The sequence below is a fragment of the Sphingomonas sp. BT-65 genome, assembly GCF_026107375.2.
GTDB lineage: Bacteria > Pseudomonadota > Alphaproteobacteria > Sphingomonadales > Sphingomonadaceae > Sphingomonas.
The window spans coordinates 169,946-225,485 of sequence record NZ_JAPCIA010000001.1; the positions used below are offsets into that span (position 1 = coordinate 169,946).

General features: G+C 67.1%; 56 protein-coding genes, 2 tRNA genes and 1 pseudogene (2 of these 59 cut by a window edge). 33 read left to right on the top strand and 26 right to left on the bottom strand.

Annotation, left to right across the window (positions count from 1 at the left end; translation table 11 throughout):
- From OK349_RS00795 to OK349_RS00850, 12 genes are all read left to right on the top strand, one after another.
- Window positions 1-162 carry the 3' portion of an ABC transporter permease gene (locus tag OK349_RS00795; RefSeq protein ID WP_265115936.1) on the top strand. 615 nt of this gene lie to the left of the window's left edge, so 162 of the gene's 777 nt are visible here — the last part of the coding sequence; its start codon lies off the left edge, out of view; the stop codon is at window positions 160-162.
- An 11-nt stretch (window positions 163-173) separates the two neighbouring features.
- The gene (locus OK349_RS00800) at window positions 174-1,019 is read left to right on the top strand and encodes an ABC transporter ATP-binding protein (RefSeq protein ID WP_265115937.1); all 846 of its coding nucleotides are present in this window, start codon (window positions 174-176) and stop codon (window positions 1,017-1,019) included.
- The gene (locus tag OK349_RS00805; RefSeq protein ID WP_265115938.1) at window positions 1,016-1,624 is read left to right on the top strand and encodes a nitroreductase family protein; all 609 of its coding nucleotides are present in this window, start codon (window positions 1,016-1,018) and stop codon (window positions 1,622-1,624) included. Before OK349_RS00800 ends, OK349_RS00805 begins: the two co-directional genes overlap by 4 nt.
- Window positions 1,621-2,526 carry an LLM class flavin-dependent oxidoreductase gene (locus OK349_RS00810; protein WP_265115939.1) on the top strand — a complete coding sequence of 302 codons (906 nt, stop codon included), beginning with the start codon at window positions 1,621-1,623 and terminating at the stop codon, window positions 2,524-2,526. Before OK349_RS00805 ends, OK349_RS00810 begins: the two co-directional genes overlap by 4 nt.
- Before the next feature lie 11 nt (window positions 2,527-2,537).
- Complete coding sequence (locus tag OK349_RS00815) at window positions 2,538-3,701, top strand: LLM class flavin-dependent oxidoreductase (protein WP_265115940.1); 1,164 nt, start codon at window positions 2,538-2,540, stop codon at window positions 3,699-3,701.
- An 11-nt stretch (window positions 3,702-3,712) separates the two neighbouring features.
- Window positions 3,713-4,417 (top strand): class II aldolase/adducin family protein, encoded by a 705-nt coding sequence (locus OK349_RS00820; RefSeq protein WP_265115941.1) that lies wholly within the window; start codon window positions 3,713-3,715, stop codon window positions 4,415-4,417.
- Between the two features lie 235 nt (window positions 4,418-4,652).
- Window positions 4,653-6,311: a winged helix-turn-helix domain-containing protein gene (locus OK349_RS00825; RefSeq protein ID WP_265115942.1), complete on the top strand. Its 1,659-nt coding sequence runs from the start codon at window positions 4,653-4,655 to the stop codon at window positions 6,309-6,311.
- 105 nt (window positions 6,312-6,416) lie between these two features.
- Window positions 6,417-8,444 (top strand): TonB-dependent receptor plug domain-containing protein, encoded by a 2,028-nt coding sequence (locus OK349_RS00830; RefSeq protein ID WP_265115943.1) that lies wholly within the window; start codon window positions 6,417-6,419, stop codon window positions 8,442-8,444.
- 357 nt (window positions 8,445-8,801) lie between these two features.
- On the top strand, window positions 8,802-9,353 hold the full coding sequence (locus tag OK349_RS00835) for an RNA polymerase sigma factor (RefSeq protein ID WP_265115944.1): 552 nt from the start codon (window positions 8,802-8,804) through the stop codon (window positions 9,351-9,353).
- Window positions 9,337-10,290: a FecR family protein gene (locus OK349_RS00840; RefSeq protein ID WP_265115945.1), complete on the top strand. Its 954-nt coding sequence runs from the start codon at window positions 9,337-9,339 to the stop codon at window positions 10,288-10,290. Before OK349_RS00835 ends, OK349_RS00840 begins: the two co-directional genes overlap by 17 nt.
- Window positions 10,291-10,423: 133 nt before the next feature.
- Complete coding sequence (locus OK349_RS00845; RefSeq protein WP_265115946.1) at window positions 10,424-13,327, top strand: TonB-dependent receptor; 2,904 nt, start codon at window positions 10,424-10,426, stop codon at window positions 13,325-13,327.
- A gap of 25 nt (window positions 13,328-13,352) precedes the next feature.
- Complete coding sequence (locus OK349_RS00850) at window positions 13,353-14,996, top strand: FAD-dependent oxidoreductase (RefSeq protein WP_265115947.1); 1,644 nt, start codon at window positions 13,353-13,355, stop codon at window positions 14,994-14,996.
- Between the two features lie 684 nt (window positions 14,997-15,680).
- Here OK349_RS00850 and OK349_RS00855 read toward each other — a convergent pair.
- Together OK349_RS00855 and OK349_RS00860 are read right to left on the bottom strand one after the other, a co-directional pair.
- Window positions 15,681-16,907 (bottom strand): Gfo/Idh/MocA family protein, encoded by a 1,227-nt coding sequence (locus tag OK349_RS00855; RefSeq protein ID WP_265115948.1) that lies wholly within the window; start codon window positions 16,905-16,907, stop codon window positions 15,681-15,683.
- 123 nt (window positions 16,908-17,030) lie between these two features.
- Window positions 17,031-17,129: transfer RNA gene (locus tag OK349_RS00860), tRNA-Arg, on the bottom strand.
- Between OK349_RS00860 and OK349_RS00865 the strand changes: the two genes are divergently transcribed.
- A complete protein-coding gene (locus OK349_RS00865) occupies window positions 17,093-17,251 on the top strand; it encodes a hypothetical protein (protein ID WP_265115949.1) in 159 nt (52 codons plus the stop codon). The two genes, OK349_RS00860 and OK349_RS00865, sit on opposite strands and share 37 nt — an antisense overlap.
- On the opposite strand, the gene OK349_RS00870 is transcribed toward OK349_RS00865, so the two are convergent.
- Genes OK349_RS00870 through OK349_RS00885 form a run of 4 tightly spaced genes read right to left on the bottom strand, consistent with a single transcriptional unit; the run spans window position 17,248 to window position 24,573 of the window.
- Window positions 17,248-18,345: a YkvI family membrane protein gene (locus tag OK349_RS00870; protein ID WP_265115950.1), complete on the bottom strand. Its 1,098-nt coding sequence runs from the start codon at window positions 18,343-18,345 to the stop codon at window positions 17,248-17,250. The genes OK349_RS00865 and OK349_RS00870 overlap by 4 nt on opposite strands.
- Window positions 18,342-20,645: a serine hydrolase gene (locus OK349_RS00875; RefSeq protein ID WP_265115951.1), complete on the bottom strand. Its 2,304-nt coding sequence runs from the start codon at window positions 20,643-20,645 to the stop codon at window positions 18,342-18,344. The genes OK349_RS00870 and OK349_RS00875 overlap by 4 nt, the downstream gene beginning before the upstream one ends.
- Window positions 20,642-21,676 (bottom strand): class A beta-lactamase, encoded by a 1,035-nt coding sequence (gene bla / locus OK349_RS00880; RefSeq protein WP_265115952.1) that lies wholly within the window; start codon window positions 21,674-21,676, stop codon window positions 20,642-20,644. Before bla ends, OK349_RS00875 begins: the two co-directional genes overlap by 4 nt.
- A 47-nt stretch (window positions 21,677-21,723) precedes the next feature.
- Entirely contained in the window at window positions 21,724-24,573 is a 2,850-nt protein-coding gene (locus OK349_RS00885; protein WP_265115953.1) for a TonB-dependent receptor domain-containing protein, read from the bottom strand.
- A 228-nt stretch (window positions 24,574-24,801) separates the two neighbouring features.
- Here OK349_RS00885 and OK349_RS00890 point away from each other — a divergent pair, with 228 nt between their 5' ends.
- The 5 genes from OK349_RS00890 (at window position 24,802) to OK349_RS00910 (ending at window position 31,036) form a co-directional block, all read left to right on the top strand.
- Window positions 24,802-25,473, top strand: a complete 672-nt coding sequence (locus OK349_RS00890) for a helix-turn-helix domain-containing protein (protein ID WP_265115954.1) — start codon at window positions 24,802-24,804, stop codon at window positions 25,471-25,473.
- A gap of 109 nt (window positions 25,474-25,582) precedes the next feature.
- Window positions 25,583-27,235: an N-acyl-D-amino-acid deacylase family protein gene (locus OK349_RS00895; protein WP_265115955.1), complete on the top strand. Its 1,653-nt coding sequence runs from the start codon at window positions 25,583-25,585 to the stop codon at window positions 27,233-27,235.
- Window positions 27,232-28,242, top strand: a complete 1,011-nt coding sequence (locus tag OK349_RS00900) for a dipeptide epimerase (protein WP_265115956.1) — start codon at window positions 27,232-27,234, stop codon at window positions 28,240-28,242. Before OK349_RS00895 ends, OK349_RS00900 begins: the two co-directional genes overlap by 4 nt.
- The gene (locus OK349_RS00905) at window positions 28,223-29,245 is read left to right on the top strand and encodes an N-acetyltransferase DgcN family protein (RefSeq protein WP_265115957.1); all 1,023 of its coding nucleotides are present in this window, start codon (window positions 28,223-28,225) and stop codon (window positions 29,243-29,245) included. Before OK349_RS00900 ends, OK349_RS00905 begins: the two co-directional genes overlap by 20 nt.
- A 33-nt stretch (window positions 29,246-29,278) precedes the next feature.
- Window positions 29,279-31,036: an N-acyl-D-amino-acid deacylase family protein gene (locus tag OK349_RS00910; protein ID WP_265115958.1), complete on the top strand. Its 1,758-nt coding sequence runs from the start codon at window positions 29,279-29,281 to the stop codon at window positions 31,034-31,036.
- A gap of 325 nt (window positions 31,037-31,361) precedes the next feature.
- Here the strand turns inward: OK349_RS00910 and OK349_RS00915 are convergent, their stop codons facing one another.
- Window positions 31,362-31,547, bottom strand: coding sequence for a hypothetical protein (locus tag OK349_RS00915; protein ID WP_265115959.1), 186 nt, complete (start codon window positions 31,545-31,547; stop codon window positions 31,362-31,364).
- A 120-nt stretch (window positions 31,548-31,667) separates the two neighbouring features.
- A tRNA-Glu gene (locus OK349_RS00920) sits at window positions 31,668-31,743 on the bottom strand.
- 113 nt (window positions 31,744-31,856) lie between these two features.
- Here OK349_RS00920 and OK349_RS00925 point away from each other — a divergent pair.
- Window positions 31,857-32,393 (top strand): J domain-containing protein, encoded by a 537-nt coding sequence (locus tag OK349_RS00925; protein ID WP_265115960.1) that lies wholly within the window; start codon window positions 31,857-31,859, stop codon window positions 32,391-32,393.
- Window positions 32,390-32,704 carry a (2Fe-2S) ferredoxin domain-containing protein gene (locus tag OK349_RS00930; RefSeq protein WP_265115961.1) on the top strand — a complete coding sequence of 105 codons (315 nt, stop codon included), beginning with the start codon at window positions 32,390-32,392 and terminating at the stop codon, window positions 32,702-32,704. The genes OK349_RS00925 and OK349_RS00930 overlap by 4 nt, the downstream gene beginning before the upstream one ends.
- Here the strand turns inward: OK349_RS00930 and OK349_RS00935 are convergent.
- The 12 genes from OK349_RS00935 to OK349_RS00990 all read right to left on the bottom strand — a co-directional run bounded on the left by OK349_RS00935 (window position 32,701) and on the right by OK349_RS00990 (window position 37,208).
- Entirely contained in the window at window positions 32,701-33,120 is a 420-nt protein-coding gene (locus OK349_RS00935; protein ID WP_265115962.1) for a SecDF P1 head subdomain-containing protein, read from the bottom strand. The genes OK349_RS00930 and OK349_RS00935 overlap by 4 nt on opposite strands.
- Before the next feature lie 69 nt (window positions 33,121-33,189).
- The gene (locus OK349_RS00940) at window positions 33,190-33,597 is read right to left on the bottom strand and encodes a SufE family protein (RefSeq protein WP_265115963.1); all 408 of its coding nucleotides are present in this window, start codon (window positions 33,595-33,597) and stop codon (window positions 33,190-33,192) included.
- A gap of 153 nt (window positions 33,598-33,750) precedes the next feature.
- Entirely contained in the window at window positions 33,751-33,996 is a 246-nt protein-coding gene (locus OK349_RS00945; RefSeq protein ID WP_265115964.1) for a hypothetical protein, read from the bottom strand.
- Window positions 33,997-34,039: 43 nt separating this feature from the next.
- Window positions 34,040-34,306 (bottom strand): hypothetical protein, encoded by a 267-nt coding sequence (locus OK349_RS00950; RefSeq protein ID WP_265118503.1) that lies wholly within the window; start codon window positions 34,304-34,306, stop codon window positions 34,040-34,042.
- Between the two features lie 45 nt (window positions 34,307-34,351).
- Window positions 34,352-34,480: a hypothetical protein gene (locus tag OK349_RS00955; RefSeq protein ID WP_265115965.1), complete on the bottom strand. Its 129-nt coding sequence runs from the start codon at window positions 34,478-34,480 to the stop codon at window positions 34,352-34,354.
- A gap of 29 nt (window positions 34,481-34,509) precedes the next feature.
- Entirely contained in the window at window positions 34,510-34,782 is a 273-nt protein-coding gene (locus OK349_RS00960) for a hypothetical protein (RefSeq protein ID WP_265115966.1), read from the bottom strand.
- 12 nt (window positions 34,783-34,794) lie between these two features.
- Window positions 34,795-35,052, bottom strand: a complete 258-nt coding sequence (locus tag OK349_RS00965; protein ID WP_265118504.1) for a hypothetical protein — start codon at window positions 35,050-35,052, stop codon at window positions 34,795-34,797.
- An 86-nt stretch (window positions 35,053-35,138) separates the two neighbouring features.
- Window positions 35,139-35,429 carry a hypothetical protein gene (locus OK349_RS00970; RefSeq protein ID WP_265115967.1) on the bottom strand — a complete coding sequence of 97 codons (291 nt, stop codon included), beginning with the start codon at window positions 35,427-35,429 and terminating at the stop codon, window positions 35,139-35,141.
- A 29-nt stretch (window positions 35,430-35,458) separates the two neighbouring features.
- Window positions 35,459-35,836: an envelope stress response membrane protein PspC gene (gene pspC / locus OK349_RS00975; protein ID WP_265115968.1), complete on the bottom strand. Its 378-nt coding sequence runs from the start codon at window positions 35,834-35,836 to the stop codon at window positions 35,459-35,461.
- Window position 35,837: 1 nt separating this feature from the next.
- Window positions 35,838-36,119 carry an envelope stress response membrane protein PspB gene (pspB, locus tag OK349_RS00980; protein WP_265115969.1) on the bottom strand — a complete coding sequence of 94 codons (282 nt, stop codon included), beginning with the start codon at window positions 36,117-36,119 and terminating at the stop codon, window positions 35,838-35,840.
- 4 nt (window positions 36,120-36,123) lie between these two features.
- The gene (pspA, locus tag OK349_RS00985; protein WP_265115970.1) at window positions 36,124-36,792 is read right to left on the bottom strand and encodes a phage shock protein PspA; all 669 of its coding nucleotides are present in this window, start codon (window positions 36,790-36,792) and stop codon (window positions 36,124-36,126) included.
- Window positions 36,793-36,860: 68 nt separating this feature from the next.
- Window positions 36,861-37,208, bottom strand: a complete 348-nt coding sequence (locus OK349_RS00990; protein WP_265115971.1) for a hypothetical protein — start codon at window positions 37,206-37,208, stop codon at window positions 36,861-36,863.
- Here OK349_RS00990 and pspF point away from each other — a divergent pair.
- From pspF to OK349_RS01005, 3 genes are all read left to right on the top strand, one after another.
- Window positions 37,179-38,213, top strand: a complete 1,035-nt coding sequence (pspF, locus tag OK349_RS00995; RefSeq protein WP_265115972.1) for a phage shock protein operon transcriptional activator — start codon at window positions 37,179-37,181, stop codon at window positions 38,211-38,213. The genes OK349_RS00990 and pspF overlap by 30 nt on opposite strands.
- A 190-nt stretch (window positions 38,214-38,403) precedes the next feature.
- Window positions 38,404-39,183, top strand: coding sequence for a TSUP family transporter (locus tag OK349_RS01000; RefSeq protein ID WP_265115973.1), 780 nt, complete (start codon window positions 38,404-38,406; stop codon window positions 39,181-39,183).
- Between the two features lie 94 nt (window positions 39,184-39,277).
- Window positions 39,278-39,892, top strand: coding sequence for a superoxide dismutase (locus OK349_RS01005; protein ID WP_265115974.1), 615 nt, complete (start codon window positions 39,278-39,280; stop codon window positions 39,890-39,892).
- 94 nt (window positions 39,893-39,986) lie between these two features.
- Here the strand turns inward: OK349_RS01005 and OK349_RS01010 are convergent, their stop codons facing one another.
- The 4 genes from OK349_RS01010 to mtaB all read right to left on the bottom strand — a co-directional run bounded on the left by OK349_RS01010 (window position 39,987) and on the right by mtaB (window position 43,931).
- Window positions 39,987-40,955 carry a DUF4350 domain-containing protein gene (locus OK349_RS01010; protein WP_265115975.1) on the bottom strand — a complete coding sequence of 323 codons (969 nt, stop codon included), beginning with the start codon at window positions 40,953-40,955 and terminating at the stop codon, window positions 39,987-39,989.
- Between the two features lie 72 nt (window positions 40,956-41,027).
- Window positions 41,028-41,651, bottom strand: coding sequence for a septation protein A (locus OK349_RS01015; RefSeq protein ID WP_265115976.1), 624 nt, complete (start codon window positions 41,649-41,651; stop codon window positions 41,028-41,030).
- Between the two features lies 1 nt (window position 41,652).
- The gene (gene ftsY, locus OK349_RS01020) at window positions 41,653-42,582 is read right to left on the bottom strand and encodes a signal recognition particle-docking protein FtsY (RefSeq protein WP_265115977.1); all 930 of its coding nucleotides are present in this window, start codon (window positions 42,580-42,582) and stop codon (window positions 41,653-41,655) included.
- On the bottom strand, window positions 42,579-43,931 hold the full coding sequence (gene mtaB, locus OK349_RS01025) for a tRNA (N(6)-L-threonylcarbamoyladenosine(37)-C(2))-methylthiotransferase MtaB (RefSeq protein WP_265115978.1): 1,353 nt from the start codon (window positions 43,929-43,931) through the stop codon (window positions 42,579-42,581). The genes ftsY and mtaB overlap by 4 nt, the downstream gene beginning before the upstream one ends.
- On the opposite strand from mtaB, the gene OK349_RS01030 reads away from it, so the two are divergent.
- Window positions 43,930-44,508 (top strand): DUF924 family protein, encoded by a 579-nt coding sequence (locus tag OK349_RS01030; protein ID WP_265115979.1) that lies wholly within the window; start codon window positions 43,930-43,932, stop codon window positions 44,506-44,508. The two genes, mtaB and OK349_RS01030, sit on opposite strands and share 2 nt — an antisense overlap.
- Window positions 44,509-44,512: 4 nt before the next feature.
- On the opposite strand, the gene OK349_RS01035 is transcribed toward OK349_RS01030, so the two are convergent.
- On the bottom strand, window positions 44,513-46,156 hold the full coding sequence (locus OK349_RS01035; protein ID WP_265115980.1) for a putative bifunctional diguanylate cyclase/phosphodiesterase: 1,644 nt from the start codon (window positions 46,154-46,156) through the stop codon (window positions 44,513-44,515).
- Between the two features lie 223 nt (window positions 46,157-46,379).
- Between OK349_RS01035 and ffh the strand changes: the two genes are divergently transcribed.
- From ffh to OK349_RS01060, 5 genes and pseudogenes are all read left to right on the top strand, one after another.
- On the top strand, window positions 46,380-47,864 hold the full coding sequence (gene ffh, locus OK349_RS01040; protein WP_265115981.1) for a signal recognition particle protein: 1,485 nt from the start codon (window positions 46,380-46,382) through the stop codon (window positions 47,862-47,864).
- A 32-nt stretch (window positions 47,865-47,896) separates the two neighbouring features.
- Window positions 47,897-48,334, top strand: a pseudogene (rpsP, locus tag OK349_RS01045) (30S ribosomal protein S16); the annotation flags it as partial.
- 243 nt (window positions 48,335-48,577) lie between these two features.
- A complete protein-coding gene (gene rimM / locus OK349_RS01050; protein ID WP_265115982.1) occupies window positions 48,578-49,054 on the top strand; it encodes a ribosome maturation factor RimM in 477 nt (158 codons plus the stop codon).
- Window positions 49,051-49,773, top strand: a complete 723-nt coding sequence (locus OK349_RS01055) for a metallophosphoesterase family protein (RefSeq protein ID WP_265115983.1) — start codon at window positions 49,051-49,053, stop codon at window positions 49,771-49,773. Before rimM ends, OK349_RS01055 begins: the two co-directional genes overlap by 4 nt.
- Before the next feature lie 81 nt (window positions 49,774-49,854).
- Window positions 49,855-51,405, top strand: coding sequence for a serine hydrolase domain-containing protein (locus OK349_RS01060; RefSeq protein ID WP_265115984.1), 1,551 nt, complete (start codon window positions 49,855-49,857; stop codon window positions 51,403-51,405).
- Between the two features lie 162 nt (window positions 51,406-51,567).
- On the opposite strand, the gene OK349_RS01065 is transcribed toward OK349_RS01060, so the two are convergent.
- On the bottom strand, window positions 51,568-52,476 hold the full coding sequence (locus OK349_RS01065) for an NAD(P)/FAD-dependent oxidoreductase (protein WP_265115985.1): 909 nt from the start codon (window positions 52,474-52,476) through the stop codon (window positions 51,568-51,570).
- Between the two features lie 44 nt (window positions 52,477-52,520).
- Here OK349_RS01065 and trmD point away from each other — a divergent pair, with 44 nt between their 5' ends.
- The 4 genes from trmD to ybaL all read left to right on the top strand — a co-directional run.
- Entirely contained in the window at window positions 52,521-53,249 is a 729-nt protein-coding gene (gene trmD, locus OK349_RS01070; protein ID WP_265115986.1) for a tRNA (guanosine(37)-N1)-methyltransferase TrmD, read from the top strand.
- A gap of 1 nt (window position 53,250) precedes the next feature.
- Window positions 53,251-53,643, top strand: coding sequence for a 50S ribosomal protein L19 (rplS, locus tag OK349_RS01075; RefSeq protein ID WP_265115987.1), 393 nt, complete (start codon window positions 53,251-53,253; stop codon window positions 53,641-53,643).
- Between the two features lie 108 nt (window positions 53,644-53,751).
- Entirely contained in the window at window positions 53,752-54,147 is a 396-nt protein-coding gene (locus OK349_RS01080) for a hypothetical protein (protein WP_265115988.1), read from the top strand.
- A gap of 193 nt (window positions 54,148-54,340) precedes the next feature.
- Window positions 54,341-55,540: the 5' portion of a cation:proton antiporter domain-containing protein gene (gene ybaL, locus OK349_RS01085; protein ID WP_372340527.1), read on the top strand. 459 nt of this gene lie beyond the right edge of the window; 1,200 of the gene's 1,659 nt are visible here — the first part of the coding sequence; it begins with the start codon at window positions 54,341-54,343; its stop codon lies off the right edge, out of view.

Consider the following 55,540-nt stretch of genomic DNA (forward strand, 5'->3'; position numbering starts at 1 on the left):
CAGGCCGGGCTCGGCGCGACGATGGGCGTCGCGCAGGCGCAGCAGCGGATGGACATCATCCTCGTCGCGATCCTCGCCGCCGCGCTGCTCGGCTTCACCCTCAACCACCTCTTCGCCCGTCTGCGCCGTCATCTGCTGCGCTGGCAGCCGGCGATCAACTGAAGGAGCTGGTCATGACCTTGCATACCCGCATCGACGCGCCACCCATTCCCGCCGAAGCACCCGCGACCGGCACGCTGACCATCTCGGGCCTGTCCAAGGACTTCCGGATCGACGGCGCCGCGCTGCCCGTGCTCGACCGCATCGACCTCGACATCCGCGCGGGGGAGTTCATCAGCATCGTCGGCGCCTCGGGCTGCGGCAAATCCACGTTGCTGCGGCTGATCGCCGGGCTCGACACCGACTATGCCGGCGAGATCCGGCTCGACGGCAAGCGCATCGCCGGTACCAGCCTCGATCGCGGGCTGATCTTCCAGGACCACCGCCTGTTCCCCTGGCTGACGCTCGAGGAGAATGTCGGGCTGGCGCTTCTCAACACCGACATCCCCAAGGCGCAGCGCCCGCGCATCGTCGCCGAGCATATCGCGCTGGTGAATCTGACGGGGTTCGAGAAGGCCTATCCGCACCAGCTGTCGGGCGGCATGGCGCAGCGCGCGGCGATTGCCCGCGCGCTGGTGACCGAGCCCAAGCTGCTGCTGCTCGACGAGCCGCTCGGCGCGCTCGATGCGCTCACGCGCGTGCATGTTCAGCACGAGTTGCAGCGCATCTGGCGGACCCACCGCTCGACAATGATAATGGTCACCCACGACGTCGAAGAAGCGGTGTTCCTCGGCGATCGCGTGGTGGTGATGGACGCCAAGCCCGGCCGCATCCGCCGTATCGTCGATGTTGATCTGCCGCATCCGCGCGACCGTAGCTCGCCGGTGCTGCACCGGCTGCGCGACGAGATCCTTGGCGAGCTCACGGGGCCGCCACCCGAGAAACTGGTGCACCTGCCGGTGCGGGAGGTGCGCGCATGAGCCGCACGCCCGATCATCCCGTCGAACCGCTGTTCGTCGACCGCTGGTCGCCGCGCAGCTTCTCGGGCGAGGCCGTCCCCGATGCGGTGCTGCGCAGCGCGTTCGAGGCGGCGCGCTGGGCGCCCTCTGCGTTCAACGGCCAGCCGTGGCGTTTCATCGTGTCGCGCAACGGCGATGCCGCGTGGCCGCTGTTCCTCGGTTTTCTCTCCACGCGCAATCGCGAATGGGCGCAACGTGCGTCGGCGCTGGTCGCGATCGTCTCGAACACGCTGGTCGAGCGGCGCGGGGAGACCGTCCACAATGGCAGTCACAGCTTCGACACCGGTGCTGCCTGGGCGAACTTCGCACATCAGGCGCTGCTGCTCGGCTGGCACACGCATGGCATCGGCGGGTTCGACCGCGAGGGCGCACGCTTCGCGCTCGGCATTCCCGACGACCATGCGGTCGAGACGATCATCGCGATCGGGCGGCAGGGCGCGCTCGATACGCTCCACGCCGATTTCCACGCACAGGAGCAGCCCAGCGGCCGCCGGCCGCTCGACGATTTCGTGTTCGAGGGGCGCTTTGGCGCGCCCGCTTTCCACTCAGAAAGGAGTGCCGCATGACCATCAAGTTTTACTGGCGGCTCGATCCCGCCGCCGAGCCGCAGCGGGGCGAGCCTTCCGCCCGGCCGACGTCGGGCTTTCTGCCGCGCGATGTCCGCACCGCGGGACTGACCCGCTACGACTATTATGCGCAGGTCGCCCGCGCCGCTGCGGTCACCGGGTTCGACGGACTGTTTGTCGCGTATCGCCCGGAGAGCGACGACAGCCAGATCGTCGCGGCTTCGGTCGCGCGCACCGCGCCGCGATTGCTGCTCGTGCCGGAGTTTCCGAGCACGGTCGGGTCGGCGGTCTATGCTGCCAAGGAAGCGGTGAGCTTCCAGCGCGCGACTCACGACCGGCTGGGCTGGGCGCTGGTAGGGAACGCGGATGCGGAGGACGCGGCGCGCACCGCCGAGTTCCTGCATGTCGCGCGCGGCGTGCACGGCACGCGCCCGTTCGATCACGAGGGCGAATATTTCTCGGTCAAGGGCGGCGGTTTCCAGCAGCCACTGGCGAACGTGCCGTTCCCGCCGGTCTATCTGCGCGGCGACGACGAGGAGGCGCTGGAACGCTCCGCCCGGCTCGCCGACGTGCACCTGCTTGCCGACGCGCCGTTCGACGAGCTGCGCAGCCGGATCGAGACGCTCGAGCGGCTTGCGATCGCGGCCGGGCGTGAGGTCGCGGCCGGCGTGGTCCTTACCGTCACGGCGCGCGAGAGCGACGAGGAAGCCGCCGACGCGGGCGGTGCCGGCATCGCCGGAAGCTATGACAGCGTCGCCGAACGCATCGCGACGCTGTACGCCGCCGGCATCACCCATTTCGTCCTGAGCGCCTCGCCCTCGCTCGAGGAAGCCTATCGCATCGGCCAGTTCGTCCTGCCGCGGGTCCGCGCCGCGCTGGGCGGCCTGCGCACCGCCGCCTGAGGAGACACATCATGTCCATCGATTTCTACTGGCGCCTGCCCACCCATGGCTGTCATGCCACCATCCGCCGCGGTTCGTACGACCGCGGCGACTGGTCGCCGCTCAAGCCCGGTAACCAGTCGCCGGGCCTTACGCCCGACGGGGAGGACGACGGCTATCGCTACATCGACCACCTCGCCGAGATCGCGAAGGCCGCGGAGCTGTCGGGTTTCATCGGCGGGCTGATCCCGTCCTTCCCCAACACCGACGATCCCTGGACCATCTCGCCGCTGCTCGCGCGCGAGACCAAGACCTTCCGCTTCATGATCGCGTTCCAGCCGGGGTTCCTCGATCCCGTCCATGCCGCACGCCTTTCCGCCAGCCTGCAACGCGCGACCGGCGGGCGTACGGTGTTCAACATCATCACCGGCGGTGGCGGCCCCTCGCAGCTGTGGTGGGGCGACAGCTTCGCGCATGACGACCGTTACGGCCGCACCACCGAGTTCCTCGACATTTTCCGCGGCGTGTGGCGCGGGCAGCCGTTCGACTATGACGGCCGCTTCTACCAGGTGGAGGGGGAGCATCTCTCGCAGTTGCTCGCGCGCGAGGAAATCCCGGAAATCTGGTTCTCGGGCTCGTCGGACGCGGCGCTGCAATCGGCCGCGAAGCACGCCGATTACTATCTGTCCTGGCTCGAACCCTATGCGCAGATCACCGACAAGTTCGCGCGGGTGAAGGAACGCACCGCCGAACTGGGCGGCGAGCAGAAATGTGCGATCCGCGTCGATCTCGTCGCGCGTCCGACCGAGGAGGAAGCGTGGCACGACATCCGCATCGGCTTCGAGAATGTGAGCGACGCGACACGTGCGCAGTGGCGCGGCCAGCCGACCGACTCGGTCGGCGCCTCGCGTCAGGCCGCATTGCGCCCGACCGAGGCGAAGCGCTGGGAGGAGCTGGTCGTCGGCAAGAACCTCTGGGGCGGGTTCAACTTGCTGCGCGGCGGTCCGGCGCTCGGCATCGTCGGCAGCTATGAACAGTGCGCCGAGCAGCTCGACGAGCTGATCCGCCGCGGCGCCGACGCCTTCATCCTCGCCGGCACCCCGCATCTCGAGGAAGCCTATCGCATCGGTGAGGAGGTGCTGCCGCTGCTCGGCCGCACCGCCGCCGTCCAACCCCTGCTCGAAGCCGCCGAATAAGGAGAATCCCCATGACCAAGCCCAACTCGACCATCACCGATTTCGCCGCCACCGCGATCCGCGACGCCGGCATCGCCTTCCGCGGCCTCGCCGCGACCGGCACGATCGCACCGAGCGGCACCGTCAACTTCGTCGAGCGTGTGCCTGGCGAGGAAGCGGTGGTGTCGATCGGCTATCCCGGCCCGTTCGCGCCCGACGCCGAGCTCAAGCCGACCATCTACGCGCTGGACGGCGAGGTGCTGCAGGGGCCGCCGGGCGCTAATCTCGGCGGCGGGCGCTATCTGTCGATCTTCCAGGCGCATGCCGACATCACCACGGTGAGCCACGTTCACACGGTGTATCTGGGGGCGTGGTCGCAGAGCCATCGCGCGCTGCCGATCCGCTACGTGCCGGTCCAGCGCTGGACGCGTGCGCGCGAGCTGCCGATTTATATCGACCGGCGGCAGGGCGAGGCGAACTTCATCCTTGAGGTACTGGCGCGCGACCCCGAAGTGCCGGCGATCCTCGAGGCGAATGGCGGCTCGACCGCGTGGGGCCGCAAGGGGCTGCTGGCCCTCGCGAGCTACATCGTGCTGCTCGAGGAAGGTGCGCGGTTCCAGGCGATCGCCGAGACGCTGGGCGGCGCGAAGGACTACGGCCCCGGCGTACTCGAGCAGCAGTGGAAAATGTCGGGCCTTCTCAAGTCTGATGAGACCCTGGCGGTCGCAGCCGAATAACTTCAGGCGTTTCGGCGCTAATGCTGGCGCTTGAGTTCGTGGCTTGCCGCCGAACTCGAGCGACAGCTTTGCGCCCATTTCCGGTCGTTCGATAGCGGGGAAACCAACCCTGTTTTCCTCTTTAGGCGCTATGCGCTCGCAGCCATGGCAGCCCCTGATGCCGATCCCCTAGGCACCGCTTCGCACCTGCCGTTGCAATCTGCTAGGCAGCGTTGATGGCGGGGAAGTCGGGCGCGTGACCGGGGAGCTGTGGAACGACTCATTTCGGCTGGGCGACTTCCTTGTCGATCCCCGGCGCAATCGTATCACCGGCGCCGAAGGCGAGGTTTCGCTCCAGCCCAAGGCGATCGACGTGCTCTGTGCGCTCGCCAGGCGTCATGGCGAGGTGCTCTCGCGCGCTGAGCTGATCGACATAGTGTGGGGGAGGGAGTTCGGCGCCGACGAGAGCCTGACGCGCGCCATCTCGCAGCTTCGCAAGGCGTTCGGCGACACTCGCGAGGAACCGCAAGTCATCGAGACCATCTCCAAGCGCGGATATCGGCTCATCGTCGCGCCCGAGCCGGTCGTGGTGAGAGAGGTTGGCGCATCCAGCGCGCCGGCCAGGCGAATCCCCATGTGGTGGATCGCCATCGGAGCGGCCGCGCTTATCCTCTTCGTCATGGCGGCAACGCAGCTGTTCCGCGCAGATCCGGGCAATCTGCCGCCCGCCCGCTCCGAGCGGACTGGTATCGTCGTGACGGTCGAGCCCTTCGCCGCCGATCCCGGTTTCCCCGGCAGCGGTTTTGCCGACGAGCTCGGGGCAGCCATCGCCCGCAGCCCTCTGGTGCGGGTGCGGACCAGTGCTGCGTCTGCCGAGCCGGGCACGATGCAGTATCGGCTGCGGGGAACGATCCGGCATATCGGCGACAGCGTCCGCGTCGCTGCACAGCTGACCGACGCCGCGACCGGCGAGGTCGTGTGGGGGGAAAGCTTCGATCGGCGCTTCGATCCGCAATTCTCCGAGCGTGCGTCGATCATCGGCACGATCAGCAGCGAGACACTGCTGCCCATGCTCCGCTCGGCCAAGGCAAAGGCTGACCGGCGAGCGATCCTTTCGCTCGCGCCGTGGGAGCTGACCCTGCTGGTAACCTGGGTACCCGGTTCCGAGGGGAAGCTGCCGCCCGGGCCGCCGAGCGAGGAAAGCTACTGGCTTCAACGCCGCGCGCTCGAGCTCGATCCGGATTATGCGCCCGCGCATGCGCTCTTCGCGCAGTTGGCGTCCTATCACGCCTTGTTCGATCCGCCTTTTGACAATGCGCGAGCGGGAAGGCGCGCGCAAAGCTATGCCGATCGCGCGCTCGAGCTTGCGCCTTATGATGCCGAGGTGTTGTATCAGGTCGCGCTGCACTACCGCTTCGCCGGTGATCGGGAGCGGGCGGCCGCGGCACTCGACCGCGTACTCGAGCTGCAGCCCAATCATCCGCTCGCCCGGATCGATCGCCCGTTCGTCGCGGGCCAATGCCAGTCCGATTCGGTTGCGGCGGTCGGGGAGCTCGCCCGCACGGTGGAGTCGCTTCCGCCTTCCAGCCCCGCGCGTTGGGTCGCGCTCGCGCATCTTTCCGCGCTCCACCTCGGCCGCGGGGAGTTCGCGCAGGCGCGCGAGACTGCGCTGCGATCGCGCCGGATCGTTCGCATGACATGGACGACCATCACCCTCGCCGCGGCGGACGCCGAGCTCGGCAATCGCGCCGAGGCGCTGGCTGCGCTGGCGGAGGAACGGCGCGAGTGGCCGAACCTCGATATCGGCGATTTCGCTGATCGCGTGGTGCCGCGCTGGTGCCTCGGCGGTCCCCGCACGCCGCAGGTCCAGATGAGCTTCCGCAAGCTCGCCGCGATGCTCGCGCGGCAAAGCTGAGGAAAAATTCCGAAAAAGATCGGTTCGTGCACAGGACCTCCTGCGCCGGACCGCGCACTCGGCTCATCCATGCACAGGACCTCCGCAAGCCTGGGCGCGCTGGCCATGACGCTCGTTGCTGCCCCTCACGCCACCGCGCAGCAAGCGCCCGTTTCAACCGCTGGGCCCGAAGATCGCCCGGAAGATCGCCTGGTCTATCCGGCGAGCTATTATGCGCAGTTCGAGCCGCGCACCGCGCGCGACATGATCGAACGAACCCCCGGCTTCAGCCTGATCGAGCCGAGCGAACGACGGGGCTTTTCGGGCGCGGTGGGCAATATCCTCGTCGACGGCGAGCGGCCGATCGCCAAGAGCCAGTCGCTGAGCGACATCCTCCAGCGCATCCCGGCAAGCCAGGTGGTGCGGGTCGAGCTGCTGCGCGGCGGCGCGGGCGACGCTTCGGGGCAGGGCCTCGTCGCCAATGTGGTCCGCACGCCCTCGGCGGGCCAGGGCGTCTGGCAGCTCGGCGCCGAACATGCCGGCCGGACGCCGGTGCCGAACGGTTGGGCATCCTGGAGCGGACGCATCGGCAAGGTCGACTACAGCCTGGGCGCCAACGGCTACAACCTGATGCGCCATTTGCCGGGCGACCGTGAGGTCCGCGACGGCGGCGGAAACCTCATCTCGACGCTCGAGGACCGGTCGCCGCGCACATTCGCCGAAATCGCCGTGAACGGCGAGGCGAGCCGGGCGATGTTCGGCGGCATCACCCGGCTCACCGGCCAGTTCGCCTATTCGCGCTATGCGGACGATGCATCGGTCGTCACATTCTCGCCCGCCGGGTTGCGGACCGAGGAGGAAGCCAACCCCTATTGGGAGACCAAGCGGACAATCGAGGGCGGGCTGAGCCACGAGCGCCCGCTGGGCGGCTGGGACCTGTCGCTTTCCGTGCTGCTCACGCGCACACGCTACGAGAGCGCGATCACATCGACGCATCGTGGGGACAGCGGCAGCGTCGACTCGGTCTTTACGCAGGACATCGCGCGCGACAGCGGCGAGACGATCCTGCGCGCCACGCTCGCGCGCGATTTCTCCTCCGCGCATCGCGTCGAGGCGGGACTCGAGGGCGCGATCAACACGCTCGAGCAGCGGCTCCTGCGCACGCTCGACCTGGGCCGGGGAGCCTTTCCGCTCCCAATCCCCAATTCGAACCTGGCGGTGAAGGAACATCGTGGCGACGCCTATCTGATCCACCGCTGGACGCCGGACCGGCGCTGGACCGTCGAGACCCGGCTCGCGGCGGAAGCCTCGCGCCTGTCCTTCACCGGCGATACCGAGCAGGCGGTCACGCTCGCTTTTCTCAAGCCATCGCTCCTGGTGACGCGCAGCATCGGCAGCAACGATCAGGTGCGGCTCCGCGTATATCGCGACGTGGGGCAGCTCGACTTCGCCGATTTCGTATCCACCGCCTCGCTCTCCGACGACATCATCAGGGGCGGCAATCCGGATTTGCGCCCCGAAACCTCGTGGCGGATCGAGGCGACCGCCGATCTCCGCTTCGGCAAGCAGGGCGCGGCGACGCTCACGCTGTTCCGCCACTGGCTGTCCGACGCGATCGACCTGGTCCCGGTCGGCCCGGTGGAGGATCCGTTCGATGCCCCCGGCAACATCGGCAGCGGCGACGTGTGGGGGGCGCAGGCCGTGCTGCGCCTTCCCCTCGCACCGGTGATCGCGGGCGGATCCTTCACGCTCGACGGCACCTGGCGCGAATCCCGTATCACCGATCCGGTCACGGGGGAGCGCCGCCGCGCGTCGAATTTTGAGGCGGTGGCGCTCAAGGCGGAATTTCGTCACGACGTGCCCCGTCGCAAATTCGCCTGGGGCATCGCCTACAAGGCAAAACCGGAGCGGGTCGCGTATCGGCTCGACGAGATCGACCGGCGCCGCGAGAGCCCGACGCTCGATCTGTTCGCCGAGACCACTGCGCTCAAGGGCTTCAAGCTTGGGGCTACGCTCGCCTCCCTGCTCGGAACGCCCGAGCGCCGCACGCGCACCTTCTTCGCACCCGACCGGAACGGCCCGGTCACCCGCGTCGAGCAAAGCGCCCGCTATCCGGGGCGCTGGCTGATCCTGACCGTGTCGGGAAGTTTTTGATGTGGGGGGAGAACGCCCGCGTCGGTGGCTCGACATGGCTAGGCGGTTAGCGCTCCATCATCGCGAGTGTCGGCAGGTGTCGATTCCTGCCGCGATCGCGCATCACATCCGCTGCGCGTTACGGGACATCCCGCCAGTCCCTGCGCACGACACGTGAGACGGTTGAGCTATATCTGCTCCTGAAGAAACTCCGCTGAGATGGCCCGGAGCGGTCCCATTAGATGCGAGGTCTGTTGCGACTTCGGCACGCTGGCGCTCAGAATATGGTCGGCGGACAAATTCAGCGCAACGGTTGACGGAAAGCACGCCGGTGAGGCTCTTAGGAACCAGAGGAGAGAAGCAACGGAACGCGAGGCGTTGGCCGAATGGGTGGGGCGCGAGATCCTGCCGCACGAGCGCGACCTGCGGCTGTGGCTGCAGCGTCGGTTGGTTGCCGTGGCTGACGTGGAGGACATCGTGCAGGAATGCTATTGCCGCCTGGCCCAGCTCGACGACGTCGCGCACGTCACGATGCCGCGCGCCTATCTCTTCACCATGGCGCGCAACCTGGCACAGCGGCAGCGCACGCGCGCACGGGTCGTCCGGATCGAAGCACTGGCGGAGACCGCCGTCGCCGAATGGGAATGCGATCAGCCCTCGCCCGAACGGTTCGCGGCTGCGCGCCAGGAGCTCGAGCGCGTACAAGCGGCGCTTTCCACCCTGCCTGAGCGCGCGCGGCGGATCTTCCTCATGCGCAAGGTCGAGGGCCTGACCCAGAAGGAGATCGCGACGGCGATGGGCGTCAGCGAGGCGGTGGTCGAGAATGACGCGAGCCGCAGCCTGCGCGCAATCCTGAAACTGATCACCGAGCCGGAACCGGAGCGGGCAACATCATCGACGGGGGGCGCTGCGCATGCCCGATCACGTTGAAGAGGCCGCCGCGGCCTGGGCGCTGCGCCATCCGCTCGATGCGGCCGGACGCGCTGAGCTCGAAGCGTGGCTGGCGCAGGATCGCCGCCATGCCGGCGCGCTGCTGCGCGCGCAGGCAGGATTGAGCGTGATCGACCATGCTGTGGCGAGAGATGCGCCGATCGATGTCGAGGGCGGGATGCCGTCCAATCCCGCCCCGACGCGGCGATGGTTGCTGGCGGGCGTCGGCGGCGCGATGGCGGCAGGGATTGCCGCCATCGTCGCCTGGCCGCACCTCATGGTCGAGCGCGTGACCACCGCGCGTGGCGAGATCCGGCGACTGCCGCTCGCCGACGGCTCGGTGGCGACGATCGACACGAGCAGCGTGTTGCGCGTCGCGATGGCGGACGACAGCCGCCGGATCGCGCTTCAGGAGGGACAGGCCTGGTTTCAGGTCGCCAAGGATCGCAAGCGCCCATTCGTGGTGGATGCCGGCATCGCTCAGGTGCGCGCGGTCGGCACCGCCTTCTCGGTTCGCCGTGCCGGCAATGGCGTGCGAGTGGCTGTCACCGAAGGCAGGGTCGCGGCTTGGGCGACGGACAGTGGCGGGACGATGACGATCCTGGAAGCGGGGCAATATGCCACCTTCCGGCCCGGCGCAGCGGGTCCCGAAGTCGTAACCGCGCCCGCCGCGATCGAACGCTCGCTGGCGTGGCGCAGCGGCGAAATCGCGCTGGAGAACGAGACGTTGGGCAGCGCTGTTGAACAGTTCAACCGTTACAATCAGCAGCAATTGGTGATCGTGGATGGGGATCTGGCCGGTGCGCGGCTGGTGGGACTTTTCCGGATCGATCGCCCCGGCGATTTTGCCGCGACGCTGAGCGCCTCGCTCGACGTCACTGCCACCACCACCCCTGCCGAAATCCGGCTGGTGCGAAAAAAGAACCCCCAACCCTGACGGAAACCCGCCGGGGCGGACTCTTGGTATCGAGAGCGCACCGGCAACAGGGCGCCCGATGAAAGACGGGGAGGATCGGATGACGCACGCGCGTATTCATTTGCTGGGGACCGCCGCTGCAATCGTGTTCGGCATGGCTTCGCCTGCTGAAGCAGCTGCACAGGTCCGCCGTTTCGACATTCCGGCGCAGCCGGCGCGGACCGGCATTCCGCTGTTCGCGCATCAGGCTGGCATCCAGATCCTCGCGTCGGGACCCATTACCGAAGGCGTGCGGGTCAATCGCGTCAAGGGATCGATGGAGGTCGCCGCGGCGCTGCGGCTCCTCCTGACCGGCACCGATCTGGTCCCGGTCAAGGTCGGCAACGCGTTCGTGCTGAAGCGGCGGGAAGCGGCCACGTCGCGCCAGCTCGCCGTCGCCCAGCATGAGTCCGCGCCGCAGGGCCAGGCGGACGGCGCGGCGCAGCAAACTTCCGATTCCGCCGCCGACGCACAGGCTGGCGAGGACATCGTCGTCACCGGTATCCGCGCGTCACTTCAGGAATCGATCAACGTCAAACGCACGGCCGGCAGCATCGTCGACGTCATCACCGCGCAGGACATCGGCAAGCTTCCCGACCAGAACGTGGCCGAATCGATGAGCCGGGTGACCGGCGTCCAGATCTCGCGGCGCGAGGGCGACGGATCGAACTTCACTGTGCGCGGGATCTCGCAGAATCGGCTCGAGATCAACGGCCGCAACTATATCGGGCCGGGCAATGGCGGCAACGCAGCGCTCGAATCGGTGAGCCCCGAGATCCTGTCGTCGATCGTCGTCATCAAGTCGCCGACCGCCGACATGCCGGAAGGCGCGCTCGGCGCGACGGTGAACCTCAAGACCAAGCGGCCGCTCGACCTCAAGGACCTCGTCGTCGCGGGGCGCATTCAGGGCGCTTATGCCGATCAGGCGGATCACGTCGGCTATCGCGGGTCGGCGATGGTCTCGAAGAAGTTCGGCGACCGTTTCGGGATACTCGCCAGCGTGGCCTATTCGGACACGAAGACTCAAGGCTATTCCTTCGACGCCGGTGGCTGGACGCAGACCGGCGCGATCGACGGCAATGGCGACGGCGTGGACGATCCGGGCCTGTTCCGCCCGAACCGGTTCATGGCGCGTATCTTCGACCGCTCCGAGCAGCGGTTGACGGTCAACGGCACCGCGCAATGGCGGCCCACCGATACGCTCGAGGTCATCCTCGATGCGACCTTCAACCACCTCAAGCGCCAGCGGAACAGCGTCAATTATCAGGTGCTGTTCAACAACAACGACGTCGACGCGATCGTGAACGACAGTGGCACGGTCGTTGCCGGCACGTTCACGGGGGTCACGGTCCGGCCGCTGATCTATGATGAGCCGACCGACCTCAAATCGACGCTGCTCGGCGGATCGGTGAAATGGGAGAATGGCCGGGCGCGAGTGAGCTTCGACATGTCCTATGCCCATGGCAAGGGCAGCGACGGCGGACCGGGCGCATCCTTCACCTATGTCGTCGTGCCGCGCGATGGCAACGTTGCCAATGCGAGCTATGATTTCAGGCCGGGCAATGCCGTGCCGGACCTGTCGATCGACGCCAATTTCAATCCCAACGACCCGGCGAACTACCGGCTGCTATCGGTCTTCGACTATGATGCGGTGACCGAGAACAAGGGGTACGATGCACGGCTCGACTGGCGCTACCGGACAGATTGGGGATTTCTCGAATCCGTCGAGGCCGGCATGCGCTACGAGCGCGTCGAGCTGCTCGCCGCCGATCCGCAGAACCTGCCCATCGCCGCGAGCCTGCTCGCCGCCGGCGACGCCAATGGCGACGGCATCCTCACGGTCGATGAGCTGCCCGGCCTCAGCTACGGCAAGGACTATGGCGCCTTCTTTCCCGGTGCGAGCGGCGCCTTTCCCCGCGACCTGCTCGGCGGCACGCTGGACAAGCGCGTGGCGCGCGACGGGTTCGGCCTCGCCGTGCCCGATCCCTACGACACCAGCATCACCGTCGGCCCGACCTCGATCAAGGACGTGAAGCAGGACACGCTGGGCGCGTATGTGAAGGGCAATTTCGAAGGCACGATCGGCGGGCTGCGCTACAGCGGGAATGCCGGCATCCGCTATGTCGATACCGCGCGCGCGTCGAAGGGGTATCTCTCGCCGACCGCGACGACGGTGGTGAAGTCCGATTTCAGCTACTGGCTGCCGAGCGCCAATCTGTCGCTCAACTTCAGCGAGGACCTCACCCTGCGCCTCGCCGCGGCGAAGGTGGTCGCGCGGCCGAGCCTGAACCAGGTCAGCGCCAGCTTCGTGCCCAACACCGTGTCGATGACCGGTTCGCGCGGCAATCCCAATCTGCGGCCATTCGAGGCGACGCAATATGATGCCACACTCGAATGGTATTTCGCGCCGTCCAGCTCGCTCACCGGCGCGCTGTTCTACAAGAAGGTCGATTCCTTCACCGTCACCACGGTGACGCGCGAATATGTCCCCGGCTTCTCGGACCGGTTCGGCCTGTTCGACATCTCGCAGCCGCAAAATGGCGAGGACGGCAGCATCAAGGGGTTCGAAGTCGCCTATCAGCACGCCTTCCGCTTCCTGCCTGGGCCATTCGACAATCTCGGCATCCAGGCCAACTACACCTATGTCGACAGCACGACGCCGCTGACCGACGCGATCACCGGCGAGCAATTGCCGCTCCCCGGCCTGTCGCGCGACAGCTACACGCTGATCGGCTATTATGAGGACGGCACCTTCTCGCTGCGCGTGGCCTATACCTATCGCAGCAAGTATCTGAATTCGGTCGGCGGCGCGGCGAGCGGCGGCAACACCTATATCGACGGGCGTGGACAGCTCGACGCATCGGCTCAGATCAACCTGACGCCCAATCTGCGCCTGACCTTCGAGGGCATCAACCTGACCAAGGCGATCGACCGCCAGTATCTGGGCGAGCCCGACCGCCTGACGTTCAGCGCGCAGGAGGATCGCCGGATCTTCTTCGGCATCGCCGCCAGCTTCTGAAGTATCACGAGCAAAAGGGACCGTCATGGACCGCAAGCGATTTCGCGCCCTCGCCATTGCATCGGCCTGGCTCCTGCCGGCGGCGGCCACTTCGCCTGCGGCCGCCCAGAAGCAGGCGAAGGCCGACATCGTCATCTATGGCTGCACCTCGGGTGGGGTGGTCGCCGCGATCGAGGGGCGGCGGCTTGGCCGGTCGGTACTGCTGGTGTGCCGCGAAGACTATCTTGGCGGCATGACGACCAATGGTCTCGGCTGGTCGGACACCGGTAACCATCGCGCGATCGGCGGCCTGTCGCTCGAATTCTACCGCAAGGTGAAGCGGCACTATGACGACCCGTCGGTGTGGGTCCATGCGTCACGCCCTGTCCGGAGTGAGAATTTCGTCGATGGCGACGCGATGTGGCAGTTCGAACCGAAGGTCGCCGAACGCATCTTCGAGGACTGGGTGAAACAAGCGGGCGTCACCGTCGTGCGCAGCCAGCCGCTCGACCGCTCGAAGGCTGGCGTCGAGAGGGACGGCAACCGCATCGCCGCGTTCCGATCGAAAACGGGGCAGCGTTTCGAAGGAAGGATGTTCATCGACGCCACGTACGAGGGCGACCTGATGGCCGGTGCTGGCGTCACCTTCACCGTCGGGCGCGAGGCGAATGCGACCTATGGCGAGACGCTCAATGGCGTCCAGCTCGCGAATACGACCAACCACCAGTTCACGCTCGACATCGATCCGTACCGAGTGCCCGGCGACCCTGCGAGTGGGCTGGTGCCGCGGGTCAGCGCCGGGCGCACTGCGCCGGACGGCACCGCCGACCGCAAGATCCAGGCCTATACCTATCGCATGTGCCTGACCGATGTGCCCGCCAATCGCGTGCCGTTCGCCAAGCCCGCGGGCTATGACGCGAGCCAGTACACGCTGCTCAAGCGCTACATGGACGCCGGCTATCGCAACTTCTTCCAGAAGTTCGACCGCATCCCCAACGGCAAGACCGACACCAATAATTTCGGCGCGTTCTCGTTCGACAATATCGGCATGAACTATCGCTATCCCGAGGGCAGCGACGCCGAACGCGCCGCGATCGCGCGTGAGCACACGATCTATCAGCAAGGGCTGCTCTGGTTCATGGCGAACGATCCCGGCGTCCCCGCCGAGACCCGCGCGGAAATGTCGAAATGGGGTCTTTGCAAGGACGAGTTCGCGGGCAACGGCCATTGGCCGCGCGAGATGTATGTGCGCGAGGCGCGCCGGATGGTGTCCGATTTCGTGATGGCCGAACCGCATCTGCGCGGCGCCAAGCAGACGCCGAGACCCGTCGGCATGGGGTCCTACAACATGGACTCGCACAATGTGCAGCGCATCGTCGATGCGCGGGGGTTCGTCCGCAACGAGGGCAATATTGAGATCAGCCCCGGGCGTGCCTATCCGATCAGCTATGACGCGATTGTGCCGAAGAAACAGGAAGCGGCGAACCTGTTGGTGCCGGTCGCGCTGTCGGCGTCGCACATCGCTTATGGATCGATCCGGATGGAGCCGGTGTTCATGATCCTGGGGCAGTCCGCGGCGGCGGCGGCGTCATTCGCCATCGAAGACGGCGTCGCGATTCAGGACGTGAGCTATTCCAGGCTCCGGGCCAGGCTGGTCTCGGAAGAGCAGATCCTCGACCTCGCGCAATGATCGTGCCGGGTTCAGCCGCTCACGTCTCTACGAACTGATCAAATCGGGCGGAATCGAGATCGCGAAGGACGGAAATTGCACCTTCGTGCTCGTTGAAAGCTTGCGGGTTGCGATCGAGCGCCGAAGGGTATCAAGAGGCGGGTGATCGGGTATTGTCGGCTTTGCGTTGGGGCGCGAGGGGCAGCCCAAACCGCAGGCGCGGGCAACGCCCGTCATAGCGCTGCGACTAATCGAAATTCATCATCTCTAAAACTGCTCTAAAACCCGCTCGGATTTTGAGCAATTTTAGAGAAGTTGCTGATTGCAATCGATTTTTGCGGCTAAGCGATTGAAATCGCTGGTGACCCCTACGGGTGTAGAACTTTTGTCTCAGGCAATGCTGAGGCAGGCTCGCTGCTCCCGCCATTATCGCATCAGAGGAAGAGCTGACCTGGTTCAGCGCGCGCGTCGAGGAATGGCCAGGTCGTTCATCAGATCTGTTCAGAACGAATCGCTGAGCTTGAAAGGGCCTAGCGCTACAGGCCGCTTTGCGCTCTCAACTTAGCCATTCCGTAGCGCCGCGCGCGGTCCCAATAGCTGCCGCTCGTTCAGCTTGAACGCAGACGGGCCGTGCTATCACGTTCTGGCGCAGAGATGCCGTGAGCGATGCTCGTGGTCAGGCCGAGGTCGGCCAGCCGCTTGCCGTTAGCGTCTCATTCTGCCGTCCGGCGCGAGGTTGACCGTCCGTCCCGTTTCCGCGGCTGCATAGATCGCCTCGATCAGCCTGAGGTCCCGCAGCCCCATTTCCCCGGATGTGCGGATTGCCTCGCCGTCCCGAACGGCGTTCGTGAAATGATCAAGCTGACGCGCGAACTGAACGCTTGGGTCGCCTGGCGCAAATTCCCGCGCGTTGCGCGCTTCGAGCCGCATCTTCTGACCGGAATAGCTGGTCGCCGGGTCCATGATCAGCGCTCCGTCGGTGCCGCGCACATGGGCGAAGTTGGTGCCCGCAGAATCGTAGGACGTTACCAGCTGAGCGACCGCGCCCGACGGAAACCGCAACTGCGAGGCCACATGTGCGAAGATCTCGGAGAAGCGGGGGTCGCCGGTTGGACGGAAGGTCGTAGCGCTGACGCTCTCCGGCATCTCGCCAGTGAGATAGAGGGCCGATTGGAGGCCGTAGATACCGTAGTCCTCGAGCGGGCCGCCGCCTGCGAGCATCCGGTTTGCTCGCCAGTTTTCGCTGGGGCTGGTCGGCCCCATTCGATAGGATTGCTCGCTACGCACCAGACGGATGGCGCCCACCGCCTTTTGCTCCATGAGCGTCATGGCTTCCAAATTGTACGGTTCGAAATGCGATCGATAGGCGAGCATCAGCTTGCGATCGGCACGACGGCTCGCGGCAATCATTCGCTCACAATCGGCGCTGGAAAGGGCCATCGGCTTTTCGCAAAGGACATGCTTGCCCGCCGCGAAGGCGCGGATCGCCCACTCGGCGTGCAAACCGGTCGGGAGGACGATATAAACGGCGTCGATGCGGTCGTCCGATGCGATCCGGGCAAATGCATCGTACGAATAGCGCGCATCTTCCGGAACGCCGTAGGCGTCGCCGACCCGACGCAGCTTGTCCGGATTTCCCGATACGATCGCTGCAATATGTGCCCGCTCGGCCTGATCAAAGCGCGGCATCATCTGATTAAGCGCATAACCACCCAGCCCGACGATCGCGAAGCCGACGCTGTCCGGGCGCTTGCGACGTGGCGGGGTGGAGGGGAGCTTCACACCCTCGGGCAGAGGCTGGCCCATCGCGCGTGTACCGCCACGCGCCTGGGCGAGCGTTGCGGCGGAACTAGCGGTCGCGGCAAGCGACGCTGCTACCACGCCTCCGCCAGCTTGAATGAACCGGCGCCGCGTTGTGACGTTGTTGACCATCACGCTCTCCTGTTCGGGTGCCATGCCCGCTTACGCTCTTCATGATGCTGACCGGACGAGTAACGCCGGAGGACAAGCTGCGACTCGCTTGGCATTTATACAACCGGACGGGCCTTAGCTAGCTCACTGACAGGATTCGAACCTGTGACTCTGCCTTCGGAGGGCTGGAAAATGGCCGCTTTGGCGTGTTCCTGACCCTGCCGTTCGACCGGCTGCTCGACATGACGCGCACCGTGCCCAGCGCCTGCGCCAACCTGACCGTCTGCACGATCGTCGCGCGGATGGAGGGGCTGGTCGGGCGCGAGCCGACGCCCGTCGTGGAGCTGGCGGAAGCCGCGACCTAGTCCGCGCCCCGTCCACGCCACAGCCGCCAGACGCCCAGCGTCAGCAGCGGCAGCACGAACACGACCAGCGTGGCGATCGCCATCGCGCGATAGCCATTGGCGATCAGCGCGACGAGTCCGATGGCGCTCGCGATGAACACAGATCCGATGGTGATCGCGGCGGGCACAGCGATGCGCACCGCCTGTGGCATCGCCTTCCCGCGCCGCGCATAGGCGGCATCGATCCGCGCGTTGAAGGCCTGGACGAACCCAACGCTGCATTCGAGCAGTGCGAAGAACACCATGGTCTGGAAGGCGAAGTGGAAGAGCGGGCTGCCAAGCGCGTCGAGGACGTAGTTGGACGGCAGTTCCTCGTTCACGATGCCGGGATAGAAGCCGACCAGGCAGACGAAGAAGGCGATCGCCGGCGCCATCGCCAGAGGCCCCGCGAGCAGGCCCGAGATCACCGCATCGCGCCTGCTGCGCAGGTGCCGCAGCACCGGCAGGATCAGCACCGCGCCGATGATGTTGTAGGAGGCATAGGTGACGCCGCCCGTGAACCAGCCGTCGGTCGGCACCGGCATCGCGAAGCCTGCGCGGATCTGCGGCGTGTACGACCACAGCACCAGGACGAGGAAGATCGCATAGACGCCGTAGAGCAGCACCGAGACATATTTGAACACCGCCTCCGCCGCGCTTTGCCCCGCCGCACACACGATGAGCACCGACACGACCAGAGCAAGCGTGCCGGCGATGTGCGGCAGCCCGAACATCGCCGCCCCGATCGCTCCCGCCGCCGATCCGAACACCGACAGGACGAGGATCAGGAAGCCGAAATAGATGATCTCGAATGCGACATCGAAGCGGCCGAGCAAGGGACGGAAGAAGCTCTGATAGTCGGTCGCGCCGACCGCATAGGCGAAGCGGAAGGTGATCGCGCAGATAACGCTCCACATCGCCATCGCGAGCAGCATCCCCCACAGGCCGCCGGTGGGTCCCGCGGGCATGAAGAATTCGACCAGCTCGCGCCCGGTGGCATAGCCCCCGCCGATCACCACCGCCTTGAATGCGAATCCGGGGAGGAGATAGCGGTTGATCGTCGACACGGCGCTCACTTCTCGAGCTCCTCGAAGCTTGCATTGCCGATCGGATATTGCTGCCAGCCGTCCCGGTCGAAATGCCACCATTCCTGCGGATAGACGGTGAAGCCGTCGGCCTCCATCGCGCGGCGCAGCACCTCGCGCAGCCAGCGCTGCTCGTCGCTGCCGCCGACATAGTTGCTGTACGACCGGCTGGAGAATTCGTCGTAGCGGCCGGTGGTGACGATCGGCCTGCCGGTCGCGAGATCGACCATCGTCAGGTCGACCGCGGCGCCGCGATTGTGACGCGATCCCTTGCTGGGGTCGGCAACGAAGATGCGATTGGCCGGCGGGGTCGCGTCCCAGAACATCCTGGTCACGTACCAGGGGCGATAGGCGTCATGAACCAGTAGACCGAAGCCCTGCGGCGCGAGCGCCTGGTTGATCCGCGCCAGCGCCTGCGCCGCCAGCCGCTGAAGGAATGCGCCCGGCCGCTCGTAGATCTGCTGGCCGAGGAAGTTGTTGGTTCCGGCGTAACGCACGTCGAGACGGATCGCGGGATCGAGCGACTGGACCGCAACCAGATCGGATGCGGCTTTGCGGTCGGCCTCGACCGGCGGCGTCGCGCGTCGCGCCTGCTCGCGCACCCCGGCAATGCCGGTCGCCATCACCTTGCGGATCGCCGCTTCCGCCTCTTCCCCGAAATCGCGGCGGGGGAAGCGGATCGCGCCGAGCTTCGCGGCGGTCACCTTCCCAGCGGCATCGCGCTCGAAGGTCAGCGCCTCGAGCGGGTAGAGGCCGCGATCCTTCGGAAACGCATAGTGATCGGCGCCGACGCGGGTGAGCGGGAGCCAGTCGACCCATTCGATCCGGACATAGGGCTTGCCGTCGCGCTGGTAGATGCGCAGCACGTTATAGTCCCAGCCATATTCGCCGATCAGCGCGGCGAGTTCGGCATCGGGCGGCGGCGGGCGGCGCCATTGCGCGCGGGTGAAGCGACGGCCGTCCAGCTCGACCCAGCTCGCGTCAGGCGCGACCGCGACGCCCTCACGCCAGAGCTGCGCATCGTCGAGCATATAACGGTCGCCGACGCGGCGCAGCTCGCCCGCCAGTTCGGGCGCGTCGAGCACCAGCCGGCCGTCGAACACGCGCAGGTTGAGGCTGTCGCCGCCATTCTCGAAACGGCCGCTGAGACGGACGGCCTCCGCGCCGGCGATCGCCGCGCTGCGCTGCCAGCCAGGGGACGGACGGCCTTCGCGTGCGGCGAGCCAGCTGCGCAGCGCGTGTGTGCCGATCCGCTGCGCCGCGGTTCCGGAATCGACCGTCGCGAACACCACCACGCCGATCCCCGCATCGGGCATCAGCTGCAGGCTGGCGACATGACCATAGACCGCGCCGCCATGGCCGACAGTGCGCTGGCCGTCGAGCGTGCCGAGCACGAAGCCGAGGCCGAAGGCGCGGGGGCCGGTCTTGCCGTACTGCTCGCGCCACATCTCGGCGAGGCTCGTCGGCTTCAGCACCGCGCCGCCGCTGTTGAGCATCGCGCGGGCGAAGGCGCCGAGATCGGCGGTGTTGGTGTAAAGGCTGCCCGCGGCGGGTGTGCCGAGCTCGAGCGGCGGCGCGGCCCAGCGCCCGCCGTCGAAGCTCACCATCTGTGCGTAGGCGACCGGCCCGGCCAAGGCGGTGCGGTCGAACGCGCTCGCGCCCATGCCGAGCGGGCGCAGCACGAGGTCTGCGACCGCCTGCGCATAGGGTTTGCCCGAGACGCGCGCGACGACCTCGCCGACCACGGCGATGCCGGCGTTGGAATATTTGGTGACGGCGCCGGGCGCAGCGACCAGCCGGGTCGCATTGAGGCTGGCCACCGCATCGGCCTGGCCGTTCGCGGCGTCGTCGAAATAATGGCCGCGTGGCGCTTCGCGCACCAGTCCGCTGCGATGCGTCATCAGCTGGCGCAAGGTGATCGCGCCGCCGAACGGGTTCTGCGGGCGGAAATCGGGCAGGTAGCGCGTCACCGGGGCGTCGAGGTCGAGCTTGCCCTGCTCGACCAGCCGCATCACCGCGATGTCGGTGAACAGCTTGCTGACCGATCCCGCGCGGTAGAGCGTCGCGGGTGTGGCCGACACTTTGCCCGCTGCGTCCGCGGTGCCCCAGGCGCGCGACCAGACGACGCCGCTGCGATCGATCAGGGCGACGGCGATCGAGGGAATTTCCTTGTCCACCAGCTCGACCTGCGCCGCGGCCTCGACTGCGGCGGCGACCGGCGCAAGCTCAGCCGGCTGCGCGGCGGCGGGGGCGGCGCAGACCAGCGCCGCCGCCATCAAGGCGCGGATCACTGGCCGCCCAGCAGGTAATAGTCGTAAGCCGTGCGCGCGATCTCCGCGATCACCCGTTCCTGCGTGTCGACGCCCTTGGTGTCGCCCTTGACGAACACCGCGATCGCGAACTTGCCGCCATCGGGCATGGTGACGATGCCGACGTCGTTGGCGATGCTCATCAGCGTGCCGGTCTTGTGCGCGACCACGGTGCCGGGCGGGAGCAGGCCCTTCAAGCGCTTCTCGCCGGTGATGCAGCGCTCCATGATCGCGATCAGCTCTTTGGTGCTCGATGCGCTGAGCGCCTTGCCCGACTGGATGATCGTCAGCAGCTGGAGCATCGCTTCGGGGGTCGAGGCATCACGCGGATCGGCATTGAATGACGCATTGGGGATGCGCTTCTGGTCCATGTCGCGCTTCGAAGGATCGGCGGCGAAGGCGCGGTCGATATTCTCGCGGAAGGTTCCCGGTCCCGGGGTGATGTCGAGCGCACGGTAGATCAGCCGCGCGGTATCGGCATCGACGCGCTGGCCGCTGGTCACGCCCACCTTGCGCAGCCAGGCGGTGACCGCGGCGGGGCCGCCCGCCTGCGCGACCATCACATCGGTGGCGGTGTTGTCGCTGCGCGTCAGCATCAGCTCGAGCAGATTGTGCACCGACAGCGCGACGCCGGAATGCTTCATCTGCTCCGCGATCCCCGCCGAGTTGACGATCACCGCCGGATCGACGGTGACCATCGTGTCGAGCTTCAATTCGCCTTTGTCGATCCGGTCGAAGACCGCACCCGCCACCGCGATCTTGAAGGTGCTCGCCATCGGGAAGGTCTGGCCGGCGTTGAGCGTGAACAGCGGCCCGCCCCCGATCCGCTGCACCGCCACGCCGACGCTGCCGTCGGTCTGCTTCGCGAGCACGGCGAGCGCGCCCTCCAGCTTGGTCCGCGCGGATGCCGCCGGCGCCGGTGAGGCCTGGGCGCCGGCGGCAGGGATCAGCGGTGGCGCGACAAGGCACAGCAGCGAAAGGGGAGCCAATAGCCGCCCTGCCAACAAGTTCACGCGCACACGCAGTCTCCCCTTCTTCGTTCTGTTTCTATCGTGGGCCGTCAGAAGCTGAAGCGGATGCCGGCCGTGAACTGCCTCCCGATCACGTCATAGAGGTGACGAGCGGTCGCCCAGTCATAGCCGAGGATCGGCGGATCGGTGTTGAGCAGGTTGAGGATCGAGCCATAGGCCGCGACCTTGCTCTTGCCGCCGGTGGGACGGAACAGCGTCACTTCACCCGACAGGTCGAGATAGAAGCGGCCATTGCCGTGCATTTTGTCGCTGATCGGGGTGCCGTACGGTTTGGTGACGGTGGTGTCGCGGGTGATGAGGCCGCCGCCGATCCAGCGCCCGGTCAGGTTCACGCGATAGCCGTCGGTGCCGTAGCTCGCCGAGCTGGTGACGCGCAGATTGGGCGAGCCGTTCACCCCGTCGATGAAAGTCTGCGACAGTGTGCCGGCGAGGATCGTCTTCGTGCCGCCATCGCCGACCAGCTCGAGCTTGTTGATGTAGTTGGCGAGCACGCGCAGATCGAGGCTGCCGTTCCACAGATCGGTCCGGTACGAAGCCTCGAAATCGATGCCCGCGGTCATGATCGACTGGAAGTTCGCCGGCGCCAGCCGGAGCCCGGTGATCAGACCCGGGGTACCGCCCGCCGATGGCTCGCGGGTGACCAGCGCGCACGACCCGGCATCGCCATTGTTGCAGCGGGTGATGATCTGCTGTGCGGTGAGCGCGGCGATCGCGCCTTCGATCCTGATGTCGTAATAGTCGAGCGAGAAGCGCAGGTCGCGGCTCGGCGACACCACCATGCCCAGCGTCAGCGTGTCGGCAATCTCAGGCTCGAGGAACGGGTTGCCGCCCTGGGTGGTCGAGACCGTATAATTCTCGCCCCCGCGCGCCGTATCGGTGATGGGGAAGATCAGCGTCTGTCCGGCCGCGAACAGCTCCTGGATGTTGGGTGCGCGGATGTCGCGCGAGCGCGTGGCGCGGAAGCGCAGGAAGTCGGTCATCGCATAGTTGATGCCGATCTTCCACGTTTCGACCTGGCCTGAGGTCTTGTAGTCGGTGATGCGTCCGGCGAGGTCGAGCTCGAGATTCTTGGCATAGTCCTGATTGGCGAGGATCGGGATCAGCAGCTCGCCGAACGCTTCCTTGACTTCTTCCGTGCCGGAGAAGGGGATGGTGTTGCCGACGCGGAACACCGTCGCGCCGCCCGGCCGGCTCGCCGAGAGCGGATCGGACAGCACGTCGACCTCGAACTTGCGCCAATGGACGCCGCCCGCGAAGTTGACGGTTCCGGCGGGAAGCGAGAAGAGGCTGCCGCGCACGATCAGGTCCGCGGCCTGCTGCTTCATCTGCCAGTCGCGGATCGAATCGCCGGTGATGTAGTCGAGCGCGGCCTGCTGCGTCCCCGGGGCGACCACGCCGAACAGGTTGAGCGGGACGCAGCCATTGCCGGGGTTGGTGATCGTCGAGCGGCAGATCGGATCGACCACGCCCGGCGTCGCGGGATTGTCGACCGCGTCGAGCGCGTTGCGCCAGTTGGCGGTGATCCGCGCCCCGGCGAAGTTGGTGTAGTCGCGCGCCTTGCCGTAGACATAGGAGACGTCGTAGCTCCACGATCCGCCGAGCTTGCCGCGCAGCCCCGCCACCGCCTGCCAGTTCCACGTCACCTTGTTGATGTAGCCACGCGCATAGTCGTTGATCGCGCGGCCCATCACGAAGCTGGTGATGTCCGGATTGGCGTTGAGGATCGTGCGGATCGAGGCGGGCAGGAAGACGTTGTCGCGCTGGATCGTGATCTGGTCATTGGCAGTGATCGACGGCGCCTTCTCGATATCCGAGCGGGCATAGCCGAAGCTGGCGTAGAGCGTCGCGGCGGTATCGAACTCGAACTCGCTCGCGCCATAGGCGGCCCAGCGCTTGTACGGCTGCTTGAGCACCGCATCGCAGATGCCGCAGACGCCGTCGCCGCCCTGGTGTGCGTTGGCAGTCTGGTTGGTGCCATAGTTGAACGGGCCGGTCTGGCCGTTGCCGAGGAACTGGATGCCGCGCAGCAGCGCGGTGCCGTTGGCGCCGGTCGCGCTGTTGATCAGGCCGCCATAGGAGGTGTTCGAGCTGCGCGGCTGGTTGACCAGGATATAGGTCGGCGCAGTGTTGGTCGGCGTGCTTGCCGGGTTGGCGATGACGGCATAGTCGCCCCATTCGCGCTCGCCGTAATCGAGGATGCCCTTGCTCTGCGCGGCTTCGGCACCGACGATGATATGGCCGCGTCCGCCGGCGAACTTGGCGCCCGCCGCGATCGAGCCCAGATAGCTCTTGTTGTCGCCATAGTCGCTGATGCCGTATTGCGCGTTGCCGCGCACGCCCTCGAGCTTGTGGTCGATCTTGAAGTTGACCACGCCCGCGACCGCGTCCGAGCCATAGGCGGCGGAGGCGCCGCCGGTCACCACTTCTGCGCCCGAGATCACCGCCTGGGGGATGTTGTTGACGTTGACCACGCCCTCCGGCGACGAGGGTGTCGGCCGCTTGCCGTCGACCAGGGTCAGCGTGCGCAGATAGGTGAGGCCGCGCAGGTCGAGATAATTGCCCGCCGACAATTTGGAGAGGTTGGTCGTCGCTTCCGGCGTGACGCTGGGCTTGAGCGCGGGAAACTGGTTGAGCGCATCGGCGATGTTAGGCGCGGCGACGCGCTCGAAATCCTCGGTGCCGACGACGGTGACGGGCGTCGGCGTGTCGAAGCCGCTGCGCGCGATCTGAGAGCCGGTGACGATCACCTCTTCGGGCTCTTCTTCTGGGGCCGCCTGTGCCCAGGCGAAGCTCGGGAGAACCAGTGGGAGGCCGAAGGCCGCGCCCGCCATGATCCGGCGCTTCCAGCTGTCGCGCCGCATGCCCATCGTCTCCGCCATTGCGTGTCCCCTATTTTCGATTCGTGAAAACCGTGTCCCTGTGCGGCGATGGAGCCGCTTGTTCCGCGACTCTCTGATTTCTGGATTGGCAGTTGTTCTCTTATTGGAGAATGTCGTCAAGACAGAAAATGATGTGGGGTAGCGGTGGCCATGAAACTTCCATTCCCGATGCAGCAGGCCCATCGGAACCGATTTCAAATCCGCAAATCTGTGCTAAATAGCTGACAAATGACACCAAGCCTTGGAACCATCGTCAAACGTCTGCGCCAAGAGCGCGGATGGAAATTGTCGGATATGAGCAATGCCGTCGGCATACCGCTGTCGACCTTGTCGAAGATCGAGAACGACAAGCTGACGCTGAGCTACGACAAGCTCCAGCAGTTCGCGCGCTCGCTCAACATCCCGCTGACGGCCTTGTTCGCCGAGCCAGCGCCGAAGCAGGGCGCGCCGGTCGTGACCGGGCGGCGCAGCCTGGCGACGCTCGACCGTGCGATCCGCATCACCACGACCAACTACGAGTACAGCTATTTCTCCGGAGAGCTTCGCAATCGCCGGATGATCCCGATTCATGCGCGCGTAACCTCCAGGACGCTTGAGGAATTCGGCGATCTCGTGCGCCACAGCGGCGAGGAATTCGCCTATGTGATCGAAGGCGCGGCAGTGCTCCACACCGAATTCTACGAGCCGGTGACCCTGCACAAGGGCGAAGGCGTCTATATCGACAGCACCATGGGCCACGCCTATCTGGTGGCGCCCGGCTATGATGAGGCGACCATGCTGGTCGTGTGCGCATCGGGCGACGAGCATCTGCAGGACGAGCTGATCGCGGAAGCTGCCGCGCGGAAGGGTGAGGTCCCTTCGGCGGACGCCGGTGCGCCGCGCTGGTCGCGGCCGAGCTGAGCCGAGCTACTTTCGCAAAGTAGAATACTTTCCAAAATGAAAATCAGCGGCTAGCAATGCTCCCGTGGCGATTCGGACTTCACGCGAATCGCGAACAGGGGAGTGGCGCATGAAGCTGCACATTTTCGCCGCGGCCGCCGCGGCAGCCGTCGCGGTCGCACCGGTGCAGGGGCAGGAACCGGCACCCGAATATGACATCGTGATCCGCGGCGGGCGCGTCCTCGACGGCGCCGGCAACCCCTGGGTCTCCGCCGACGTGGCGATCAAGGACGGGCGCATCGCGCGGATCGGCAAGGTCGCCGGCAAAGGCAGGCAGGAGGTCGACGCGCGCGGCCGCTACGTCTCGCCAGGCTGGATCGACATGATGGACCAGTCGGGCCGCGTGCTGCGCACCAACGGCATCGCCGAGAACAAGCTGCGCACCGGCGTCACCACGCTGATCGCGGGCGAAGGCGGCACCCCCGTTTCCGCCGATCAGGTCGCGGCCTATTTCAAGGAGTTGGAGACCAAGGGGATTGCCGTCAATTTCGGCACCTATTATTCGCCTACGCAGGCGCGGCGCGAGGTGATGGGCGATGCCGCGGGCACCCCGACGCCCGAGCAGATGACCCAGATCAAGGCCAAGGTGCGCACCGCGATGAACGCGGGAACGCTGGGTCTCGCCACTGCGCTCATCTATCCGCCGGGCAGCTTCCAGACTACCGACGAGCTGGTCGAGATCGTCAGGACCGCGGCACCGTGCAACGCGATCTACGCGACGCATATGCGCGACGAGAGCGAAGGCCTGCTCGACGGCGTCAAGGAAGCGATCGCGATCGGCGAGCGCGCCGGGGTGAAGGTGGAGATCTTCCACCTGAAAGCCGCCTGGGCGCCCAAGTTCGGCCAGTTGATGCCGCAGGCGGTGAAGCTGATCGCCGACGCGCGTGCCCGCGGCGTCGACGTCGCGGCGGACATGTATCTCTATCCCTTCGCCGGCACAGGACTCGAGATCATCGCGCCCAACTGGGTGTATGAGAAGGGCTTCGCCGAGGCGGTGAAGCTGCTCAATGACCCGGCGCAGCGCGTGAAGATGAAGCGCGACATCGCCGCCGGACCGCAGCCGGGCTGGACCAACATGGTCGTCTCGGCCGGCGGCTGGGACAAGATCGTGCTGGGCAACGCGCACAATCCGCGCTGGGACAAATACCGATTCAAGTCGCTCGCGGAGATCGCCAAGGCCGAGGACAACGCCGACCCGGCGGATATCGCATGGGACATCATGCTCGCCGCGCTGCCCAAGCGTGCGGTCGCGCTCTACTTCATGATGGACGAGCGCGACATCGAGACCGCGCTCAAGCAGCCCTGGGTCTCGATCGGCAGCGATGCCGGGGCGGCCGAAGTGTTCGGCCAGATCGACGGCCTCGGCCTGCCCCACCCGCGCGCCTATGGCAACGCCGCGCGCGCCATCGCCGAATATGTGAAGCGCCGCCCGGTGCTGACGCTCGAGGACGCGGTGCGCAAGATGACCTCATGGCCCGCGCACCGCATGGGCCTCACCGACCGCGGCGTGCTGCGCGAGGGGCTGCGGGCGGACGTCACGATCTTCGACTATGACAAGCTCGATGACCGTGCGGCGTTCGATCAGCCCACCGTCTCCCCGGTCGGGATCGACGATGTGATCGTCAACGGCCAGCTGGTGCTGGCGGGCGGCAAGGTGACCGGCGCCAAGCCGGGTTCGGTTCTGAAGGGTGCCTGCGCGGCGCCGGGAGCGGGGCTCAAGTGACCAGGTTGAAACTGACGACGAGACTGGAGGAATGGGCGACGCACAGCCCGTTCCGCATCACCGGCAAGGTGTGGACGAGCGTGCCGCTGCTGATCGTCGAGCTTTCCGACGGCGAGCACACCGGGCGCGGCGAGGGTGCGGGCGTCTATTATCGCGACGACACCCCAGCAAAGATGATCCATGAGGTCGAGGCGGTGCGCGACGCGATCGAGGCGGGGATCACCCGCGCCGAGTTGGCGCAGCTGCTGCCGCCGGGCGGCGCGCGCAACGCGGTCGATTGCGCGCTGTGGGAGCTTGAAGCGCGGCAGCAGGACACGACGGTGATGGCGCTGGCAGGGATCCGCGATCCGCGCCCGCTGGTGACCGTGTGCACCGTCGGCGCCGACACGCCCGAGGCGATGGCGCAGCAAGCGCTCGCCTATGGGCCGGTGCCCGCGCTCAAGCTCAAGCTGACCGAAGACCTGTCCAATGCCGACCGGGTGCGCGCGGTGCGCGAAGCCTGTCCCAAAGCATGGATCGGGGTGGACGCCAACCAGGGCCTCAACCGGGCGACGACCGAGGCGCTGCTTCCCGCGCTGATGGCGGCGGATGTGGCGCTGCTCGAACAGCCGGTGCCGGTGGGGCTGGACGCGACGCTCGACGGCCTCAAGTCGCGCATCCCGCTCGCCGCCGATGAAAGCGCGCAGAGCCTCGCCGACCTGCCGTCGCTGATCGGCCGCTATCAGATGGTCAACATCAAGCTCGACAAGTGCGGCGGGCTGACCGAGGCGTTGGAGATCGCGAAGCAGGCGTCAGTTCTCGGCCTCAAGGTGATGGTCGGCAACATGCTCGGCACCTCGTGGTCGATGGCGCCGGCCTATGTCGTCGGGCAATATTGCGGCGTCGTCGATCTGGACGGCCCGCTTCTGCTTGGCCGCGACCGCGACGTCGCCGCACAGTATCGCGACGGCCGCGTCGGGATTTCACCCCTGGTATGGGGAGGCAGGGATGAAGCTGCCTTCGCTTGAACTGCCTGCCCCGTATCTGTTGTTCCTCGGCGACCTCCGCGAGCCGGGCTATGCCAAGACCGGGCTTGGCTTGGCCGAATGGGCGCGCGAGCGCTGCGTGGGCGAACTGGTCTTTGCCGGGACGGTGGTGAGCGCCGGCCTGCCGCGGATGACCGCTGCAGAAGCCGTCGCCGCTGGCGCGCGTTCGGTGGTGATCGGGGTCGCCAATCCCGGCGGGGCGATCGCCGAAAGCTGGATCGCCCCGCTGGTCGAGGCGATGGCTGCAGGGCTCGATCTGGTGAGCGGGATGCATGGCCGCCTCGCCGACCATCCCGCCATCGCCGCGGCGGCCGAGCGCCATGGCGTGAAGTTGCACGACGTGCGCGTCCCGCCCGCGGGCATTCCGGTCGGCACCGGCGATAAGCGCAGCGGCAAGCGGCTGCTGACCGTCGGCACCGATTGCGCGCTGGGCAAGAAATACACCGCGCTGGCGCTGGCGCGAGCATTCGCGAGTCGCGGCGTGCCGAGCGATTTCCGCGCGACCGGGCAGACCGGCATCTTGATCGCAGGCGGCGGCATCCCGATCGACGCGGTCGTCTCCGATTTCGTGTCGGGCGCGGCGGAGCTGCTCAGCCCGGACGCGGCGGCGGATCACTGGGATGTGATCGAGGGACAAGGGTCGCTGTTCCACCCGAGCTATGCCGCGGTCACGCTGGGCCTGGTGCATGGCAGCCAGCCCGACATGATCGTGCTGTGCCACATGCCTGGCCGCACTGCGATCCTGGGGCGGCCCAGCTATCCGCTTCCGGCGCTGGACGTCGCGATCGAGGCCTATCTCGGCGCGGCGCGGCTGACCAACCCCGACGTGCGCTGCGCCGGGATCAGCCTCAACACCGCGGCGATGGACGCGGCGGCCGCAGCGGACGAGATCGCGCGCGTGGCGGACCGCTATGGCCTGCCCGCCGCCGACCCGATCCGCGGCGGCACGGCTTTCGAAGCGCTGGTGGAGGCATGCCTGCGCTGACACAATAAACGCATAGGACAGGGAGTGATGGTGATGGTGAAACACGTCGGACTAGCATTTGTCGTGTTGGCCGTGCTGAGCGGCGTCCCGGTCACCGCCACCTCCGCGCCGGCGCCGGCGGCAAGTGCACCCAGCCAGCCGGCGCCGGCCTATGATATCGTGCTGCGCGGCGGCACCATCTATGACGGCAGCGGCAAGCCCGGCGTGAAGGGCGACGTTGCGATCCGGGGCGAGCGTATCGTCTATGTCGGCCCCAGGGCGCCCGGCAAGGCGAAGACTGTGATCGACGCCACCGGCATGGCGATCGCGCCGGGCTTCATCAACATGCTGAGCTGGGGCATCGAATCGCTGATCGCCGACGGCCGGGGCTTGAGCGAGCTCAAGCAGGGCGTGACGCTGCAGGTGTTCGGCGAGGGCGAGAGCATGGGGCCGCTCACCCCGGCGATGAAGGCGGACATGGTCCGCCGCCAGAGCGACCTGCGCTACAGCGTCGAATGGACCAGCCTCGGCGAGTATCTCGACTGGCTGGCGAAACGCGGCGTGTCGCAGAACATCGCCTCTTACGTGGGCGCCGCGACGGTGCGCACCAACGTGCTCGGCGAGGGCGATGTCGATCCCGATGCGGCGCAGCTCGCGCGGATGCGTGCGCTGGTCGCCGCCGAGATGCGGCAGGGCGCGCTCGGGGTCGGCTCCTCGCTGATCTACGCCCCCGCCAGCTATGCCGAGACGCCCGAGCTGGTCGCGCTGGTCGAGGAGGCCGCGCGCTGCGACGGAGGCTATATCAGCCATATGCGCTCTGAAGGCGACCGGCTGCTTGAGGCGATCGACGAGCTGATCTCGATCGCCCGCGCGACCGGCGCGCGTGCCGAGATCTACCATTTCAAGCAGGCCGGCCGCGACAACTGGCACAAGATCGACGCGGCGATCGCCCGTGTCGAGGCGGCGCGTCGCGAGGGGCTGAAGATCACCGCCAACATGTATCCCTATGACATCGCGGGCACCGGGCTCGACGCGGCGATGCCGACCTGGGTCCAGTCGGGCGGGCTCGAGGCGTGGATCGAGCAGCTGCGCAAACCCGAGATCCGCGCGCGCGTCATCGCCGAGATGAAGGCGCCGGGCGTCGGCTGGGAGAATATGTACCGCGCCGCGGGCGGCGCCGGCGGGATGATCGCGGTCGGCTTCAAGAACGAGAAACTGAAGCCGCTGTCGGGCAAGACGATCGCGCAGATCGCGGCGATGCGCGGCACCTCGCCCGAGGACACGATCATCGACCTGGTGATCGAGGACGGCAGCCGCGTCGGCACGCTCTATCGCCTGATGGACGAGAAGAATGTCGCGCGCGCGACCTCGCTGCCGTGGATGAGCTTCGGGTCCGACGCCGGGGCGCAGGCGCCCGAGGGCGCGTTCCTCAAGTCGCGCCCGCACCCGCGCGCCTATGGCACCTTCGCCCGCGTGCTGGGCAAGTACAGCCGCGACGAAGGACGCCTCTCGCTCGCCGAAGCGGTGCGACGGATGAGCGCGCTGCCCGCCGCCAACCTCGCGCTGCGCGAGCGCGGTTCGCTCAAGCCCGGCTACTATGCCGACGTGGTCGTGTTCGATCCCAAGACGATCGCCGATCGCGCGACCGTCGAGAACCCCTGGGCACTCGCCACCGGGGTACGCGACGTCTTCGTCAACGGCACCGCGGCGCTGCGCGACGGCGAGCCGACGCAGGTGCGGCCCGGGCAGGTGGTGCGCGGGCAGGGCTGGACCGGCTGGCCCGGCGGCGGAGCGTGTAAGCCGGCGAAATAGCCCCCGGACCGGAAGGTGCCGCCGGCCTGGACTTTACCGAGCAGGGTTCGCCGGTCGCGCCCACCTGTAGCAGCAATCGCGCGCTGGCGGACGGCTGGCCGCCGGATCGCCGCGGTCGCGACGGTCTTGTCCACAACCTCGTCGAAACGGCAGTCAGCACCTCGCGGTCGCGGATTGTGCGGGAGCGTTCCCCGAAAGCCGTCAGTCCGCAAGCGACACGTTCCCGTCGTTCAGCCGATCTGTCATAGTCGAGCACCGCGCACGGTCTATGGGCACTCGTTCATGAACGGTGGGAATGTCACGACGGTGCCCTTGACGCCGGTCATCATCTCGAAATTCGGATTGCGGCTTCGTCGTTGTCGATGCCGCCGGCGCATTCGAAGCGGCCGCGCAGATTGCCGACGCGGAAGTTGGCGAGGTTGAAGCCCTTGGCGGTGCCGCCGATACCATAGGCCATGTGCCCATGGCGGAAGACGACCGTTTCATCACGCTGTCCCAGCAGGGTCGTCATGCCGCCACCGCCCGCGCGGAGGCGGGAAGAGCCACCCCGAACCGCGCTCGTAGGAAACTTTTCCGGATCGTGGGGAACTCGCCCCGCGCCGACTCGCCAGGTATGGCGTAAATCTGCGACTGGTGACCCCTACGGGACTCGAACCCGTGTTTTCGCCGTGAGAGGGCGACGTCCTAGACCGCTAGACGAAGGGGCCGTGCGAGCGGGAAGCGGCGCCTCTACAGGCGGGGGGGCGGGGCGTCAAGCGCTGCGGAAACAACGCACCGCGGCGCTGGCAATCCGCGCCGTCCGCGCCTATCTGGGCGGCCGATGGCGCGTTCGACCCGATCGATGGACTGGGGCTTCCCCCGTTGGCGGCCCTACGGGTCCGAGCGCGAGACCGTGCGCGTCCGGCTGTGCGATCGTGAGGGCTGCGAGGAGCCGGGCGACCGTCCCGCGCCCAAATCGCCCAACAGTCCCGAACGCTGGTATTTCTGCGAAGCGCATGCCGCCGAATACAACCGCAACTGGAATTATTTCGAGGGGCTGACCGCCGAGGAGGCGGCCAAGCGCGAGGCGGAGGATCGCCGTACCGCCTCCGGTTATACCGAGAGCCGCCATAATGCCTGGGCAGGCCCCGGCGACGGCAGCCGTTCGCGCGACGAGATGCGCGCGCTCGAGGCGCTCGAGCTTGATCCCGACGCGGCGTTCGAGGCGGTGCGCGCGGCGTGGCGGCGGCTCGCCAAGGAAAACCATCCCGATCTCCGCCCCAACGACGCAGAGGCGGCGAAGCGCTTCCAGGCGGTCCAGACCGCCTATGAGGTGCTGCGCGCCGCCGAAGAAAGGCGGCAGTGGCGGCCGGAGTGAAGACGCAGGTCCGCTCCAACTGGTCGAGCACCGTGCTGGTCTGCGCCAAATGCTCGAAACGGCTCGGCGGCGGCTTTGGGCCGAAAGGCAAGCAGCCACTCGGCAAGGCGCTGCGCAAGCATCTAGGGCTCAAGAAGGGCCGCAAGTCCGCGGCGGGCGTGGTCGACGTCAAATGCCTCGGCGTGTGCCCGCGCGGCGCGGTGACGGTGGTCGACGCTGCGACCAGCCGCGAATGGCTGCTGGTGCCGGCCGGCGCAGATCTCGACGCGGTGGCGCGGGCGCTCGACCTGCTGCCCGGCGCGGAGGCCTAGCGCGCGCGGCGGATCCGCGTGGCGAGGTCGGTCGCGGCGTCCTGGCTGAAATTGCCGGCGATGCGGATCACATTGCCTTCGATCGGCTCGACCAGGCTCGGCCGCGAGACCGCCACGCGATCGAAGCTGATCTCGACGAGCTGGGCGACCCGGCACCGCTGGATCGCGGCGAATTTCTCGCGCCCGGACTTGGTGAGCATCAGATCGACCGCCCAGCCCGGATCGATGGACTCGCGGTCGGGCGCGGCTCGGACGATATCCTCGCCGTTGAAGCGCACGCCGCCGATCCACAGACCGGTGCCCGATTTTTCGAGCGGGCGGCTGGTGGTCATTTCCGCGGTGTCGTCGATCCGGGGCGGCGGCGTGCACACCGATGCAGGCGCCGCCACGAACATTGCCGCAAGCAAAAGAGACATGCCGTCCTCCCCACGTTGCCTGCCGCAATCTATCCCAGAGGGGGCGCGGGCACAAGCAACGGGCAGGTCTCAGCCGGCGTAGCGTTCCGCGGTGGCGCGGATCAGCGCGATCATGTTGGGAATGCCCTGGGTGCGGTTCGAGCTCAGCTGGTTGCGCAGGTCGAACGGCGTAAGTGCGCCGGCGATGTCGGTGGCGAGGATGTCGGCCGGGCTGCGGTCCTGCACCGCCAGCAGGATCAGCGCGATGATCCCCTTGGTGATCGCGGCGTTGCTGTCCGCCAGAAAGTGCAGCGCGCCATCCTCACGCACGGTCGGATAGACCCACACCGCCGCCGAGCAGCCGCGCACCAGCGTCGCATCGGTCTTGAGCGCGTCGGGCATCGGCTCGAGCGCACGGCCGAGATCGATCAGCAGGCGATAACGGTCGTCGGCGTCGAGGAACGCATATTCGTTCTGAACTTCGGCAAAGCTGAACATGGCCGCGCCTATAGCGGGGTTGCGCCGCCGCGCCAGCCCGGCATTCATGCGGCGGCGGTGCCCGGACGGGAGCGGCCCCGATTGGCGACCGCTCCCGGGGTGCGCCGCGATCCGCCGGATCTCCCGTCCCGGTGGCGCAGCGCACGGATCCCTTTAGAGATCGACGCCGGCGGCGATCGCTTCGAGCTTGCGGATGCGTTCCTTGAGATCGGCGATCTCGATCCGCGCACCGGCGCTGCTCGGCGCCGGCTGGTGGCCGTCGCCGGCACGCGCCAGGCTCAGCTCCTGCCGCTTGAGCGCCAGCCAGCCGCGCCAGCCGGCCAGGCCCGCCGCGGTGACCATGCCCAGACCGGCCAGCGCCGCGGTCGCCATGATCAGGTAGAAATTGGGATCACTCATCACGCCCTCCATCAGACGCGTTTCGCTTCGGTCGTTGCGCCGGTCAGTTCCGGCCGTCGCGCAGCTTCTCGATCTCGCGGTCGAGGTTGCTGACGCTGTGATTGTCGGTGATCACCCGCTCGAGAACCGCGATGCGTTCCTTGAGCGTGCGCACCTCCTCCTGCAGGCGGCGGGCCTCGGCCGCATTCGCGCCGGTATCGACGCTGGTCTCGTTGCCCCACTTATCCCGCCGGATGCCCATCTTCGCGCGGACGATGCCGCCGATGGTCACGACCAGGACGATCCCGATCACCATCTCAAACGGACCCATCATCTAGCCTCCTGCTCAAATCTGCCCGCTTGCGGGCGTGTCGTTTCAGTTCGCCGCTTCCGCCTGCTCGCGCGCCAGTTTCTCGGCGCGGCGAACGGGGCGGTCGCGCATCTCGGAGAGGGTGACGCCGATCGCGCCGATCACTCCCAGCACCGCGAAGAACCCGATCAACATTGCTCTTACTCCCGTTACACAGGGTTGGTTCAGTTTACCGGCCGCTCGTCGCGCAGCCGTTCGATCTCGTCGGAAAGGTCGAGACCCTTGTCGGTCGCGATCCGCTCCAGCACCCGCACCCGCTGCTCCAGCCGCTCGGTATGCGCCGCATATTGCGCGGCCTTCTCGGCGGTCTGGGCGTTGAGCGCCGCGGTCATCTTTTCCTTGTGTTTCAGCCAGCGCTCGAAGGCTGCGAAGCCGATCCCGCCGATCACCGGGATACCCACCACGATCATGAAGAAGATGAGCACACTGGTCGGCATGTCCTGGTCCTCTCAGTTCTTGGTCACGCGGAGCGCTTCGATCTCGCGATCCAGCGCCACGCTGCCGTCGGTCACGATCCGCTCCACATTCGCGAGGCGGTCCTTGATCGAACCGAGTTCGGCGCGGAGCTGGGCGTTCTCCTGGCTCAGCAGCTTGATCCGCTCCATCGCCTCTTCGTTCTTGCGCGGATAGATCGCCTGGCCCCAGGCCCCGTCGAGCGGATAGCCGTTCTTGATTCGCAGCCAGGTGGTGAACATCCATGCGATCATTCCGGCGACGCCGACGATCGCGATGACCGGGGCGATCGTGCCGAAGATCTGAACCTTTTCCATCGTCTCTGTTCCTGTCCTGTCGTTCAGCGCAGCGAGTCGATCTCGCGGGCGGTGCGTTCGGCGGGATCGGTGGCGATGCGCTCGAGCACCGCGATCCGCTCCTCCAGCCGGCCGATCTGGCCCGTCAGCCGCTCGTTCTCGCTGGTCAGCAGCTCGATCTTGCGTTCCGCGGCGGGATCGGCCTTGCCGGTCATGCCGCTCCATTCATTCTCCACCGGGTAGCCGTGCCGGGCACGGATCCAGGTCGAGGCGATCCAGCCGAAGGTCGAGATCGCGATGATCGCGATGACGAAACCCGGTCCACCCCAGTTCATAACTATGCCCTCCTGTTGAACGCCGCGCCTCAGCGCAGGCGCTCGATCTCGTCGGCGAGCTGCGTGTTGCGGCTCGTGTAGAAGGTTTCGATGTCGGCCATGCGGCGATCGATCTCGCGCAGCTTGGAGCGGACCTCCTGGGTCGAGCGGCGCGGGTTGGCGCGCACGCCCTGCCAGAACTTGCGGTCCTCGTCGTTGTGGTAGAGCCCGATCGGCTTCTGCGACGTGACCATCGCCAGGCCGAGATAGACGAAGAACATCAGCGGGAAGGTGAGGAAGAAGAGGACCAGGAACCCCAGGCGGATCCAGAGCGGGTCGACCCCGGTATATTCGCCGAGCCCCTCGCAGACGCCCAGCCACTTGCCGTTGATCTTGTCGCGGTAGAGTTGTGTGCGGCTTGCAGACATCTCAGTTCCTCCGTGTGCGTTCGTAGTCGGGAAGCTCGCGGATCGGGGGCAGCTCGGGCCCACGCACGCGGAACTCCGGATTGTCGGCGGCGATGATCCGCTCGATCGTCTGCAGGCGGTCCTCCAGGCGGCGGGCCGTATAGTGCAGCTCGTCGAGCAAATTCTCGTCCTCGCCGGTCAGCGTCTTCGCCTGCTTCCACTTGGTGACATAATGCAGGATCACCCAGGGCATCCCGATGAAGAGCATGCCGACGACGATGAACGCCATGAAAACGTCTTCCATCGTCTCAGCCCTCCTTGTTCAGGCGCGCCTTGAGCGCGGCCAGCTCGGCATCGACCTTCTCGGCCGACTGGAGCTCGGCGATCTCCTCCTCCAGCGTCTTCTTGGGCGCGCCCAGCGCCAGCGCGTCGGCGCGGCCCTCGGCGAAGTCGACCCGGCGCTCGAGCAGGTCGAAGCGGCTGAACGCCTCGCTCACCTTCGAGCCGTTGGTCATCTCGCGCAGCTTGACGCGGTTGTTGGCGCTTTCCAGGCGGGTCATGATCGCGTTCTGGCGGGCGCGGGCGTCGCGCAGCTTGGTCTGCAGCTTGGCGATATCCTCTTCCGAGGCGCGCAGCGCATCGTCGAGCACATGGATCTCGGCGTTGAGCTGATCGCACATGTCGGCCGCCTTCTGGCGCTCGACCAGCGCCGCCTTGGCCAGGTCCTCGCGCTCCTTCGAAAGGGCCAGCTCGGCCTTCTCGGTCCAGCTCGCCTGCAGGTTCTCCAGCTTCGCGATATGGCGCCGCATCTCCTTCTGGTCGGCGATCGTGCGCGCCGCGCTGGCGCGGACCTCGACCAGGGTCTCCTCCATTTCGAGGATGATCATGCGGATCATCTTCGCCGGGTCTTCCGCCTTGTCGAGAAGGTCGGTCATGTTGGCGGCGATGATGTCGCGGGTGCGAGAGAAAATGCCCATCTTCAACTTGCTCCTTGGAAACTTCGTGCCGCCGGGCGGGCTAGGGGGTACCCGCCCGGCGGGACCGCTCAGGCAATTGCCCGAGTGGAAACTTCTGCCGTCGCGGTGGCGGCGGGGCCGACCACGCTGGCGAGGCAGGTGGTGCTCACGACCAGGGTGCAGGTGATCGCCGCCAGCGTGGTGCGAAAGCTGTTGTTGCCCTTGTACATGTCGTTTCGTCCCTCTGATCTCGTATCTGGTTGCCGCCCGATGCGGCATGCCAGGAATATTGCAGGGGGCGTGCCAATTTCAGTCAGCCGCGGAAATCCGCCATTTTTATCGTGTTTCAGCCGCCGCGCGAAATGCAGACTTGCCAAGTGTTGGGAAAATACGCCAAAGCTTCGGACATGGAACGCGCAACCCAGGTCATCGGTCAATCCGGCGCCTTTCTCGACGCACTCGAGCTCGCCTCGCGCGCGGCGGCGCTCGACCGTCCGGTGCTGGTGATCGGCGAACGCGGCACCGGCAAGGAGCTGGTCGCCGAGCGTCTCCACCGCCTGTCGCCGCGCTGGGACCAGCCGCTCGTCATCATGAACTGCGCCGCGCTGCCCGAGACGCTGATCGAGGCCGAGCTGTTCGGCCATGAGGCGGGCTCCTTTACGGGGGCCGCCAAGTCGCGCGCCGGCCGGTTCGAGGAGGCCGATGGCGGCACGCTATTCCTCGACGAACTCGGCACGCTTTCGATGGCGGCACAGGACCGGCTGCTGCGCGCGGTCGAATATGGCGAGATCACGCGGATCGGTGCGTCCAGGCCGATCCAGGTCGATGTCCGTATCGTCGCCGCGACCAACGAGCATCTGCCCGAACGGGTCGAGCAGGGAAGCTTCCGCGCCGACTTGCTCGACCGGCTGAGCTTCGAGGTGGTGACGCTGCCCCCGCTGCGTGCGCGCGCCGGCGACATCCTGGTGCTCGCCGAGTTCTTCGGACGGCGCATGTCGTCGGAGATCGGCCGCGACTGGGAGGGGTTCGGCCCGACCGCGCTCGATGCGCTCACCGACTATAGCTGGCCCGGCAATGTCCGCGAGTTGCGCAACGTCGTCGAGCGCGCGGTCTATCGCTGGGACCGGCACGGGCCGGTCGACGCGATCCAGATCGACCCCTTCGCCTCGCCCTATCGCCCCAAGCCGATGCCGCACGGCATCCCGGGCAACGCTGCCCCGGTCCAGCTCGTCACCGAGGAGCCCGGCCCGCTGCCGCGCCGCGACGACGATCTCTCGGGCGACTTCAAGAGTCGCGTCACCCGCTTCGAGCGCGAGCTGTTGAGCCGCGCGCTGTCCGAGAACCGTTTCAACCAGCGCGCCACCGCCGAGGCGCTGGGCCTCAGCTACGACCAGCTCCGCCACGCGCTCAAGCGTCACGAACTGCTGAACGCCGGCGGCTAAGTCGGCCCTCAACACGCTTCTTCAGCCGTCACCCCAGCCTTGGGGCCCACCGGGAGGCGGGCGCTGCACAAGAGGATCTAGGTCAAGCGGTGCGGCACCGTGGACCCCGGCACAGGGCCGGGGTGACGGATCGTATCGGGTCAATTCTCAGCCATTGCCAGCGCCGCCACCCAACGCCTATCGGCCGCGGATGGAACTTACCGCCGAAATCCTCGCCTTCCTGATCGCGATCGCCTTTATCTCGGGCACGATCGACGCGATGGCGGGTGGTGGCGGGCTGCTCACTATCCCCGCGCTGATGGCGGTGGGCGTGCCACCGGTCGCGGCGCTCGCCACCAACAAGCTGCAGAGCAGCTTCGGCACCGCCTCGGCCTGCATCGCCTATTGGCGCGGCGGGCATATCGATCTCGCCCGCTTCGCGATCCCCGCTGCCGGCGCGTTCCTCGGCTCGGCCGCGGGCGCCTTCACCGTCCAGCATGTCGATCCGACCTTCCTCACGGCCTTCGTGCCGGTGCTGCTGATCCTGATGGCGCTCTATTTCCTGCTCGCCCCGCCGATGAGCGACGTCGACCGCGTCGCACGGCTTGGCCGCTTCGGGCTCACCGCGGTCGCGATGGTGCTCGGCTTCTATGACGGCTTCTTCGGTCCGGGCGCGGGGTCGTTCCTCACGACGATGATGGTCGCGCTCGCCGGGCTCGGGCTGGTCCGGGCGATCGCCAATGCCAAGTTCCTGAACTTCGCCACCAATGTCGCCGGTCTGCTGGCGATGATCGCGGGCGGCAAGGTGTTGTGGCTGCTCGGCCTCAGCATGGCCGCGGCCAACATCGTCGGCAACCAGATCGGCGCGCGCCTCGCGATGCGCTTCGGGGGCAGGGGGGTGCGTCCGCTGCTCGTGCTGATGTCGGTCGCGCTGACCGTCAAGCTGCTCGCCGACCCGGCCAATCCAGTGTGGGAGCTGCTCCCGCACTGATCGCCCATTTCGATCGCGTCACGAGAAAAATTTGTGCGGCGAAGCTCCGGCTGATGCGTTAGGCGGGCGCGACACCAGAAAATGGAGGGTAAAGATGGCTTTCGAACTTCCCACGCTGCCTTACGCCAAGGACGCGCTCGCGCCGACCATCTCGGCCGAGACGCTCGATTTCCACTATGGCAAGCACCACAAGGCCTATGTCGACAAGACCAACGGCTTCGTCGCCGACAAGGGGCTGGAGGGGAAGAAGCTCTCCGAGGTGATCCGCCACGCCAAGGAAACCGGCGACAAGGCGCTGTTCAACAACTCGGCGCAGATCTGGAACCACAGCTTCTACTGGTTCGGCCTGACCCCCGAGCCCAAGGAGCCCGCCGGCAAGCTCGCCGAGCTGATTGAGAAGAATTTCGGCTCGAAGGAAGAGTTGGTGAAGAAGCTGATCGCCGAGGCGACCAACCACTTCTCCAACGGCTGGGGCTGGCTGGTGCTGGACGGCGACGAGATCAAGGTGACCTCGCTCCACGACGCCGACACGCCGGTGGTCTATGACTACAAGCCGCTGCTGACGATCGATGTGTGGGAGCATGCCTACTACATCGACTACCGCAACGCGCGCCCGGGTTATCTCGAGGCGATCACCAAGATCATCGACTGGGATTTCGTCGCCGCCAACCTCGACGGCGAGGGCGTCAGCCGGGCCGATCAAGGCTGAACCGGGCGCTGGATATTGTCCTGGACGGGACAGGGAAGGGCCGGGGCATTGCTCCGGCCCTTTCTGCTTGGGATCCTCCGCGACGGTCGCGCGATCAGTTGAGCGCGCGCGACAGCCAGTGCATGACGTTCAGCGCGAACTGGCGATTGTCGAGACCTTCGACGTTCATGCCGATACGCAGCTGCGGCCGGCCCGGACCAAGCCGCACGAGCTGCGCCGACAGCATGCCGGCCTCACCGAGCACCACGACCCGGCCGGTGCCGTGCGCGAACGCGACCCCCTGTGCCCGCCCGCCGATAGCCTCGACGCCCTTGGGCATCCCCGGAGCACTGCTCTTCGTCGCCCGCAAGGCAGCGTCCGAACCGTCCAGAAGGGCGCGATCCGGCGCCTCCCATGCTTCGGCAGGAAATCGCAGCAGTGCGATCGAACCCGGCGGGCCGATCAGCGATTGTCCAGTGAAGGACTTGACGGTTCCGATCGCCTCGCCCGCTGAGCGTCCCTTGAGGATCGGATGGTCTCCGAGCCGGTCATTGCCGCGTGAATAGACGATCTGGCTCGTCAGGCCGCCGGCCTTGGCGCGTTCGAACGCCCATCCCTTGCCGAACCTGACGCCCAGGCGTGTCGCGAGTTGCTCGGCGGCAAGGCCGAAGGGTGCGTGATCGGCGATCAGCAGCAGCGAACCGCCCGCACGCACCCATTGGTCGATCGCGTCGATCTCCGCGGCGGTGAAGGCTGACCTGATCGTATCCTGGCCACGCGGGGATCCGGCATTGGCGATCACCAGCACCTTCGCGCCGGCGAGGCTGCCGGCGTCGAACGCCGCCCGCCCGGGCACCACCGTGTACCCGTCGGCGCGGAGCAGGGCGGCGAATGGCGCATATTGACCGGATGCGGTGTGGAAATTGTCGTGGCTCTCGTCGATGATCACCCGCGGGCCGTCCGCAGCATAAGCGGGCGTCGTGACGCTGGCATGGAAATCCGGATCGACGAGCTGCTCCTGGGCCTGAGCCGCGGGCACAGCGACCAGCATTGCAACCGATGCGACGAAACCGGCGATCCGCATAGGAGTCTCCGAGTTGGGGCGTTGTCCGGCGAGCTCCGGTTTACGCCCGAGGATTCGCCGGGATCAACCCGCTCACTGCTCCGGCGGCAGCGCCTTGTCGACGATCTCGCGGTCGGTCGTCAGGCCGTTGCGCAGCAGCATCGGGATGTTGCCCATCGCGAAGATCAGCGTCAGCGGCACCACGCCCCACAGCTTGAAGCCAACCCAGAAGTCCCAGCTTTGCGTGCGCCACACGATCTCGTTGAGCACCGCCATTGCGGCGAAGAACACCGTCCAGTTGATCGTCAGCAGCCGCCAGCCCTTCTCGGTCAGCCCGGGATAGGCGCTCTCGAGCAGCATCTGCAGCAGCGGCTTCTTCGTGATCAGCCCATAAGCCAGGACAATCGCGAACATCGCATAGACGATCGTCGGCTTGACCTTGATGAAGGTCTCGTCGTGGAACCACAGGGTCAGCCCGCCGAACACCAGCACCAACGCGCCCGAGATCCACAGCATCGGCGAGATGTGCTTGGTCTTCCATAGCGACACGCCCATCGCGACGAAGATCGCGACCATGAACGCTGCGGTCGCCGCCAGCATCCGCGCGAGCTGCGGCCCGCCCATGAAGCTGTTGACGGCGAAGAACACCGCGAGCGGACCGAAATCGATCAGCATGCGCAGGCCAGGAGAGGGGACGGGCTTGGTCTCGGTGGTCATGTTACCTCTGGAACGTTTCGACACCGGCGATGATCCGGGCGACCTCGTTGGGATCGAAGCCGCGCAGGTCGTCGACCTTCTCGCCGACGCCGATCGCGTGGATGGGCAGGCCGTATTTCTCCGCCGCCGCGACCAGCACCCCGCCCCGCGCGGTGCCGTCGAGCTTGGTCATCACCATGCCGGTGACGCCCGCGACCTCCTTGAATACCTCGATCTGGCTCAATGCGTTCTGTCCGGTGGTCGCGTCGAGCACGAGCACCACGTCGTGCGGCGCGCCGGGATCGATGCGCCCGAGCACGCGGCGGATCTTGGCGAGCTCGTCCATCAGCTCGCGCTTGTTCTGCAACCGGCCCGCAGTGTCGACGATCAGCACGTCCATGCGCTGGTCGGTCGCCTGCTTGAGCGCCTCGAACGCAAGCCCCGCCGCGTCGCCGCCCTCGGCCCCGGCGATGATCGGCACGCCGACGCGCTCGGCCCAGGTGCGCAGCTGCCCGATCGCCGCCGCGCGGAAGGTGTCGCCCGCCGCCAGCATGACCTTGAGCCCCTGATCCTTGAGGATCGCGGCGAGCTTGGCGATCGTGGTGGTCTTGCCCGATCCGTTGACGCCGATCACCAGGATTACCTGCGGCCGCGCCTTGTCGGTGGTCAGCGGCTTGGCGACCGGGACCAGCGCCTTCTCGATCTCCTCGGCGACCACCAACCGGATGCCGAGATCCTCCATGCCTCGCTCGAACTGGCCCTCCGCCAGCCGGTCGCGCACCCGCGCCGCGGTGGCGGGGCCGAGGTCCGAGGCGATCAGCGCTTCCTCGATCTCGTCGAGCGTATTGTCGTCGAGCCGCGCTGCGCCGAGGCCCGCAAGGTTGCCGACCAGCCGGTCCGACGTCTTCTTGAACCCGCCGAGCAGCCGCTCGCGCCACGAAGGTCCGCTCACGCCGCCTCCTCGCTCACCAAACCATTTTTCGTCACCCCGGGCTTGACCCGGGGTCCCGCTACCTCACCCGCCGCCAATGAGCGGGATCCCGGGTCAAGCCCGGGGTGACGGGGAGTGGCGAAGAGATTGCCGTTCTGCACGTCGATAATCGTCACTTCTCGAATTGTCCCGATTTCGGCTGTGTCACTCAGCCGAACCTCCGCGAAATTGCCCGCATGCCCCCGGTCGCCCGGCCGCTCCACCAAAATCGCCTGCCGCGTTCCAACGAGCGAGTCCAGCCAGCGCGCACGCCGCGCCGCCGCCCGCTCGCGCAACGCCGCCGCGCGTGCCTTGGCGATGCCAGGCGCGACCTGCGGCATCCGCGCCGCGGGCGTGCCGTCGCGCGGGCTGTAGGGGAAGATGTGCGCATGGACGATGTCGCAGTCGTCGATCAGCGCCAGCGTATTGGCGAACATCGTCTCATCCTCGGTCGGGAAGCCCGCGATCAGATCCGCGCCGATTGCGATGTCGGTCCGTGCAGCCTTTAGCCGTTCGACCAACGCGACCGACTGGGCGCGCAAATGCCGCCGTTTCATCCGCTTGAGCACCATGTCATCGCCGGCCTGCAGCGACAGGTGGACATGCGGCATCACCCGCGCTTCCTGAGTCAGCAACGCGAACAGCCGCGCGTCGATCTCGATCCCGTCGAGCGAGGAGAGCCGCAGCCGCTCGACCGCGGTGCGCGCCAGTACCCGCTCGACCAGCATGCCAAGGCTCGGCGCACCCGGCAGGTCGGGGCCGTAGCTCGTCAGGTCCACTCCCGTCAGCACGATCTCGCGATGCCCGGCTTCGACCAGCGCCCGCACCCGCTCGACCACGGCGCCCGCGGGCACCGACCGGCTGTTCCCGCGGCCATAGGGGATCGCGCAGAAGGTGCAGCGGTGATCGCACCCGTTCTGCACCTCGACGAAGGCGCGGGCGTGCGCGGAGAAGCTCGCGGCGAGATGTGGCGCGGTCTGCCGCACAGCCATGATATCCTGCACCTGGACTTTCGCGTCGTAAGCTTCCCAAGCTTCTGCTCGCAGCTTCTCGGCATTGCCGATCACCCGGTCGACCTCGGGCATCGCGCCGAACGCCTGGGGATCGATCTGCGCCGCGCATCCGGTCACCACCAGCTGCGCCCCCGGCCGCGCCCGCCGTGCGCGCCGGATCGCCTGGCGCGTCTGGCGCACTGCTTCGTTGGTCACCGCGCAGCTGTTGACGACGACGACATCCTTGGACCCAAGCAGGGCACGGATCGTTTCGCTTTCGGCAAGGTTGAGCCTGCAGCCGAGGCTGATTACCTCGGGTCCGGGACAGGAGGACGACATGGACGGCGATCTAGTTGCGACGGACGGCGAAGTCCATGACGAGGCACAGGTGGTGCTCGACTTCTGGTTCGGTGAGCTCACCCCCGAGCAGCATTTCGCCAAGGACGATGCGCTCGACGGCCGGATCCGCGAGCGTTTCGCCACGCTGCACGACCTCTTGCTCGCGACCGGCGCGGCGGGGTGGCGCAACGATCCCGGCAGCCTGCTCGCCGCGGTGATCGTGCTCGACCAGTTCAGTCGCAACATCCATCGCGGCACCGCCCAGGCCTTTGCCGGCGACACGCTCGCGCTCGCGCTGACAATGGAGGCGATCAAGAAGGGCTGGGACCGCGACCTCCCGCCCGATCGCGCGGCATTCCTCTACATGCCGCTGATGCACGCCGAGAATCCGGAGGCGCAGCGTCTCTGCATCCAGAAAATGGCGGCGATCGGCCTCGACGAGCAAGTCCGCTATGCGATGGGCCATGCCGTAGTGATCGAGCAGTTCGGCCGCTTCCCCAGCCGCAACGCCGCGCTCGGCCGGAAGTCGACCCCCGAGGAGCAGGTCTATCTGAGCCAGCCCGGCGTGGGGTGGTGACGGTCTAGCCCACCAGCCGCTCGTCGCCCGGCTGGATCGGTACGACTTCGGCTGCTGGACGCATCGCGGCAGGCTGGACGAGCAGCCGCTTCTCCGCGAGCAGCCGCCGCGCCCCGGCGAGCGACAGTGGTTTGCCGTAATACCAGCCCTGCGCCTTGGCGCAGCCGAGTACCTTCAAGCGCGCCTCGATCGCCGCGTCCTCCACGCCCTCGGCGGTGATCGGCAGGTTGAGGCTCTCGCCCAGGCTGACGATCGCGTTGACGATCGCCGCCGAATCCGCGCTCTCGTTCAATGAGATGACGAAGCTCTTGTCGATCTTGATCCGGTCGAAGGGCAGGGCGCGCAGGTGCGCGAGGCTCGAATAGCCGGTCCCGAAATCGTCGAGCGCGAGCCGCGCGCCCTGGTTCTTGAGGGAGCCGACGATCGACTGCGCGAGCGCCAGATTGTCGAACAGCGCGCTCTCGGTGATCTCGATCTCCAGCCGGCTCGCTGGGAAGCCGGTCTCGGTCATCACCTTGATGATCTTCTGCGACAGCCACGCGTCGCGCAGCTGCCAGGGCGAGATGTTGACCGACAGGGTGAGCGCCGGGTCCCAGTCGCGCGCCGCGGTGAACGCCTGGTGCATGATCGAGAGCGACATCTCGGAGATCATGCCGGTTTCCTCGGCGATCGGGATGAACAGGTCGGGGCTGATCAGCCCGCGCGTCGGATGCTCCCAGCGCGCCAGCACCTCGAACCCGTGCAGCTTGCCGGTGGCGAGGTCGATCTGCTGCTCGAAATAGGGGACGATCTCGCCGCGCGGGATCGCCGCGCGAAGTCCGGATTCGAGCTCGTTGCGGGTCTGCAGCTCACGCTCCATCGACTGGTCGAACCAGGCGTAGCGGTTGCGGCCCGATTTCTTCGCGGCGTACATCGCGATATCGGCCGAGCGCATCAGCGCGTCGATACTCTGACAATCGAAGTCGGAGCGCGCGACGCCGACCGAGCAGGAGATATGGAGGCGGAACCCGTCGGCCTCGATCGGCTGCGCCATGCGCGCGACCAGCTTGTCGGCGATCCGCTCGACCGTGTCGGGTTGGCCAGGATCGAACAGGAAGCCGCAGGCGAATTCGTCGCCGCCCAGCCGCGCGGTGAGCGCGATCGGCGGCATCGCCGCAGCGATCTCGCCCGCCACCGCGCGCAGCAGCGCGTCGCCGACGGCGTGGCCGTGCATGTCGTTGATCGTCTTGAAATGGTCGAGGTCGACGATCAGCAGCGCCATCGCCTTGCCGCGGCGGTGCGCGCGCACGAACATCGCGGCGCCTTCCTCGGCCAGGCTGCGGCGGTTGAGGAAGCCGGTCAGCGGATCGCGGCTCGCCAGCATGTGCGCGCGCTCCTCGGCGGCGGTGCGGATGCGCACCTCGGTGCGCAGCGCGTGGTGGCGGCGCCAGCCGAACAGGATCAACGCGACGTTGAGCAGTAGCGCGATCACCAATGTGCGGTCGGCGGGTGCGCCGCCCTCGAAATAATGTTTGAGCGTCTTCGACAGCACCGAGCTGCCGGTGCCGACGAACATCAGGATGGCGGCGACGCTGATCGCCCCGGTGATCAGGTCCGTGCCGGGCGGCTCCCGGTCGAAATCGCGCGTGTCGTCATAGTCCAGCGCCATGCCGGAAGGCCCCCTGTCTGCTCAGCGAGGCGGTATTTCACGTCGAGGGTGTAGATGGAGTTAAAACTGCGGGCAGTTGCACCCATCTCCATTTCCGGCTAAGCGGCCCGCCGACCGTTCCCAGGAACGCGACGCATGTTTGCCCAAGGGCAACGCTGGCCGACGAGGTTTCGTCCGCCGGCGTGTTTTGCGTTTCGGCATCTGGGAAGAATTGGAGAAGCGAGTGTTCGATAGTCTGAGCGAACGGCTTGGCGGCGTTTTCGACCGTCTCAAGGGCCGTGGCGCGCTGACCGAGGCCGATGTGCGGACCGCGATGCGCGAAGTGCGTATCGCGCTGCTCGAGGCCGACGTCGCGCTGCCCGTCGCACGCAGCTTCGTCGACGGCGTCACCGAGCAGGCGGTCGGCCAGCAGGTGCTGCGCTCGGTCACGCCGGGGCAGCAGGTCGTCAAGATCGTCAACGACGCGTTGATCGCGATGCTCGGGCCCGACACGGCCGAGCTCAGCATCGACGTCACCCCGCCCGCCGTCATCATGATGGTCGGCCTGCAGGGCTCGGGCAAGACCACCACCACCGCCAAGCTCGCCAAGCTGCTGAAGAAGCAGGGCAAGAAGGTGATGATGGCGTCGCTCGACGTCAATCGTCCCGCCGCGCAGGAGCAGCTCGCGGTGCTCGGCACGCAGATCGAGGGCGCGACGCTCCCGATCGTTTCCGGCCAGCAGCCGGTCGACATCGCCCGCCGCGCGCTCCAGGCCGCGAAGCTGCAGGGCTTCGACGTGCTGATGCTCGACACCGCGGGCCGCCTCCACGTCGACCAGCAGCTGATGGACGAGATGAAGGCGGTCGCCGACATCTCGCGCCCACAGGAAATCCTGCTCGTCGTCGACAGCCTGACCGGTCAGGACGCGGTCAACGTGGCGCAGAGCTTCGGCGAGCAGGTGCCGCTCACCGGCGTCGTGCTCACCCGCATGGACGGCGATGCCCGCGGCGGCGCTGCGCTGTCGATGCGCGCCGTCACCGGCAAGCCGATCAAGTTCGCCGGCGTCGGCGAGAAGCTCGACGCGATCGAGCCGTTCCATCCGCAGCGCGTCGCCGGCCGCATTCTCGGCATGGGCGACGTCGTCAGCCTCGTTGAGAAGGCCGCGCAGGCGATCGAGGCCGAAGACGCCGAGAAGATGGCCGCCCGGCTGGCCAAGGGCCAGTTCGACATGAACGACCTGCGCAACCAGCTCGCGCAGATGCGCCGCATGGGCGGCCTCGGCGCGCTCGCCGGCATGATCCCGGGCATGAAGAAGGCGCAGCAGGCGATGGCCAATGGCGCGGTCGATGAGCGCATCCTGCTCCGCATGGACGCGATGATCACCTCGATGACGCCCAAGGAGCGCGCCAAGCCCGAGCTGCTCAACGCCAAGCGCAAGATCCGTATCGCCAAGGGCAGCGGCACCAACGTCCAGGACGTGAACAAGCTGCTCAAGATGCACCAGGAAATGTCCACCGCGATGAAGCGCATCAAGAAGATGGGCGGGCTCAAGGGGCTGATGGGGATGCTTGGCAAGGGTGGAATGGGCGGCCTCGGCAATGCGCTGGGCGGCCCGCAAATGGGTGAGATGATGGGCAAGCTCGGCGGCCCAGGCGGCGGGCTGCCCGGCCTCCCGGGCAATGGCGAGATTCCCCCCGAGCTCGCAAATCTTTTGAACAAGAAGAAGTAATTGGTTCAGACTTTTAAGAAGGAAGACTAAGAATGGCACTCAGCATGCGTCTGTCGCGTGGCGGCTCGAAGAAGCGCCCTTACTACCGGATCGTCGTCGCCGACGCCCGCTCGCCCCGTGACGGCAAGTTCATCGAGAAGATCGGCACCTACAACCCGCTTCTCGCCAAGGATTCGCCCGAGCGTATCAAGCTCGACACCGATCGCGCCAAGCATTGGCTGAGCGTCGGCGCGCAGCCGACCGACCGCGTCGCCCGCTTCCTCGACGTCACCGGCGTCAAGGAGCGCGCTGCGCGCAACAATCCGAACAAGGGCAAGCCGGGCGAGAAGGCCGTCGAGCGCGCCGAGGAGCGTGCCGAGAAGCTGAAGGCCGCCGAGGAAGCCGCCGCCGCGGCCGCTGCGGCGCCGGAGCCCGAGGTCGTCGAGGAAGCGCCCGTCGAGGAGGAAGCTGCGGTCGAGGAAGCGCAGGCCGAGGCCGTCGAAGTCGTCGCCGCCGAAGTCGAAGCTGCGACCGAAGAGCCGACCGCGGAAGCCGAGCAGGTCGCCGAGGCGGTTGCCGAAGAGACCCCGGCCGTCGAGGCTTCCGCGGAGGAGGCTTCCGCGGAGGAAGCCCCGGTCGAGGCCGCTGCCGAGGAAGCTCCGGCTGCCGAGGAAGCCGCCGCCGAGGAGGCCCCGGCCGCCGACGCGACCGAGGAAAAGGCCGAGGGCTGATCCTTGGCTAACGACTCTCCCGTCACGCTCGCCGTCGTCATCGGCGCGCACGGCGTGACGGGGGAGGTCCGCTTGAAGGTCTTCGCCGAGGACCTCTCCGCGCACAGCAGCTTCAACGGCGGTGCGCTGACGCTCAAATCGGTGCGGCATGGCCCCAACGGCGCCATCGCCCGCTTCGCCGAAATCTCCGACCGCACCGCCGCCGAGAAGCTCCGCGGCACCGAACTCGCCGTTCCCCGCGCCGCGCTGCCGCCGCTGGGCGAGGGCGAATATTACCACGCCGACCTGATCGGCCTCGCCGCCGTCTCCGAAACGGGTGAATCGATCGGCACCGTCGCCGCGGTCGAGAATTTCGGCGCTGGCGACGTGGTCGAGGTCGAGAAGTCCGACGGCAAGCGCTTCATGGTGCCGATGCGGCCAGAGGCTGTGCCCCGCTGGGACGAGGCCACGCTCACCGTCGCAGAGGGCTGGGCCGAATGATCGCCGTCCTCTCGGACATCCATGGCAACCTTCCCGCGCTCGAAGCGGTCATCACGGACGCCCGCGACGCGGGTGCCACCAGCTTCGTCAATCTCGGCGACAGTCTCTCGGGCCCGCTCTGGCCGGTAGAGACCGCCGATCTCCTGATGCGTGAGGGCTGGCCGACGATCGCCGGCAATCACGAGCGGCAGGTGCTGACTCATTCGCTCGAGCGGATGGGCGCCTCCGACCGCTTTGCCAGCGAGCGGCTGAGCGCTGCGCAACTGGCCTGGCTCGCCGCGCAGCCGCCCGTGCTCGCACTGACCGACGACATCTTCCTCTGCCACGGCTCGCCGCGCAGCGATCTCGAGCCTCTGCTCCACACCGTCGAGCCCGCCGGCATCCGCGAAGCCACCGGTGCTGAGATCGCCGAGCGCCTCGGCGACACCGCCGCCGCGCTGACCCTTTGCGGCCACACGCATCTCCCACGCGTCATGAAACTGCCCGACGGCCGCACCGTCGCCAACCCGGGCAGTGTCGGCCTCCAGGCGTTCCACGACGATCACCCGCTTCCCTATGTCGTCGAGAATGGCGATCCGCTTACCCGCTATGCGCTGGTCCGCGGTGCCGAGGTCGAGTTGCGCGCCGTCGCCTATGACCACCAGGCGGCCGCGGCCAAGGCGGCGCGCGAGGACAGGGACGATTGGGCCGTCGCCCTGCGCACCGGCTTCGCCGACTGATTTTCGCTTCCAAAGTTGGATTTTATCTGGTTGCCTCGGGACATGAGGATGCCCCGAGACCCGCGCCGTTCGACCCGGCCAATGCCGGTTGACACCCGCGCGCGAAACCCCGTCAAAACTGTCAACTTTGTCAACTGGACGGTCCTCGCCGCGCTGCTCGCGACGGCGCCGTCGCTTGCCGCCGCCCAGGCGCACCCGCCGGTCCCGCCCGCCGCCCTCGTCGAGATCGGCGATGCATTCGCCAGCTTCCAGCAGCGCACGCCCGTGCCCGGTCTGGTCTATGCCGTGGTCAAGGACGGCAAGATCGTCCTTTCGGCGATGCAGGGCGTGCAGACGATCGGCGGCGCGCCCGTCACGCTCGACACGCGCTTCCGCATCGCCTCGATGAGCAAGGCGTTCACGGCGCTCGCCATCCTCAAGCTGCGCGACGAGGGCAAGCTCGCGCTCGACGATCTCGCCGAGAAGCACATCCCCGAGATGCGTGGCTGGAAATACCCGACCAGCGACAGCCCGCGCATCCGCATCCGCGACCTGCTCGCCCATGTCGGCGGTTTCGTCACCGACGATCCTTGGGGCGATCGCCAGCAGGTGCTCACCGAAGCCGAGTTCACCGCGATGATCGCCGCGGGCGTGCCGTGGGGCCGCCCGCTCCAGAGCCAGCACGAATATTCGAACTTCGGCTACGCGCTGCTCGGCCGCATCGTCACCAACACCTCGGGCAAACCCTACCAGGCCTATATCCGTGACACGATCATGCAGCCGCTCGGCATGAGCGCCACCACCTACGACATCACGCAGGTGCCCAGGGACAAGCTCGCGATCGGCTATCGCTGGGAGAATGAGGCGTGGGTCGAGGAACCGTCGATGCGCGACGGGGCCTTCGGTGCGATGGGCGGGGTGATCACCACCGCGCCCGACTATGCCAGATGGGTCGCGTTCCTGCTCGCGGCCTGGCCGTCGCGCGACGGTCCCGAGACCGGCCCGGTCAAGCGCGCCACCGTGCGCGAGATGGCGCAGGGCCTCAATTTCGTCCGCATCGCCCCGCGCAACGGCGCGCCGGAAGGGGACAAATGCGTTCACGCCTTCGCCTATGGCATGGGGATGCGGGTCACGCCCGACTGCAACCTCGGCCTCACGCTCAGCCATGGCGGCGGCTATCCCGGCTATGGCAGCTTCGTGGTGCTTGCGCCCGAGCTGGGCATCGCGGCGTTCGGCTTCGCCAACCGCACCTACCAAGCGCCCGCCGTGCCGGTGTGGCAGTCGCTCTGGGCGATGGCAAAGGCCGGTGCGATCGTGAATTACGACAAGTACAAGCCGCTCAATCCACTGCTCACGCAGATGCAGGACGCCGTCCGCACCGCCTATGCCGCGGGCACGCTCGCGCCGCTCGAGGGCAAGCTCGCGATGAACTTCACGATGGACCGCTCGGCGGAGAATTGGGTGAAGGAATTCGCGCGGATCAAGGCGATGGTCGGCGACTGTCCCACTGCCGAGCCGTTGCTCCCCAACAACTATCTCTCCACCAGCTTCCGCTGGAACTGTGCCAAGGGCAAGCTCGACGGCCAGATCCTGCTCGCGCCGACCAACCCGCCGACGATCCAGGCGCTCCGCTTCGCGCCGCGACCGGACTGAGCTCGCCCGCCGCTCGCGCTTGCAATGTTGGAATGTTTCTGATTTGTTCCAATTCGTGATGGTTGCGCGTCTGCTTCTTTCCTATCCCCGCGACATCGGAACCGTCCGAGAAGGGGAAATCGGGGGGGACGTAGTATGAACTTTGACAGCTTCCGCGGTGAATCAGCGCCGGATCGGGCGCTGCTGCGCGAGCATGTTGCGGATCGTCGTCGCCGCCACGCCCGCTTCGCCCATCGCATGGCTGATCTGGTCGAGCCCCTTGACCACGTCGCCCGCCGCGAACAGCCCGGGGATCGAGGTGCGCTGGTGATCGTCGACCTCCAGGCACCCGTCTTTCGAAGCATTCGCGCCGGCCGCGATGGCGAGGCCGGAGCGGATACGCGAGCCGAGCGCGGGATAGAGCGTATCGAACGCCATCCGGCCATTGGCCGTCCCGACACCGATCCGCTCGCCCTCGATCCGGAACCCGTCGCACGGCCCGTCGATCCGCGCGATTCCGGCCGCATCGAGCTCGGCTCGGCAATCCGCGTCCAGCCGGTGCTCCGCCTCCGGCGCGATCAGCGTCACATCGGCGCTGTAGCCGCGCAGGAACACCGCCTCGCGCATCCCGTGGTCGCCGGTGCCGATCACCCCGATCCGCTGGTCGGTCACCTCATAGGCATCGCAGATCGGGCAATAGCGCAGCAGGCCGCGCCGCAGCGCTTCGCCATGCAGTTCGTCTTCGATGCCCTCGGGCCGATGATTGACCACGCCGGTCGCCAGCAGAACGGCGCGCGCCGGAAAGGTGCGACCGTCGGCATGCACCGCGAACCCGGTCTCCAGCGGTTCGATCCGCGTCACCTCGAGCGTCTCGCGCACTGCGCCGAAGCGTTCGGCCTGGGTGAGCATCAGTCGAAGCAGTTCGCTTCCGGCGACGCCCTCCGGGTAGCCCGCATGGTTGCGCGTCTTCGGGATCAGCGCCGCGCGGCTCGATCCGCAGTCGAACAGCCGGATCGAGAGATGGAAGCGCGCGAGGTAGATCGCCGCGGTCAATCCGGCCGGTCCCGCGCCGATAATGATGCAATCCTCCATGCCGTCTCCCTTGCCAAGCGGCCGTCAAGCCGCGAACAGGCGCCATGAGCTTCGCCGCCACCGTCCTAACGCTTTACCCGGAGATGTTTCCCGGGCCGCTCGGCATTTCGCTCGCCGGGCGTGGCCTCGCCGAGGGCAAATGGTCGCTCGATACCGTGCAGATCCGCGACTTCGCGACCGACAGGCATCGCACGGTCGACGACACCCCGGCGGGCGGCGGGGCGGGGATGGTGCTCAAGGCGGATATCCTGGCGGCCGCCTGTGACAGCGTCGGCTATGACCGCCCGATGCTAGCCATGACCCCGCGTGGCGCCCCTCTGACCCAGCGGCGCGTGCGCGATCTTGCGGCCGGTCCCGGCGTCTCGATCCTGTGCGGCCGGTTCGAGGGATTCGACGAGCGCTTGTTCGAGGCGCGGGCGATCGAGCCGGTCTCCATCGGCGACTATGTGCTCTCCGGCGGGGAGATGGGGGCGCTGGTGCTGCTTGACGCTTGCATTCGCCTGCTTCCCGGCGTAATGGGCGCGCCTTCCAGCGGGGTCGAGGAAAGCTTCGAAAGCGGCTTGCTCGAATATCCGCAATATACCCGGCCCGTCGAATGGGAAGGGCGCACGATCCCCGAAGTGCTGCGATCGGGGGATCATGCGAGGATCGCGGCCTGGCGCAAGTCGATGGCCGAGACCGATACACGGCTAAGGAGGCCGGATCTTTGGGAGCGCCATGAGGGCGCTCGGGTCCAGTCTCCCTCTGGCGCGCGGCGACAGAAGGACGAATGAGATGAACCTCATCCAGCAGATCGAGGCCGAGAACGTCGCGAAGTTCCTGGCCGACAAGAAGATTCCGGATTTCCGCCCCGGCGACACGCTGAAGGTCGGCGTGAAGGTCGTCGAAGGCGAGCGCACCCGCGTCCAGAACTATGAGGGCGTCTGCATCGCCCGCGCCAACAAGGGCATGGGCAGCAACTTCACCGTTCGCAAGATTTCGTTCGGCGAGGGCGTCGAGCGCGTCTTCCCGCTCTATTCGCCGAACATCGACAGCATCGAGGTCGTCCGCAAGGGCGTGGTGCGTCGTGCCAAGCTCTATTACCTGCGCGGCCGCACCGGCAAGTCGGCCCGCATCGCCGAGCGCCGCGACGTGCGCCCGTCGAAGGAGGTCGAAGCGGCCGAATAAGCCGCGTCGCCAGACGAACAGCACGGGGCGCGGAAGGCTTGGCTTTCCGCGCCCCGCTTCGCTTCGGCGCGTTGAATTTCGGCCGAGTCGCCCTACCTTGAAGCTGTGGTGAACCGGAGGAATCAGATAGCGACGATCGCGCAGCTGAAGCTGCCGCTCTACGTCGCGTCGCTCTGGCTCGCACTCGCGACGGCGCTGCTTTCCTCGCTGATACCCGCCGGCTTGCCGCGCACCACCGTGCTCGGCTCCGCGTTCAACCCGGCGACCACCGCCGTCGCGCTCCAGCCGACCCGCGCCCAGCCGCGCATTCTTGCCGAGAATGTCCGCCGTGATGATAACCCGGCGAGCGGGCAGGGCGGCGCGATCCAGATCCTTTCAATTCCCGCCCTTCCGGCCGTTCGACCGGACGCCATCGCCGCTGTTCCCAAGCCAGCGACGGTGGCGTCGCCGATCGTCTCGCATGCCGTGGTCGACGGCAGCCCGCGTGGTCCGCCCCTGACCTGACCTTCCTGCCAACCCGCCGCGCACGCCGCGCCGAATTGGGAGAAACGTCATCGAAACGCCACGCAACAAGCGGCCGCCCTGGTGGTTCGCGCCCGCCGTCTGGGGCAGGATTGCCGGCAGCGCCGCACGCGCCGCGGCGCTGGTCGGCGCGACGACCGAGTGAGCCGCCCACAACAGGGACATCGAACTGCCTATGCACCACACGCCGCTCATCGCCACCATCGTCGCGGGCCTCGTCATGGCCTTCATCATGGGGTCGCTCGCCCACAAGCTGAAAGTGTCGCCGATCGCCGGCTATCTGCTCGCGGGGATCTTCGTCGGCCCGTTCACGCCCGGCTTCGTCGCCGATGGCGATCTCGCCGCCGAGCTCGCCGAGATCGGCGTGATCCTTTTGATGTTCGGCGTCGGCCTGCACTTCTCGCTGCGCGACCTGCTCGCGGTGAAGGGCGTCGCGGTGCCTGGCGCGATCGGCCAGATCGCGGGCGCGACTTTGATGGGCATGGGGCTGAGCTGGGCGCTGGGCTGGGACCCGCTCGCCGGTTTCGTCTTCGGCCTCGCGCTGTCGGTCGCCAGCACCGTCGTGCTGCTCCGCGCCCTCCAGGGCTTCGGCATCGTCGACACCGAGCGCGGTCGGATCGCGGTCGGCTGGCTGATCGTCGAGGATCTGGTGATGGTGCTCGCGCTGGTGCTGCTGCCCGCACTCGCCGAGGTGATGAAGGGCGACGCGCCGGCGAGCTGGACGGCATTGCTCGTGCCGCTCGCGCAGACCGCGTTCAAGGTCACTGGCTTCCTCGTCGTCATGCTGCTCGTCGCGCGCCGGGTGATCCCGATGGCGCTCCATTGGGTGGTGCATACCGGCTCGCGCGAGCTGTTTCGTCTCGCCGTGCTCGCGATCGCGCTCGGTGTGGCGTTTGGCGCGGCGGTGGTGTTCGACGTGTCGTTCGCGCTCGGTGCCTTCTTCGCCGGGATGATCCTCGGCGAGACCCCGCTCAGCCGCCAGGCGACCGAGGAGACGTTGCCACTGCGCGATGCGTTCGCTGTGCTGTTCTTCGTCTCGGTCGGCATGTTGTTCAACCCGGCGGTGGTGGTCGAACAGCCGCTGCCGCTGATCGCCACGGTGCTGATCATCGTGCTCGGCAAGTCGGTCGCGGCCTATCTGATCGTCCGCGCGCTCAAATACAGCCACCGCATCGCGATCACCGCCGCGGCGAGCCTCGCGCAGATCGGCGAATTCTCGTTCATCCTGGCGACGCTCGGCACCAGTCTCGCGATCCTGCCCGCGGCCGGCCGAGACCTGATCCTTGCCGGCGCGCTGCTCTCGATCCTGTTCAACCCTTTCATCTTCAACTGGTTCGTGCCCAAGCGGCAGGAGAAGACCGACCCGATCGAGCCG

Excerpts from the sequence above, each read along its gene's own strand:
- OK349_RS00800 (WP_265115937.1), top strand. The coding sequence starts at position 174 with ATGACCTTGCATACCCGCATCGACGCGCCACCCATTCCCGCCGAAGCA.
- OK349_RS00805 (WP_265115938.1), top strand. The coding sequence starts at position 1,016 with ATGAGCCGCACGCCCGATCATCCCGTCGAACCGCTGTTCGTCGACCGC.
- OK349_RS00810 (WP_265115939.1), top strand. The coding sequence starts at position 1,621 with ATGACCATCAAGTTTTACTGGCGGCTCGATCCCGCCGCCGAGCCGCAG.
- OK349_RS00815 (WP_265115940.1), top strand. The coding sequence starts at position 2,538 with ATGTCCATCGATTTCTACTGGCGCCTGCCCACCCATGGCTGTCATGCC.
- OK349_RS00820 (WP_265115941.1), top strand. The coding sequence starts at position 3,713 with ATGACCAAGCCCAACTCGACCATCACCGATTTCGCCGCCACCGCGATC.
- OK349_RS00830 (WP_265115943.1), top strand. The coding sequence starts at position 6,417 with ATGACGCTCGTTGCTGCCCCTCACGCCACCGCGCAGCAAGCGCCCGTT.
- OK349_RS00840 (WP_265115945.1), top strand. The coding sequence starts at position 9,337 with ATGCCCGATCACGTTGAAGAGGCCGCCGCGGCCTGGGCGCTGCGCCAT.
- OK349_RS00845 (WP_265115946.1), top strand. The coding sequence starts at position 10,424 with ATGGCTTCGCCTGCTGAAGCAGCTGCACAGGTCCGCCGTTTCGACATT.
- OK349_RS00850 (WP_265115947.1), top strand. The coding sequence starts at position 13,353 with ATGGACCGCAAGCGATTTCGCGCCCTCGCCATTGCATCGGCCTGGCTC.
- OK349_RS00855 (WP_265115948.1), bottom strand. The coding sequence starts at position 16,907 with ATGGTCAACAACGTCACAACGCGGCGCCGGTTCATTCAAGCTGGCGGA.
- OK349_RS00885 (WP_265115953.1), bottom strand. The coding sequence starts at position 24,573 with ATGGCGGAGACGATGGGCATGCGGCGCGACAGCTGGAAGCGCCGGATC.
- OK349_RS00890 (WP_265115954.1), top strand. The coding sequence starts at position 24,802 with ATGACACCAAGCCTTGGAACCATCGTCAAACGTCTGCGCCAAGAGCGC.
- OK349_RS00895 (WP_265115955.1), top strand. The coding sequence starts at position 25,583 with ATGAAGCTGCACATTTTCGCCGCGGCCGCCGCGGCAGCCGTCGCGGTC.
- OK349_RS00905 (WP_265115957.1), top strand. The coding sequence starts at position 28,223 with ATGAAGCTGCCTTCGCTTGAACTGCCTGCCCCGTATCTGTTGTTCCTC.
- OK349_RS00910 (WP_265115958.1), top strand. The coding sequence starts at position 29,279 with ATGGTGAAACACGTCGGACTAGCATTTGTCGTGTTGGCCGTGCTGAGC.
- OK349_RS00915 (WP_265115959.1), bottom strand. The coding sequence starts at position 31,547 with ATGACGACCCTGCTGGGACAGCGTGATGAAACGGTCGTCTTCCGCCAT.
- OK349_RS00925 (WP_265115960.1), top strand. The coding sequence starts at position 31,857 with ATGGCGCGTTCGACCCGATCGATGGACTGGGGCTTCCCCCGTTGGCGG.
- OK349_RS00935 (WP_265115962.1), bottom strand. The coding sequence starts at position 33,120 with ATGTCTCTTTTGCTTGCGGCAATGTTCGTGGCGGCGCCTGCATCGGTG.
- OK349_RS00940 (WP_265115963.1), bottom strand. The coding sequence starts at position 33,597 with ATGTTCAGCTTTGCCGAAGTTCAGAACGAATATGCGTTCCTCGACGCC.
- OK349_RS00945 (WP_265115964.1), bottom strand. The coding sequence starts at position 33,996 with ATGAGTGATCCCAATTTCTACCTGATCATGGCGACCGCGGCGCTGGCC.
- OK349_RS00950 (WP_265118503.1), bottom strand. The coding sequence starts at position 34,306 with ATGGGTCCGTTTGAGATGGTGATCGGGATCGTCCTGGTCGTGACCATC.
- OK349_RS00955 (WP_265115965.1), bottom strand. The coding sequence starts at position 34,480 with ATGTTGATCGGGTTCTTCGCGGTGCTGGGAGTGATCGGCGCGATCGGC.
- OK349_RS00960 (WP_265115966.1), bottom strand. The coding sequence starts at position 34,782 with ATGCCGACCAGTGTGCTCATCTTCTTCATGATCGTGGTGGGTATCCCG.
- OK349_RS00965 (WP_265118504.1), bottom strand. The coding sequence starts at position 35,052 with ATGATCGCATGGATGTTCACCACCTGGCTGCGAATCAAGAACGGCTAT.
- OK349_RS00970 (WP_265115967.1), bottom strand. The coding sequence starts at position 35,429 with ATGAACTGGGGTGGACCGGGTTTCGTCATCGCGATCATCGCGATCTCG.
- pspC (WP_265115968.1), bottom strand. The coding sequence starts at position 35,836 with ATGTCTGCAAGCCGCACACAACTCTACCGCGACAAGATCAACGGCAAG.
- pspB (WP_265115969.1), bottom strand. The coding sequence starts at position 36,119 with ATGGAAGACGTTTTCATGGCGTTCATCGTCGTCGGCATGCTCTTCATC.
- pspA (WP_265115970.1), bottom strand. The coding sequence starts at position 36,792 with ATGGGCATTTTCTCTCGCACCCGCGACATCATCGCCGCCAACATGACC.
- pspF (WP_265115972.1), top strand. The coding sequence starts at position 37,179 with ATGGAACGCGCAACCCAGGTCATCGGTCAATCCGGCGCCTTTCTCGAC.
- OK349_RS01000 (WP_265115973.1), top strand. The coding sequence starts at position 38,404 with ATGGAACTTACCGCCGAAATCCTCGCCTTCCTGATCGCGATCGCCTTT.
- OK349_RS01005 (WP_265115974.1), top strand. The coding sequence starts at position 39,278 with ATGGCTTTCGAACTTCCCACGCTGCCTTACGCCAAGGACGCGCTCGCG.
- OK349_RS01010 (WP_265115975.1), bottom strand. The coding sequence starts at position 40,955 with ATGCGGATCGCCGGTTTCGTCGCATCGGTTGCAATGCTGGTCGCTGTG.
- OK349_RS01015 (WP_265115976.1), bottom strand. The coding sequence starts at position 41,651 with ATGACCACCGAGACCAAGCCCGTCCCCTCTCCTGGCCTGCGCATGCTG.
- OK349_RS01030 (WP_265115979.1), top strand. The coding sequence starts at position 43,930 with ATGGACGGCGATCTAGTTGCGACGGACGGCGAAGTCCATGACGAGGCA.
- mtaB (WP_265115978.1), bottom strand. The coding sequence starts at position 43,931 with ATGTCGTCCTCCTGTCCCGGACCCGAGGTAATCAGCCTCGGCTGCAGG.
- OK349_RS01035 (WP_265115980.1), bottom strand. The coding sequence starts at position 46,156 with ATGGCGCTGGACTATGACGACACGCGCGATTTCGACCGGGAGCCGCCC.
- OK349_RS01055 (WP_265115983.1), top strand. The coding sequence starts at position 49,051 with ATGATCGCCGTCCTCTCGGACATCCATGGCAACCTTCCCGCGCTCGAA.
- OK349_RS01060 (WP_265115984.1), top strand. The coding sequence starts at position 49,855 with ATGCCGGTTGACACCCGCGCGCGAAACCCCGTCAAAACTGTCAACTTT.
- OK349_RS01065 (WP_265115985.1), bottom strand. The coding sequence starts at position 52,476 with ATGGAGGATTGCATCATTATCGGCGCGGGACCGGCCGGATTGACCGCG.
- trmD (WP_265115986.1), top strand. The coding sequence starts at position 52,521 with ATGAGCTTCGCCGCCACCGTCCTAACGCTTTACCCGGAGATGTTTCCC.
- rplS (WP_265115987.1), top strand. The coding sequence starts at position 53,251 with ATGAACCTCATCCAGCAGATCGAGGCCGAGAACGTCGCGAAGTTCCTG.